The sequence below is a fragment of the Corynebacterium riegelii genome (genome assembly GCF_001263755.1).
Taxonomy (GTDB): domain Bacteria; phylum Actinomycetota; class Actinomycetes; order Mycobacteriales; family Mycobacteriaceae; genus Corynebacterium; species Corynebacterium riegelii.
The window spans coordinates 2418003-2475673 of sequence record NZ_CP012342.1; the positions used below are offsets into that span (position 1 = coordinate 2418003).

A 57671-nucleotide genomic window follows, 5' to 3' on the forward strand; every position below is an offset into this window, starting at 1 on the left:
TTGGTCTGGCTACCCAGATGGATATCCCGGGTGTGACCCCGATTGCTAATGAGGTTTCGAGTCGTATCGAGCAGGCGAACTCTCAGATTCAGCAGCAGCTGGGTATCTTTAACCCGCAGATGGCTGGTCAGGTTGCTGAGATCAATGCTCGCCTGAAGGAAGTCGGTGCAGACCTGTCCACGGTTGCTGCTGGCATCGCTTTGATCGCTGCAGGTATCTTGGCTGGCACGCTGATCTATGACAACTGCTCCCCGAACGGTGGTTTCAACTCTTCCGTGAAGGATCTGGAGTTGAAGGGTTCTTCCGGTAAGACGCACAAGCTGTCTTCGAAGAAGCAGGGTGAGGATAAGAAGCCCTCTGCTCAGAAGTAGGACCGCTTTCGTGTAGCTGCTTGTAGCTAGCTGCTAACCCCGGTGTTGTAGGGAATCACCTCCCTGTGGCACCGGGGTTTCGCGTATTTATGGTTTCGGAGACTCGACTTTGCTGGACCTTGAGGCATTGGATGGGCGGATTTGTCTTCGTAGTTGGGTAGCAGTTACGACCTAACAAGGCGGCGTCGTGCAGGCAGATGGTTGAGGAAAATGGCAGGTTTTTCACAAGGTCCTATTGGCGGTTGATGCAACGTGCCGTCTTGAGGGGGACTCAGGGTCGCTTTATCTTGTGGGGGTGTTGGATAAAAACACTCGCAAATGAAAAGGTGCCGACAGTAGCGATCTGGGAACGAGGGGAAACGCTAAACGGAGCAAGCAACGCCTGGCCGGTGGAAGCACCACAAATGATCTGAAGCAGGATGTTGGGACAATTCAACGAGAGATACACCATAAGGGCGATGATCTTTGTATCTGTCCGCCGTCTGCATTTCCCCAGTAGTAAGCATGACGGCTTGTGGGGCCGATTCACGGTCGCTGACTGTCTCGGTGATGTAGAGACTGAGCGGTGCTGGGGCAGTGGGGAGAGGACTTTTATCGTCGACGCAAGAGGCGAAAAGTGCAACTGGCGTTGCTGGACTGCGTCCTTCGCTACGTGATGCTGCGCTTGCCGGTTGCGCATGGTGTCAGCGGCAATAAAGATCCTGAAATGGACGGCAACAGGCTCGACTGACAGATGGTCGATACAAGTGTATGTACCCCCCAGATAAAGCGAATTGCCGAGAGGTTAGATTCGGCCACGAGCTAGGGGCGTCACGGCGATTTCTGGCGTTCGGTCCAGGAGCTGTCTATGGGGTAGGGCTCATCTTCGGTCCTGATTAACCGGCCATGAATACCCCCAGAATAGGGTGAGTTTGGGTCAATTGTTTCGTCGCTGGGTGCGAACGGTTTTGATGACGTGTCCCCCAGTGGTAAAAGCTGCCATCCACCTGTGATTTTTCTAAGTTATGCGTGTTATGGAAACGGAATTTGTGGACCTTTGGAGGTCAGTTGGGGGTTCTTTGGAGATTGCTGTTAGTTGAATTATTGCAGGTCAAAAATTTAGGTATAGCTAAACGTTTCCTATGTCTAATAGTCGCACCAGATTGAGTATATATTTTGCCCTGGCTAACCTTGCATGACGTGGGTGAGAGGCGGTTTGGCCGCAACTCTCCGATCAGCCCTGCGCCTAAAAGTGGGCGTAGGGACCTTGAAACCATTAATCCCTGGAGGGAAATACATGCAAGGAAAGAACATCACCCGCCGCCGCGGCACTAGCATCGCGGCTGCTGCTTTGTCATTGGCGCTTGTTGCGCCGGCTGTTCAGCCGGTTGTCGCGCCGCAGTTCGGAGCAGTTGCTAATGCTCAGACTTCGGGCACGGTTGCTGCTACTCCGGCTACGGATCCGTCTAAGTTGATCGAAGCGGATGGCATCGCGAACGGTTATGTCACAAAGCGAATCGATATGACGAACGCTTTCGCAACGCTGTCCGGTGTTATCGGCCTGAAGGAAACGAGTGCGTCGTCTTCCCTGAAGGGAACTATGGGCATCAACGATGCCACGGTGTACTTGCAGTTCAAAGACGTTGATGGCACGATTTCGCCGATCTACACCGCGAAGTCCCACCAGCTTGGCAATACCGCCGGCAACTACGCCTTCGATCTTCGCGCGAAGGACGAGGAGGGTAATCTGCTTTCCCACCCGGACAGTCCTGTGCCGGGCGGCGAGTACTCCTTCGTCGATGCTAACGGTAAACCTCACATCTTCCGCGCTAAGCGCGGTCAGGAGTACCGTATTTGGGTTGATTCGCCGCTGAAGAATGAGGAAACTGGCAACGACCTGGGTTACGTTCGTCAGGCTGGTGGCGGCGTTCCGGGTGCGTGGGCACCTGTCACGCAGGGCACGGCAAACGGTGCGTTCTACCTTGAGGGCAACAACATGCAGCGCACCGGTGTGTTCTTGGAGGAGCGCGCGCCGAGCGTTTCGGAAAACTCCTACATGGTGAGCCCGAAGTTTTCCATGGATGAGGAAGGCTGGCACAAGCCTTCCGGCACTGAGGCTCCGCGTTATTCCTACTTCGGCAGGGTTTGGTCCGATGCGGAAGGTGGTCCGGACCGTAACGAGGTCGGCCCGCTTTATTTCTGGAAGGGTGATCAGCCGATTGAGGGTGCGAAGGTCTATGCCTCGGTTCTTTCCGACGAAGGCATTGCGGAGTTCGAGCGCCTGGCAATTGCCGATAAGCCGTACCGTGAGCAGGCGGCCGCTACCAAGGCCATGATCGAAAACATGCGCGCGAACGGCAAGGAGCCGATCCTTAAGACCGTTGGTGCCGAAACCAATGCGGATGGCCGTTACACGATCCGCATGGGCGATGACATCGGACGTCGTATGAAGGATTACACGTACATCTGGGCTGAGAAGGACGGTAAGGTCCTCAACTCCTTCAGCGGCTTCCCCACGCCTGTCTTCCAAAGTGTAAATGCCAACTCGGGTGAGAACCCGAACTCCGACGGCGCAGTTGGCATCGCAAGTTTTACCAACCACCGTTGGTACAACATCAACTTCGCTGAGGTGCAGGCCGACATCACACACTTGGACATCGTTAATTACGATTCCTTCCTCAACCCGGCAGACCTTCCGGAAGGCATCAACAACCTTGAGCCGGCGAAGGTCAAGTTGACGGGCGCGCTCCCGTTCTCTGGTGATAACAAGATCCGTTGGATTGGTCCGGACGGTAAGCAGATTGGTGAAGATTGCCCGGTCAACACCCTGGCAGACGCTAAGAACTGTGACCTGGCTCCCGCAGACTTCGCAGAACCCGGCACGTACGTAGCGCAGCTGGTCAACGCTTACGGCGTCGTGATTGCTCAGGACTCCTTCATTGCTGTTGACAAGGTTCGCCAGAACGGTGAATTTGAGCCACAATACAAGGATGCTGAGGCGAAGGTGGGAGAGACCACGACAGTGGCAGCTCCGCAGGATAAGGATGGTAAGGACCTTCCTGAGGGCACTTCGTTCAAGCAGGTCACTCAGGTAACCGATCCGAATGGCAAGCAGATCGATACACCCAACTGGGTCACTGTTGATCCGGACGGAAAGATTAAGCTCACGCCACCTGAGGATGCAGAGGCCGGCGAGTACAACATTCCGGTTTTGGTGACGTACCCGGATGGCTCCCGTGAGACGATTACGGCGAAGGTCACGGTCAAGAAGGAAGAAGCTGCTCCCACTAAGACCACGGTTGATGATTCGAATGTGAAGCCGGTTGATCCGACTGAGGACAAGCAGGGCACTGGCATCATCGTCAACAACCCAGATAAGGACACCAAGGTCTCCGCTAAGGATGAGGACGGCAAGGATATCCCTGTCGTAATCAATCCGGACACTGGTGAAATTGAGGTCACCCCGGGTAAGGACGTTGATGGTCCGATCAATGTGGTCGTTGAGGATCCGGATCTGACGGATGGCAAGGTCAAGGTTGAGGTTCCGGTTAATGGTCACGAGAAGGATCGTGATGACAACAACTCTGACAAGACTCCGGGTAACCCATCGGTGAACACGACGCCTGAGACGGTTATCGAGGGCAAGCCGATCAAGCCGTTCGATACCGCGAAGGACGTTCCGGAAGGCGGCAAGGTTGAGGTTGAGAACCTGCCTGGTGGTCTGAAGGTTAACCCGGAGACCGGTGAGGTCACTGGTACCCCGGACAAGATCACTGACTGGGGTAAGGAAGAGGAAAAGCGTGACGTTGAGGTCACGGCTGTCATCAAGGACAAGGATGACAATAAGGTTGCCGAGGGTAAGAAGGTAATCACGATTCAGCGTGATACCGATGGTGACGGCACCCCGGATATCACCGACACCGATGATGATGGTGACGGTGTATCCGATGAGGATGAGAAGAACGCCGGTACCGATCCGAAGGATCCGAACTCTGTTCCGCCATCGATTGTTCCTGGTAACAGCACCGATGAGGTGCCGGCTAATGGTGAGCCGAAGCCCTTGGACGACAAGGTTAAGAATCCGACTGAGGGCATGACTGGTGACGTTCTGGATAAGGACGGTAACAAGATTCCAGATGCCAAGGTTGAGGTAGATCCGAACACTGGTGAGATCAAGGTGACGGTTCCGGTGGGTACCGAGCCGCAGGATGGCAAGGTTGTCGTCAGGGACAAGAACCGTAACCCGGTGGGTGAGATCGATATCAAGATCCTCGACCCGGAGTCTGACGCCGCGAAGAACACTCCGGATTACGGCGATCGTAAGAACGTCAAGGCTGGCGAGACCGAGAAGTCTGATCCGTTTGAGGGCAAGACCGATGTTCCTGTGAAGGAAGCAACGGGCAAGCCGTCTGCTGGTTCCGACGAATGGACCTTCAACACCGTCCCGAACACCGGTGTTGTTGAGGCAACGGCTCCTGGCTACGACAAGGTCGCTGAGAAGATCGATTCTGAGCTGCCGAACATTGATAGCAGCTGGGAGAAGTTCAAGGAGATCTTCACTCCGTACGTTCGTCCGTCGGTAGATGTTGACTTCACCTACAACGATGACACGACCAACGATGCAACCGCTGAATTCGATCTGGTTGGCAAGGACGGCAAGTCCCTGCTGGATCCGAACGGCGACTTCGACGGTGACGGTATCTCGAACAAGGACGAGATCGAGAAGGGTTCTAACCCTGCTGATGAGGAGTCGACGCCGGATGAGGCCGCACCGACTGTGGATCCGGTGAAGCCTGGTGATAAGAAGATCACTGGTAAGGACAACCGTCCGAACTCGAAGGTCACTGTGACCTTCCCGGATGGCACCAAGGAGGAGGCGACCACCGATAAGGACGGCAACTGGTCTGTTGACGTTCCGGAAGGTACGGACCTGAACCACGGTGACAAGATCACGGTCACTGACGAGGCGGGTAACCCGACCGAAGTCACGGTTGAGGACAAGACTGCTCCGAAGGTGAACGAGATCAAGCCGGGCGACAAGAAGATTTCCGGTACCGGTGATCGTGAGGGTGAGGACATCATCGTCACCTTCCCGAACGGCAAGACTGCTAAGACCAAGACCGGCAAGGACGGCAAGTGGTCTGTGGATGTTCCGGCCGGTCTGGATCTGAAGACTGGCGATGAGGTCACCGTTGCAGACGGTGTTGGTAATAAGACGACCGAGAAGGTCGGCATCGACACTGGCAAGTGTGTTGCGACCTCCCTTGGCTTTGGTCTGCCGCTGATTGCACTGCTGCCGATTGGTCTGGCTACCCAGATGGATATCCCGGGTGTGACCCCGATTGCTAATGAGGTCTCGGCTCGTCTGGAGCAGGCGAACTCTCAGATTCAGCAGCAGCTGGGTATCTTCAACCCGCAGATGGCTGGTCAGGTTGCTGAGATCAATGCTCGCCTGAAGGAGGTCGGTGGTGACCTGTCCACGGTTGCTGCTGGTATCGCCCTGATTGCTGCAGGTATCTTGGCTGGCACGCTCATCTATGACAACTGCTCCCCGGACGGCGGCTTGAACTCCTCCGTGAAGGACCTTGAGCTGAAGGGTTCTTCCGGTAAGACGCATGAGCTGTCTTCCAACAAGCAGGACAAGAAGCAGTAACAGTTACTCGTAACGGACTGGCAACCCCGGTGTTGTAGGGAATCACCTCCCTGCGGCACCGGGGTTTCTTTGTACCGCGAGTCTGCGCAATTAGTGCTGGTCTGTAGGGGAATCTTTTGGGACCTAGGCGCATCCCTTGGAAGGGTCGGGAAAGCCTGCGCCCATAACGATCCAGGTCGAACGCAATGGGAAGCACACTTATATTTTCTGACTCCGCCACCTACACTTAACGCAACAGTCCCCCTGTAAAGCCCCTCGAAGAAGCGCAACCAGGGGTCCTTTTCTATCTATTGAATTGGGGGTGAGTTTGTGCCTGTTCCTTCACATCCGTATGCACGACGGCAGAGGCACCTCCCTTGGCATCATCGTTAGCGTTGTGCTGGCGATCGGCGGTGCGCTTGCCGCAGCGTTTGGCTGCCGTTTTGGAGGATGTGCATTAGCTACTCTGTTTTTCAAATTAAGCAGTATTTGAGCGAAAGGGATAGCAATGCCCACAGCTGACGCTTCGTGGTGCCTTCGCACCCTGGAAGTGGAGAACTTCCGGGTGTTTGAGCACTTGAGCCTAGAGTTGGATGACCAGCTCACACTGCTTATTGGTAAAAACGGTTCTGGTAAGACCGCGATCTTGGAAGCACTGGCTGTGGCGCTGTGGGAACCAGTGCGGGAACTTGCTGGAGACACCAAAGGCGCAAGAAATATCCGTATTGAAGACGTGCGCCAACGCTACAGCAAAGCGGAACAGACAACAGGCAGACCATCTTCCGACCTGATGTTTCCAGTGTCGTTACGGGTAGACGGTATTTTTGATGGCCAGCAGATGAGCTGGCAACGCTCTAGGGGCAGTCGCTCAGGTAAGACAACCTCTGCAGCAAAACCGGTGAAAACCCACTTTCACGAGTTGGGACAAATTGCTGCCGGGAAGGTGGATTCGAAAGAAACTGTACTGCCCGTAATTGCCTTTTACGGGGTGGAGCGAATGACCGGAGAGGTTCGCCTGACGTCAAACGTGCGCTTCTCCCGTAGGAGCGCATATGACTGGGCACTCGATCCTCGTGCGGGACTGAACTATGTGTCAAGCTATTTCCGGCAATTGGACGGTGAAATCATCAGAGCTGCCAGTATGGGCGATGAGGTCCCAGCAGGGGCGATGCGCCAGTACAAAGCCATGGAAATAGCTGCTGAGAGCATGCTTGAGCCGTTGGAGTGGAAGAAGCTGCGGTGGGACCCAGTTTCCAAGCAGATGGCAATGAAACATCCCAAGCAGGGCTTCCGACCACTTAATGAGCTGCCGTCAGGCGCAAAAACTGCCGTAGGCCTAGCGCTGGATATCGCCAGCAGGATGACCCGTGCAAACCCGCACTTATCCGCGGAGGAAGTGTTGCGGGAAACCCCAGGCATAGTGCTTGTAGATGAGATTGACCTTCATTTGCACCCGAGTTGGAAGCGCCTCATCGTTCCTCAATTACGCGCGCTGTTTCCAGCGGTGCAGTGGGTGCTGAGTTCTCACAGTCCGCAGGTCATCGCAACGGTAGAGGCCGAAAAGATCCGGGCTATCAGCGTGGACGGAGACGTCGTAGTACCCAGTTACGCCGAAGGCTTGCGTCCAGAAGTTGTGCTGGAACGTATTCAGGGAACTGATGCGTCACCTCCGGTGCCAGTGCGGCGCGAACTCGATACATATATCAGCATGGTGTATGCCGGAGATGGTCTCACCGAGGCCGCGCAAGAACTGCGAGCAGATCTCGATGCAAAGCTCGGGGGAGCGGAGTGGGAAGAGTTGCTACAAGAAGCTGATGCGATCCTTGCGTTTGAAAGCGCAGAATAAATGTTTTGCCACGCTGATGTGAAGTCTTATCCCGCAGAGCTGGACCATCTGGCCCACCAAGGGGTGCGATTTGATGACTTGCCAAAAGATACGCTTCAAAGAGTTGCGGAAGTATTTGCTGCAGAAGCAGGGAAATAGGTGTGCGTATTGTGAACGCAGCATAGGCCTTCAGGAGAGTCGTCGAAAGGGCTACGTTGAGCTCTTGAAAGCAGCTACGAAAAAGGCACGTGTTCCGGCGAACCGCCAACGGAAGAGCCATGATGTATGTGTGGGCGTGCCGATTTGGGGTAGTTGGTACCGCGAGTGGTCAGTCATTGTGGCCAACTACGAACAGATCATTTGGTCAAGGTCCTTGTTTGTGCAGTACAGGAGATATATTCTCGTGACTATCCAACATTGTGAATGGAGGTGAGCTTGCCATGACAGGGAGTACATACGCCGAACGACTGCGGACAACGGTTTTTGAGTTAGGCACAAGCCAGGCTGTAAGAATCCCAGCAGCACTGCGGATCGAAACAGACAACGCAACGATTGAGAAAGTGCCTGAAGGGCTTCTTCTCCGACCTTTAGGTGAAGACTTTGGCGCCGTGGTGTCACGGTTGCGGGAATATCAGGAGGCGCACGGAATAAGCGGCGGCCTCATCGAGGAGGTTGGCGATTTGCCGCTTGATCCCATTCCGGTGGTTAGCGGCCTTGATGCCACTGACCATCGTTAGAAGGAACGGGTAATGGGATATTTGCTCGAAACTTACGTACCGCGCACATCGCGCGCTATTACGGATCCCGCGTAACCTTTCTCACCAAAATCCCCCGCACGTTTCCCTGCGAAGCATGTGGCGTTGGCCGGTAGACTTGGCCGCATGACTCAACGACAGTCCTTGCTTGTTACTGTTGCCAACCGCACATTCGAAGGCCTTGACCTTGATGCCCTGGCTGAACGCTTGGGCCTTACCCTCACCCAGGTGCAGGGTGAGTCGGTGGCTGCCGTTATTGCCTCCCACAACCCCGATGAGCTGCGCCTGTATCAGGGTAGCGGTGACTACAACTTTGACGCTGAGGTTGCCGCCGCACTCGGCGTACCGGTCATCCTGGTCACCGCCGATGACCGCGCCGCAACACTCGCCGCGGATCGCGTGGGGGAGCGGGGTGCCGCCATCGCCGCCCAAATCACTGGCGATGCGTTCGCCACCTTCACACCCACCCAGGTGGAGACCAAGCCGGTCATGAGCCCCGCGCTGTTCGAGCACCAGCTGCTCCAGCAGGCAAAGGCCAACCGCAAGCACATCGTCCTGCCGGAAGGTGAGGATGATCGCATTTTGCAGGCTGCCCACCAGTTGCTTAAGCATGGGGTTGCGGAGATCACGATTCTTGGCAACGTCGGCGAGATGCAGTCCCGCGCCACCTCCCTCGGCCTCGACCTATCACAGGCTCACTTGCTGAACCACTTGGAGTCTGAGCTCATTGAAGAGTTCGCGGCGGACTTCGCAGAACTGCGCAAATCCAAGGGGGTTACCTTGGAGCAGGCTCGCGAGACGGTCAAGGACGTCTCCTACTTCGGCACGATGATGGTGCACAAGGGCCTGGCAGACGGCATGGTCTCCGGAGCTGCGCACACCACGGCGCACACGATTAAGCCATCGTTCCAGATCATCAAGACCGCCCCGGGTGCTACGGTCGTCTCCTCGATCTTCTTGATGGTTATGCAGGGTCGCCTCTGGGCGTTCGGGGACTGCGCGGTCAATCCCAACCCCACCGCCGAGCAGATCGGTGAGATCGCGGTCGTCTCCGCCAAAACTGCAGCTCAGTTCGGTATTGACCCGAAGGTTGCCATCCTGTCGTACTCCACCGGCACCTCCGGCGCAGGCCCGGATGTGGAGCGCGCCGCAGCCGCCGTTGAGGTTGCAAGGTCCGCTGAGAGCACCCTGCTTATCGACGGCCCGTTGCAGTTCGACGCCGCCTGCGACCCAGGAGTTGGCGCCAAGAAGGCTCCCGATTCGCCTGTGGCAGGACACGCGAACGTGTTCATCTTCCCCGACTTGGAGGCCGGCAACGCGGGCTACAAGATCGCGCAGCGTACCGGCGGCGCCCTGGCCGTTGGCCCGGTGCTGCAGGGCCTGAACAAGCCGGTCAATGACCTCTCTCGTGGTGCGACGGTTGCAGACATTGTGAACACGGTTGCCATCACGGCAATCCAGGCAGGAGCACAGTAAATGGCATACGTACTGGTTATTAACTCGGGTTCCTCCTCGGTCAAGTTCCAGATTGTTGACCCAACTGCTTCGGCGTCGGACGCCCCGTTTGTCTCCGGCTTGGTGGAGCAGATTGGTGAGCCCCAGGGCCGCGTCACCATCAAGCACGGCGATGACAAGTGGGTTGTCCAGCGTGCAATCCCCACGCACACGGTTGGTTTGCAGGAGTCGTTCCGTCTCCTGGATTCCAAGGGCATCGGCCCCACCCAGCTCGACCTGGTTGCCTGTGGGCACCGCGTGGTCCACGGCGGCATGGTGTTCTCCGAGCCGGAGCTGATCCTGGATCCGGTGGTGGACATGATTCGCTCCCTCATCCCACTCGCGCCGCTGCACAACCCGGCGAACATTGACGGCATTGAGGTCGCCCGCGAACTCCTGCCGAACATCCCGCACGTGGCGGTGTTTGACACCGGCTTCTTCCGCAACCTCCCGCCAGCCGCGGCACTCTACGCCATTAACGCCGAGGTTGCAGAGAACAACCTGATCCGTCGCTACGGCTTCCACGGCACCTCGCACGAGTTCGTGTCTTCCCAGGTCCCGGCACTGATTGGTCGCGACCCGCACCATACCCGCCAGATCGTGCTGCACCTTGGCAACGGTGCCTCGGCCTCCGCGGTGGAAAACGGCCACCCTATTGACACCTCGATGGGCCTGACCCCGCTCGCCGGCCTGGTCATGGGCACCCGCTCGGGCGACATTGACCCGGGCATCATCTTCCATTTGGTGCGCCAGGGCGGCATGACTATCGACGAAATCGATAACCTCCTCAACCGCCAATCCGGCGTAAAGGGCCTCTCGGGTGTCAACGACTTCCGCGAGCTGCGCCAGATGATTGAGAACGAGGACGAAAACGCCTGGCTGGCCTACAACGTGTACATCAACCAGCTGCGCCGCTACATCGGTTCTTACATGGTTGCCCTTGGGCGCGTGGACGCCATTACGTTCACCGCCGGTGTTGGCGAGAACGACAAGTTCGTCCGCCGCGACGCGTTGGACACGATGGAGAACTTCGGCGTTGAAATCGATCCCGAGCTCAACGACCTACCCAACGACGGCCCGCGCATCATCTCCACCGAATCCTCCCGCGTCAAGGTGCTCGTGGTACCGACGAACGAGGAGTTGGCGATCGCCCAAAAGGCCGCCGCCGTCGCCGCCCGCTACGCCTAGCGCCTCCCAGCCCAACCCGGCTCGGCACGCCTAGCCCCCGGCCGGCTCGGCACGCCTAGCCCCCGGCCGGCTCAGCCCGCCTAGCCCCCGGCCGGCTCAGCCCGCCTAGCCCTGCCCGGCTGGCCCAACCGCTGCCCCGGCCCCTCCCGGTCGGGGGTATAGCTTTGCGCGAGGCTCACACTTTTAGTGAATAGATGCTCGGTCAGAGCGTCGAAAAGCAGAAACTCAAGCCCCTGACCGAGCATCTACTCACAAAAAGTACAAGGATCCGCTTGCGGGGTACCCCAACCTCCGCCATAGTTCGAATATGCACCCGCTTTTCCAGGAGATCCGCTGCCAGCTCATTGACACCCGCTGGCGTGCAGACGGCACCGCCGACGTCCGCGCCGCCGCCCAAACCCGCGACCTGATTCGCGTCTCCGGCAGCATCTACATGCAACGCTCATTTGCAGAAACCCTCACCATGGAAGGCCACTACCTCGCCATCGCCATGGCCACGGTCCTGAACACGCGAAAAGCGGTACTCGTGGGCAAGTCAGCGGCCCTAGTCTTAGGCCTGGCGGTGAAGAACCCCACCACGGTGGAGCTGGGTCTGCTCTCCAACAACGTGCTGCGCAAAGACGCCTGGCCGCATCGGACGGTGTACGTGCGCGACCAGATCGAAGCCGAAGACGTCCTGGATATCCACGGGGTCCGCACCGTCAACGCCGTCATGGCCCTGGCAGGCGTGATCAAGCGCGGCAGCTTCGCTGAGGGCCTCATTACTGCCGACACCCTCCGCAACCTCCCCACAACCCAAAATCCCACAGAAGCCTCCACAGCAACCCCCGCCGAAACCGGCGCCGAAACCGAGATCCCGGAACGCTACAGCCGACTCGCCGGCCCGTGGACCAAACGCATCGAGCCCGTTTGGCGACACTCCCGCCCAGGCCAAACCGGCCTCAAAGAAATGAGCGAAGTTCGCGCGCTCTTGATAGAGCAACGAGCAGACGTTGCCGTCAACGTCATTGACCAGGCGTACAACACCGTTCCCTTGGTGGTGAACAGACGGACGTCGCTGCGCATTCTTGAGAACGGCCCGCACCGAATCAGTGTGACCTCTCCCAGCCAGTTCATGGGCTATCGGGACGTCACCGTGGGTCTCGACACCTACAGGAGAGACCCCAGCCGCGTGGTCAACTTCGCCCTCGGCCGCATCCCCTAATCCAACCCGTAAGCATGTCCGAGCTCCGTGGCGCTCTGCGCGCTCTCGATGGTGTGCGTACCCCTGTGGGGCCAGATGCATTTGCGGAGGAGGGGGGATCCTCCCCGCTTCACTCGTCCGATTCGGTGTCTGCTACCAGGCATTCACGGTGCTGCTATGGAGAAGCCTCTTTCGACATTTCAACTTGGTATTGCCTTGTGACAGGCTACCGCAGTCTCCTAATTTGAGGAGTCAACTGGATGCTCATTTTTGTGTTCGGGCTGCTGCACGAATTCTCTCGAGTTGAACGATGTGGTCATCACGCAAACTGTATCCGCCCTGGTTGACAAACATGGGTCTGGCCCCCGGATAGATGAGTTGGGAATGGTTAAAGTCGCTTATTGACCGCTCATATAGGCGAAGCTTTGACTCGTAAGTAAAATGCCCATTCGCAGCATCGGCCGCTACGGATAGTGGGATCCACTGGTATCGCGAGTCTTTCACAAGTTGGTTATCGATCGCCCGCTTTACGAATGCGCAAACCCAATCGGCGAGTTGAATGTTAGTTGAGTTCTCGCTGTCTATGTGCATGGGTAGCTCTACGATCCTGCGCATCTCTTTGAAGTCTTGGCTTCGTCGGTATATGTGTGCGTACATTGCAGGCAAGCGCTGCTTCCTTGATTTCTCGTTAATCTGATCCATCATGACGAGGATGTTGGAGCTGTTGTAGTCTGCGTGCCGTGCAAGTCTGTTCAGGGTTTCCCGCATGGCTGTTTCTTCGCGTTGCCGGAATTCCTCAGGGCCAGTATTGACTTGTTTGGGAGTGCCTAACGGTTTTTCTTCGGCGTAGTAGAAGAGTTGGCCTCCGAGACGTGCGATTTCTCCGAAGAGACTTGCGAGTATCCGTACATTTAGTGGGCGAGCTTCGTTTACGCCAGCGAAAAGTAGGTCTGCTCCCTTCTTTTCCCATCGCCCGGGATTTGCAGCCTCTTTAATTTCTTTGGCAAAGGCCTCTTGCTTTATTTTGGCAAATTTTGCGCCTAATTCTCGAGCTGCTTCTTCTGGGATCACGAATCCGCCGTACCCGAACGCAGGGCTGTCGTTGAAGCGTTTGTGGTCAGGAGACACAAATGCTCCGGACTGTCCTATTTCGTCGATGTAGGCGAGCAGCATGAGTTTGAGTATAGAAACGCGTAAGGTCTCCTTGTTGTCAAGGAGACCTTACGGAGTTGCTGCCCGGGGCATTCTTGCTTGCGCTCAACCCTGGCCTACGACGGTGAATCTACCACTCGGAAAAGCATGCTGCAATGTCAATAGTTCGGAAGTCTTTGAATTGTTTGTAGTTGCAGTGTGTCAAAGAGCGATGCTGTTTAGAGTGAATAAATCTAGCCAACCTGACCTTCAACACGTCTGTCCTCAAAAATAGTGAATAGATGCTCGGTCAGAGGGGTGGGTTTCGGATTTTCGACGCTCTGACCGAGCATCTACTCACAAAAAGTGTGACTCTCGCGGAAAGGGGTATCCCCACCCCAGAGCCAGGCAAGGCCAAAACTTAGAACCAGGTCGAGGGCCGAACTTTGTTCGCCATGTCCACCAGCGCGTAGCGGTGCTTCGCGTACGGCGCCACACGCGCCTGCTCCCGCAGCGTCATGGCAAGCCCGCGGCGAAGCCCCCGCAACGTGAAGTCATACTCAAACAACGGCTTTGCAGACGCCGCGGCAGACACACCGTTATCACGCAAAAACGTCAACGCCGCGCGCAGCACGAAGATCTTCACCTGCAAGAAACGCGGTTCCGTATTCGGGATCTCTTCCAGCCGGCGCGCCGCCGTCCGGATCCTAGACTCCGTCAGTTCACGATTCACCAGGCACAAAATTGCCGTCAGGGATGCCATCCGGTTGTGCCGTGAAGACTGCGGCACCCTATCCAACGCAGCAACCGCAAGCTCTACCTCGCCTTCGTGCATCAGCTGTCGCGCCAACCCAAAGGCGGACGACACCGTCGTCGGGTTCGCCGCCCACACCAACGCATACAAACGCATGGCGTGGAAGCGAAGCATCGCGGGGCTATCCGCCACCATCGTCCAGGTGGGATCCAGCAATCCCTCTTGGGTGAGGTTGTGGAAGAAGGACGTCGGGACGTCTGCAAGCGAACTGCTCAAACCGGCACTCGCGCGCGCCAACGTGTCATCCAGCATCTCATTCGTGTTCGCTCCGGAGCGCTGCAGCAGCAGCTCATCGGTGGCGGCAAGGGCGAGCTTCGGCGCGGCCTCACCAGGCAGGATCTCCAACACAACGGAGAAGTCCCGCTGCGCCGCCACGAAATCCTCCTGCAGCAAATCCACCACGCCGGAGTACCAGTGGTAGCGCCAATTGCGCCCGTAGCGCTCGTCCAACGAGGACAACCAGTTGCGCGCCTGCGCCGTTAGCCCCAGGTCCAACATGGTGCGCACCACACCGAATGGGATTTCCATGGACTCTTCGTACTGCGGGGTCCGCATCGCCTGGCGCAGCATCTCAAGCGTTTCCTGCGGCTCCGCGTAGGAGGAACCTTGCAGCATGGCAGCACCCACATCGTGGCGGTCAATCAGCGGGGAGGGAAGTGCTGCGACTACTTCGGGTGGGGTGATTTCGACGGTGCGCGTGATGCCGTCGATAAGCTGGTCGGTGTGAAACACCAAGTGCTTGGTGCCGAAGGTGGTTCTCTGCGGGGAGAAGAGCGAATGCTGGGCGGGGAACGTCACCTGGTCACGGATCGCCAGCACCTCACGCAACACGCCAAGCAGCTGCAGCTCCATCGCGTGCGCGGAGTGGAAGCGGCGCTCCGGGTCCGGATCACACGCACGCGCAAGCACGCGGTAGAGCGAGGTGTAGCGGCGAAACAGCGGCTCATCGGTTGGCGAAGGAATGCCGTGCTCAAACACGCCATCTTGAGAGGGCAGATCAATCACCAACGCCGCAAGGGTGCGGCCCACGGTGTAAATGTCCGACTCAATCGACGGACCATCACTTGCCACCTCCGGCGCCTGGAAGCCGCGCGTGCCGTAGATATAGCCATACGCACCGATACCGGAGACTGCACCCAGGTCAATCAACTTCACTTGGTCCTCGGTGACAATCACGTTATCCGGCTTCAGGTCGTTGTACACCACCCCGCGGCTGTGCAGATACCCCAGCGCAGGCAGCACCTCCAGCATGTAGGCAATCGCCACATCCGGCTCCAGAGGCTGCGTGCGCCGGCTGCGTAAAGACGGCCCACCCACATACTCCATCACAATAAACCCACCCGGAACGCGCGGATCATCAATGAAGTTGAAGATCTTCACAATCCCCGGGTGCGTAATATCCGCCAAGAATTCACGCTCCGCGGCAGCGGCCGCCGCCTCGTCCGCATTCGTCGTGGAATGCAAACCCTTAAGCACCACCACACGACCCGCAACGAAATGGTCCTGCGCCAAGTAAATCCAGCCCATGCCACCGTGGGCGATCACGCCCATGATCTCGTACTGGTTCGCCACCATGTCACCCGGTTTCAGCGCCGGGGGAGCGGCCTTCGAATCTTGCGGGTTGATCAGCGACTCCGCAGGCACCGTCGGTGTGACCCACGGCAACTCCACCATGCCGTCCGCCACCACACGGCTGGCGCGCCGGGCACCACGACGCTCACGGAACGTATCCAACGCTTTGAGCCGTGAGCGCTGGCTTTCCATCTCCTTGAGCAGACCAGCCATGTCTCCAAGCGGCTCGTCGTGGAAGTCATCCTCATCATCCGTGAACGGGTCGAAGGCGACGGCTTCCGTGCCGGGGTACTCTGCCGGCTCGTCTGGGTTAGCCGGGTCTGCCGGCTCGGCTGGGTCATCCGCGAACGGGTCGAAGTGCACCGCCTGCGTGGGCTCGTCGTGCTGGGAATTCACTGCGCTTCATCCTCCTTCGCGTACATCTGCCGCGGCAGCCACGACTCTGCAAGTGAGGTGCGCAGCCATTGGTTGTACATGCGGGTCCAGGTGCCGTCGCTACGCAAGCGCTCAATCGTGAAATTCACCTGGCGCACCACATCATCATTGCCCAGGCCCACGCCCACGGCGTAGCGCTGCTCCGCAAGCCGCTCTGGGAAAATCTGCATCAAGGGGTCCTGGGCGACCATGCCGGCAAGCAGCGTGTCATCCCCAATCACCGCGTCCGCCTGGTACTGCTGCAACGCCATCAAACAATCGGACCAGGAACGCGTGCGCAGCACCTCAGACTCCGGCACCTTCTCACGCACCAGGTTCAGCAGGTTCGTGCCGTCCACCGCGCACACCGTTTTGCCCGGCAGATCATCCAGGCTTGCCACGTCACTGTCGCGCGGGGCGAGCATCCGTACGTACGACGTCAGATACGGCGTGGAAAAGGACACTATCTCCGCACGATCAGGTGTGACCGACATCGTACGAATCACAATGTCCACATCCCCCGAACGCAACGCTTCTGCACGCGAGGCGGACTCCACAAACCGGAACTCCACATGGTCAGCGCTGCCGAAAATGTCACGCGCAATCTCACGCGCCAGATCCACCTCAAACCCGCGCATCTCGCCTGCTGAGGGATCACGGTAACTCAACAAATACTGCGACTGATCCACACCCACCAACACACGGCCGCGCTCACGAATGCGCTGCATATTCGGCCCGTCGCGCTGCTCCTCCGTCCCGGGCGGCAAGGAGCCCGGCCAGCCCCACTCCTCAGGCGTGGAGGCGTACTCGCCCTCCGGTGCAACACCCGGCGGGTCCAGGATCGCGCCGGGTGGGCGCAGCGGCTCACGCGTGGACAGCGGCGGGTCGCCCGCAGGCGGCGGCGGGGGGCTTGTGCACGCGGTTGCAACGAGCGCAACCGTTGCACAAGCCGTTGCACAAGCCGAAATCACAAGACGGCGCTTCATCGGTAATACTCCCCAAGCCGGGGGCGAATACCCGCCCAAATGCACGCCACCGCAAACAACGTCAACCCCGCCACCGCGGTAGACACCAGGCGCGTGGCATCCAAAGAGGCGTTGATGAACTCGCGCGTGTTCTCCCGCGAGAAGTCAATCAGCTTCTGCAGCTGCGCATCTAAATCCGCGTAGGCGGTGCTGCCGTTGACTAGGTCGATGGCGGTGGTGAATCGGCCGTCGGCAAGCAAACGCTCCAGCTCAGCGTGCTCCTGCGACCATGCGGACAGGTAGCCGCGCGCCGGATCCACCTCCGCACCCAGCGACTCCGCCGCATCCAACGCGCTGCGAATATGCGCGCCCGTCAGCGCGAAGCTTTGGGACGCCCTAGTTACCGAACGCCGCGACAACAACGCCAACGTCTCATCCGTGCGGGTCTCCTGGGCCTCAATACGCGCCCGCGCCAACTGCTGCCACGGGTCCGCCGCGCGCTGGAATCCCACCGCCCCGGACTCCCACGCCTGGTAGTTGGACGCGCTGACCCAGCCAACCGCAATCACAATCGCCGCCGTGGCCGCCACAAACCCCTTGTTCAGGCGGCGGCGGAACACACGCCACAGCGCCCACTGCGCCGCCAGCAAAAACCCAAGCGCCGCAAACAGGCCACTGAGCGGCACCCACTGCGGCGCGGACAGGCGACGCATCTCACGCGCCACCTCCTCCTGGGTGAGCCGCGAGAGCTGATCCGCCTTCAGCAACATCCCGTCGCGCATCACGGAACTGGCCTGCGTCATATACGCCACACCCACCGGGTTACCAATGCGCTGATTCACCTTCGCGCGCTCCATCAACCCCGTGTAAACGGGCAGGTCACGCTGGATATCCGTCACCTGCTTGGTAATGATTTCGCGCGTGGCCTCCGCCGCCGCGCCGCCGCCGACCGTGGTCACCGCGCCCTCATGAATATCGGCAGCCGTGGCGGCCGCGCGGTCAATACTGGCCGCGTACGCCTCCATCTGCTCCTTCGTCAGAAGCCCCGGCTGCACAAACGCGTTGGTGGAAATCGTGTCCGCCTGACTCAGGCTGTTGTACAACAGGTGCGCCGAATGCGCCATCGGCTCCGTGGACGTAATCAGCGTGTCCAGCGCCCGCTGCCTTGCCGCAATGGACTGGCTCATGGAAAAACCGGCCGCAAGCAGCGCCAACGTAAGCACCAGCATCATCGCCACCAGCCGCCCCGGCGTAGACGCCAGCCCCGCCGGAATGCGCACAAGTTGAAAGCGCCGCCGCGTTGCGGTCTCGGCGCTATCAAGCCAGGCGTCGTCGAACATTCCCCAAGAATATACAGTGGGGCTCATGCTTGGCGACGGAAACGGCTGGGTCCACCACCACAACCACAAATACTGGGGCCTTCATGGCGCCGCAGGGCTCTTCTTGCTTGCCGACGCCCACGTGCTCCTCCAACACCGCGCCCCCTGGACCGCCGACGGCGACACCTGGGGCATCCCCGGCGGCGCACGCGACTCCCACGAAACTGCCGCCGAAGCCGCTCTTCGCGAGACGGTAGAGGAGTGCGGCATCGACCCTTCCCTGGTGACGGTGGTGGACAGCGTGGTCACTTTCGAGGTGCCGGGGTGGAGCTACACCACCGTAATCGCGTCGGCGGAGTCTCGGTTGCCGTTTGCCGCGAACGAGGAGAGCGTGGAGCTGCGCTGGGTCCCGCTGGAGGAGTTAGCCGCTTCCGGTGCTTCCGCTCCATCCCGGGGTGTAATGCCCCTGCCATTACACCCCGGTTTCGCTGCCTCTCTGCCAACGGTTCTGGCACGCGTCGGGCATACTAATCCGCATGATTGAAGTACAAGGCCTGACAAAGCGCTACGGCGCAGTCACCGCCGTGGATGATCTGACCTTCAGCGTCCAACCCGGTCACGTCACCGGCTTTTTGGGCCCGAACGGTGCAGGTAAATCCACCACAATGCGCATGATCCTCGGCCTGGACAAGCCAACCGCGGGCACTGCGCTTATCAACGGCGCGCCCTATTCCGCCCTTACCAACCCCACCCGCACGGTGGGTGCATTGCTGGACGCGAAGGGTGTTCACCCGAATCGTTCCGCGCGTGCGTCTTTGTTGTGGCAGGCGCAGGCGGCGGGGTTGCCCGCCTCACGCGTGGACGAAGTGCTCTCGCTGGTTGGCCTTTCGGAGGCTGCCGGCAAGCGCGTCGGTGGGTTCTCGCTAGGCATGAGCCAGCGCCTCGGCATCGCGGCGGCGTTGCTTGGGGATCCCGAAATTCTCATCCTCGACGAACCCGTCAACGGCCTGGACCCCGAAGGCATCCGCTGGGTCCGCGGCCTGCTGAAGTCCTTTGCCGCCGAGGGCCGCACCGTGCTCGTGTCCTCGCACCTGCTTGCAGAGATGGCGCAGACCGCCGACCACCTCATCGTCATCGGCAAGGGCAAGCTGGTCGCCGACACGTCCGTCGCCGAATTCATCCGCGGTAACTCTGCGGTGGTGACGGTGGTGAGGGTTGGCGTGGGCGTCGATAAGCAAAAGCTCCTTGGGGTACTCAATGAGTACACCGAGACTACCGACGCCGACGGGCGCCCAACCATCGAAGTGCCCAACATGACCAGCGACGAGGTCGGCGCGGCGGCGTTCGCGGCCGGCGTGCAACTGGCCGAGCTGAGCGAGCGACGCGCCTCGCTTGAAGACGCCTACATGCAATCCACCGAAGGCCACACCCAATACGCCGCATCTGCATCTGCTCTGGAGGCTTCCCGTGACTAATCTTCTGCCTGCCGAATGGACCAAACTGCGCACCACCGCCGCGTTCTGGTGGACCTCCGGACTGACCGTGTTGATCGCCGCTGGCTATGGCGCGCTGTTCGCCTGGACCGCGCGCCTGGGCACCATCCCGTACATTCCCGTCACCGTCATTGCAACGGTAGCGCTGACCAGCATCATCGTCATGATCGTTCAGCAATCCATGGTGGTGACCACCGAATACCGCTTCGGCATCCCCGCCACCAACTTCCGCATCGCGCCACAGCGCTGGAAAGTTGCCGCAGCGAAAGCGGTGCTCGGCGCTGTGTTGGCGGCCGTGGTGTGCGCCGTGGCGCTGGCGGCGGCGCTGACGCTTGCGGATCTCACCGCACCCGTCTCCGCCAACTGGCCCACCAACCCCGCCACGCAACGCGCCATGTGGGCCGTGCCGCTGGGGATGGCGCTGGTAAGCCTGTTCGTGCAGGGCATCGGCTGGATCGTGCGCAACACCGCCGGCACCGTGGTCATTGGCATGGCGCTGCTGTTGGTGCTGGAATCCATCGTTGGCATGATCCCAAACATTGGCGCTGACCTGGTCAAATTCATGCCGTTTGGCAACATCATCGCGTTCATGACCAACCAGCCCACCCCCTACTGGGACTCCGTCTGGCACGGCTTCGGCGTGTTCGCCGTGTGGGCGGTTGCTGTGTGGGGCGTTGGCGTGGCGCTGACCGCGGCGCGCGACGCCTAGGGGTTGGTTTTGGCCGTTGGGGTGGGCCATTGGCCGTTGGGGTGGGCCATTGGCCGTTGGTTCTGACAAATGTGACGACGCGATTTTGGCGATAACGCCCTGACCTGGGCGTTTAAAATTTCAAAGAGTGCCGAAATGTCAGATTTGTCAGGACCCCACACTGCCGACTGACAAATGTGACGACGCGATTTCGGCGATAACGCCCTGACCTGGGCGTTTGAAATTTCAAAGAGTGCTGAAATGTCAGATTTGTCAGAGACTCAGTCGGCAGCGCAGTACCGGCGGCGGGCCGGCCGAAGCGGCGGGGCCGAAGCCGCAGCGCTAGAGCCGAAGCCGCAGTGCCGGCGGCGGGGCCGAGGCAGCGGCGCCAGGCCTACTGCAGCGCCGAGGTCAGTTTCATCACGTTGTCGATGTAGCGTCGGTACCAGGGGCGCTGCTCCCAAACCTGGGGCAGGAGTTCTTGGGAGACGGCGATGTAGTTCAACGCTAAGTGATGAAGCGCGGGTAGGAGGGAGCCGGAGGCGATGAACAGGGAAGATTCGTAATTCAAAGAGAACGAACGGATGTCCATGTTGGACGAGCCAATGACGCCGACGGCATCTTCGGTACCGGGATCTGCCAGTACGAACTTGGAGTGCAGGATATATGGGGCAGGGAATTCCCAGATGTGGACGCCGGCGTTTAAAAGCTGCTCGTAGTAGGAAGATTGGGCGTGTTGGACCATGAACTGGTCGGCCTTCGCGCCGACGAGGAGGTCCACGCGCACACCTCGGTAGCAGGCGGAGGTGATGGCTTCCAGCATGGAGTCTTCGGGCACGAAGTAGGGGGAACACAGGATCAGGTGTTCGCGCGCGTGGTGGATCATCGTGTTGAACATGCGCAGGTTCGGCTCGGTCAGGTAGCCGGGGCCGGAGGGCACCAGCTGGACGACGTTCGCGCCAGCGCACGAAGCACCCGAAGCGCCCGAAGCGCCGCCACCAGCGCCCGAAGCGCCACCAGCGCCAACAGCACCCGAACCAGAACCAATCTCGCGCGGGGAGCGCAGTTCGAGGACTTCGCCGGATTCGGTGAACCAGTCCACGGCGAACATGGATTCCAAAGACGCAACGATGGGTCCGCGCACTTCGATGAATGCGTCGATCCATTGCCTGCCCGCGCGCTTATGCCTGCGTAGCAAATAGGTGCGGTCGATGAGGTTGAAGGAGCCGAGGAGGGCGACGTTGGCGTCGATAAGCAAAAGCTTCCTGTGGTTGCGAAGATCGGGGCGGCGCCAGCGGCCGCGCAGTGGGGCGAGGGGGAGCATCATGTGCCAGTCCACACCGATTTCGGTCAGGCGCTTCTTCAACTTGCGGAAGCCGGGGTATTTTTGGGAGCCGATGTGGTCGAATAGCAGGCGGACGTGGACGCCGCGGGCGACGGCGCGCTCGATGGCTTCGAAGACTATGCCGGTGGTGTCGTCCCAGGCCACGGCGTAGATTTCGATGTTTACGTCGTGTTGGGCGTTGTCGATGAGTTCGGCCATGCGGTGCATGGTCATGTCGTAGTCCGTCCACAGCGCGGGGATGGATGCTTCCAGCGCCGGGTAGCCGGTGAGTGTGCGGTTGAGGCGCACGATGGAGGAGGCCTCGCCGCTTAAAGACCCGGGCTCATCCGGAATGTCCGTGTGGATGTTGTCCACGGCCTCTTTGGCTTCCACCTGGATGCGGTGGCGGCGCCGGGACGCTATCCGTGAGCCCATGAGCAGGAACAACGGCAGGCCAATCACGGGCACAAACAGGATGAGCAGCAGCCACGCGTTGGCGCTGGACGGTTTGCGCCCGCCCGGCACGATACCGATCATGACCAGCTTGATCGCAAAATCTAGGACGAACAGCGCCGCCTGCCACCACGAAACGTCCATAAGATCAGCGAACCGCGTCTATATCCAGCGTGTGCGTATCAAACTGGGCGATCACCGGCGCGTGGTCGGACGCGCCCTTGCCGGAGCGTTCCTCCACGTCAACCCAGGCGCGCTCGAACCCGTCCGCCAACGGCGCGGTGGCCAGCAGGAAGTCGATCAACATGCCTTGGTTGCGCTGGAAGCGGGCGGATTTGTAGTCCCAGAAGCTGTACGGCTCTTCGTGCTTGACCTGCGACAACCCGGTCTCAAGCAGCATCTGGAACGCGGCGCGCTCCGGCTCGGTCACGTGCGTGCGGCCCTCAAAAAACGACACGTCCCACACGTTGGTATCCCTGGGCGCAATGTTGAAGTCGCCGCACAAAGCCTGGTGAGCGGACGGTTGCACCACGTCGGCGAGGCGCCAGAGGAACTCCAGCTTGTAGTCATAATGCGGGTCCCCGATCTCGCGGCCGTTGGGCACGTACAGGCTCCACACATCCACGCCGCCGCACACCGCGCCAACGGCGCGGGCTTCACGTACAGGCTCCCCGGTTTTGGCAAACGCCGGCTGGCGCTCGAACTCGTGGCGTACGTTTTCCAGGCCGACTCGGGACGCAATCGCCACCCCATTCCACTGGTTGTAACCAACATGGGCGACGTCGTAGCCCAAGGCGTTGAAAACTGAGTAGGGGAATTTGTCGTCCGCGCATTTGGTTTCCTGCATGCACAACACGTCGATGTCACCGCGTGTGAGGAATGCGCCGATGCGCTCAGCGCGGGTTCGCACTGAGTTGACGTTCCACGTGGCAATTCGCATGCAGTAAGACTAGCCCAGCCGTGCGTAGCGGTGGCGGTGGTGTTCCACAAACCCCAGTTTGGTGTACAGTGCGATCCCCGCCACGTTCGACGCCCTAACCTGCAGGTATGCGGCGTCAGCCCGGCTTTTGGCCCACGCGAGCACACTTTGGCCCAGCACAGTGCCTTTTGCTTGTCGACGCCACCGCGCACCCACCTCAACCGCCGAAAACCCCAGCCAACGCCGCTCGTCTTCAGAGGCAGTAATCGTGGCGCGCGTGACCGCGATGGTTTCGCCGTTTTCTTTGAGGCTGGCAAAGCCGATCTCACCGTCAATGTTTTGGGCGAGGTCAAGCACTGCCTCGGCGGGAAGCTCCTGGCCGCGGTAGTGGTAGAGCGCTAGCCAGTCTTCATCCGGCTGTTCGGTGATGCTCACGCGCGGGTCCATGTCGTATGCAATGTCGTCGAGCTCGCGGGTCATGACCACGATCTCTTCACCCAGCTGCCATTTGTCCGGGTGCTGCTCAATTAGCCGCAGCGCGGGTTTGCCAATGCGCTCCGGGATCAGCAGCTGCACCGGCATGTCGCGCTCCTGGTAGAACGTAGCGATCTCCTCTAACGGCACCGCCTGGAATCCCGCGGCGTGGCCGATAGGCGTGGCGGAGTTGGAGCGTTCCGCGATCTCGGCACCCGCGCGCGCCAACCAGCCTTGGATGAGCTCCTGCTCTTGGCCCGGAAACGCCTTGGCGGTTGCGGTTTCCACCGCGCGGATGTCCGAATTGCGCACCGTGCGTGGGGAGAGTTTCTTGATGATGTGCAGGTGCGTGATCTCCACCAGCTCCTCATCCCGGCGAATCACCAAAGGGTCGGTGCTGTGGACGAATCCGATGACGTCACTATCCAGGTCGCCGCGACGCTGGCGCACCACAACTCGGTCCCCAACCGCCACCGGGTCCGAACGAAAAACGCGCGACACTACTCGTTGCCGCGACGCGTCAGGAACACGCCACCCACAACCAGCAGCGCACCCAGCGCGATCAGGCCCAGCATCGGGGTGCCGGTCTCAGCCAGGTCGTCGTTGCGAGTCGTGCTCGTGGTACTCGTCGGCGTGGAGGTGCGGGTTGTCGAGCTCGTGCTGGAGCTGGTGCTCGTGCTAGAGCGCGTCGTGGTCGCCTCCGTCGTCCTGTTCTCCAACACGGTTGCCGTACCGGACGTGGTTGCGGAAGAGGTGGTGGACGTGCCCGTGGTCGTGGTGCTGGTGGTCGACGTATTCGTCGTCGTAGTGTCCGTCGTGGTCTCGCTGGTGGTGGTGGACGTAGTGGCGTCGTCCGCCAGGGTCACCACGCGCTGGCGCAGCGTCGGCTCCGCAGTCGCGCGCGCAGTCTTCGCGGTTGCAGTCTTCGCGGTTGCACGCTCAGTTGCCACCGGCTCCGCCGCTTCTTCCGCCGCGGCCTCAGCAGCGTCAGCGCCCGCAGCCTCATCGGCCTCATCGGCCTCAGCCTCAGCGCCCTCGCCGAGGAGCGCCGCCGTGGCCTCCGCGGTAGTTACTTCCGCCTCTTCATCCGCCACGTTTGCTTCGGTGAGGATGGTGGGGAGGGGGTGCGTTGAAGCGTCGTCAAGCGGGAGCTCCTTGTACAGCTTTCGCAGCAACACGCGCTCTTCCAGCAGCTCAGCCTCGGCATCGGCCAGCTCCTCGGGAAGCTCGCCGGCTTCATCGCGCTCGGCGTCAAGTTCATCCATGCGCTCCGTGACATCCTGAAGCCACGCCTCAAGTGCCTCGCGCAGTGCAGCCTCGGTCTTCGGGGTCTGCTTCTTCGCGTACGCCTCGCTGGCCTTGATGGCGGCCTCGATCAGCTCCGTGCGAGTCAGCTCGGGCGCCTCCGAGCCCTCAGTAACCACGACGGGGGCAGGCGCGGACGTCAAGGTAGCGCTCGCGGCGGGTGCCGAAAGCGCAAGAGCAGCGGCGGCAGCAATCAAGGCGGAAGCGGTGCGCATAGCGGGGTCCTTTGATTGAAAACGGACAGTCAACGCCTAAGCATAACCCCTGAAGGCCACAACTAAGAAGCGCTAGTGGCCAAACGGGTCCTCATCGGTGCCCGGCAGCCAGGTGTTGCCGGCCTCGGTCCAGCCGTTATCACGAATCGCGCGCTTCGCTTCCTTCTTGTAACGGCCAGTCAGCACGTCCGTGTACACGTAGCCGTCCAGGTGGCCAACCTCGTGCTGCAGGCAGCGGGCGAAAAAGCCGGTGCCCTCCACCTCTACCTCATTGCCGTTCTCATCCAGGCCGGTGACCTTGGCCCAGTCGGCGCGGCCGGTTGGCCAGCCCTCGCCAGGCACGGAGAGGCAGCCTTCGTCGTCCTCGCCGGTATCGCTCGGCATGGTCTTCGGGATCTCGCTGGTCTCCAGCACCGGGTTGATCACCGTGCCGCGACGCATCACATCCCCATCCGGGCAGTGGTACACAAACAAACGCAGCGGCACACCGATCTGGTTGGCGGCCAGGCCGACGCCATTCGCGGCGTCCATAGTCTCGTGCATGTCAGCAATGAGCTCCTGCAGCTCCTCCACCGGCTGCGTCACTTCCTTCGTGGGGGTGTGCAGGACGGGGTCGCCGTAGATCACGATTGGTCGAATAGTCATGCGGTATATATTAGGCATGCTCGCCGACGATGACCTTGCCCTGCTGGACTTCGAAGCGCGCGCCCCACGCTCACTCGGCGCAAAAGAGGAAGCCATCCGCCGCGAACTTGGCATCAGCCCGGTGCGATACTTCCAGCGTCTCAACGGTTTGCTGGACTCACCCGATGCGCTCGCCGCCCGGCCCCAGTTGGTGCGCAGATTGCAGAGGCTTCGCGACGGCGCGCCTTAAACCCTCAACCTCCACTCGAGGGTAGTGTGGCGCGCGTGACTACGAACAACCCGGGAAACCGCCCTAGCGACGACAACCGCGACGAATTTGTTGACGACTTTGTTGATGACTTTGGTGCCGATTTTGGTGACAATGTTGCCGACACGGAGTACGTTGCCGACACGGAGTACACCGACTACCCCGGCGACGATCCGGACCAGGTAGCGGGCACTGCTGCTTCGGCTGGTGTCGAGGAGTATGCCGGTGCACACCGCCGCGAGGATTACGACGACGATTACATCGACGCCTACGACGACGATTACATCGACGCCTACGACGACGATTACATCGAGGATGACGACAACCTCGCCGCCGGCGCCGCCGGTGCAGCAGCTGGCGCGGGCGCCGTTGGTGCTGGTCGTGCGGCTGGTGCTCGTCGCGCAGCTGGTAGCCGCCGTCGCGCTGCCGCTGGTGCCGGTGCGGGTGCCGGTGCGGGTGCTGGTGGCGCGGGTATCCCGAAGCGCGGCCTAGCCATGATCTTGATCGCTGTTGCCGCGTTGTTGCTGCTCTGGGGTATTTACGCGCTTACGCAGAAGAGCGGCGATACCGGCACAGGCGCCGCTTCCACCGAGACCTCGGCAACCGCTCCGCAGGACGGCACCAACTCGGCACTGCCGCCGACCCCGGAGACCGTCCCGACGAACGCGAACCCTGCCGATCCGCACGCTGAGGGCCAGCCAAACGACCCGGCAAACCCTGCCGACCCGAACGCTCCAGCAGACCCGAATGCACCGGCTGACCCGGCGAACTCGGAGGACCCGAACGCTCCGGCACCGGCACCGGCTCCCAACGATGGCGGCCCCGCCATCACAGCCCAGAACGCCCAGGTCTTCGTGTACAACAACTCCAACGTCAACGGTTGGGCAGCCGATACGATGGCCAAACTGGACGGCAACTTCCAGGTGGCGAACACGGCCGAACTCAACGATCCGACGAAGAACGCAAACATGCCGGAAGGCCAATACGGCACCTTCGAAGGTGTACAGGTCTTCTACCCGGAGAGCACCGAGGGCGCACGCCAGGTTGCTGAGGAGATTGCCCGCCGGCTTGGCGGCGTCGCCGTAGCAAAGACCGATAATGTACAGTTGCCGCCGAACACGAATGCTCGCGACGCAATCGTTGTGGTGCTCGCAGAGAATCAATAAACGCTAACGCTTCTGCGTATTTGCCTCGGCCCCTTGCGGGGTCGGGGCGTTTTCTCTTTAGGCTGCTTCTTGCCGAAGGGGTGGCGAGCGGGCCGGGGGCACCGCTCTGAATTAGTTTGGGTTGGTGCTCTTGGCCACCTGGGATTACTGAATTATTTCCCCGATTTTGGGAAACAAATTCAGGATTTGGGGCGCCATCAAGGGCCGGCCTGGCCGCCACCTGGCTGCCACCTGGCTGCCACGCTGACAAAATTGACGACGCAAAATCGGCCACCTGGGTGTTTGCAGATCGAGAGCAGGGCCCGCTGCACGATTTGTCAGACACGCCCACCGCGGGGATGCAACAATTCCGGGAGTACGTGCCGCCACCTGGGCGTTTAGGGGCCGGAATGCAGTAATCCGGAGATTGCTGCAGCGGCAGCGGCCGGAGAATGTCGGCGCCGGCCGGGATGAGTCCACCTACATCACCGAAGCCCGTAAACCGAAACCGTTTTAGTGACTAGATGCTCGGTCAGGGCATCAAGATTCTAAAACTCGACGCTCTGACCGAGCACCTATTCACAAAAAGTCTGACGATGGCCGGAAGCACTATCAACACCAAGCCACAGCCACCAAGCCACAGCCACCAAGCCACAGCCACCAAGCGCCGAATGTAATGGCGGGATTTCGGCACCTACCGCATAGACTTGCTGCACATGGATCCTTACCGCGATTTTGCCCGCTCGGAGGCCAACACTCTCGGCGTGGAGTGGGAGATCTGCGTCATTGACCCGCAGACCCGCGACCTGGTGCCAAGGGCTGCCGATGTGATTGACGCGGTGCACGCGGCGCACCCGGAGACGCACCTGGAGCGTGAGTTTCTGCAGAACACCGTTGAGCTGGTCACCCCGGTGTGTGCGAATACGGGTGAGGCAATACAAGCACTGCGCAAAGACTTGAAAGTGGTGCGGGACGAAGCCGAACGTCAAGGCCTGAAGCTGTGGGCCGGCGGCGGCCATCCGTTTACAGACTTCCGTGAGCAGCAGCTCAGCGCGAAGGAAACCTACGCGGAGATCATTAATCGCACCCAGTATTGGGGCAAGCAGATGCTGCTGTGGGGCGTGCACTGCCACGTGGGCATTAGCCATGAGGACAAGGTGTGGCCGATCATCAACGCGGTGATGACGAAGTACCCGCACCTGCTGTCCATCAGCGCATCCAGTCCGGCGTGGGAGGGGTTGGATACGGGCTACGCCTCGAACCGCACCATGTTGTACCAGCAGCTGCCCACCGCTGGCATGCCGTACCAGTTCCACACGTGGGCGGACTGGGTTGGGTTCATGCAGGATCAGAAGATTTCCGGCGTGATTAGTCACACGGGCTCGATGCATTTCGACGTCCGACCTGCCGCAAAGTGGGGCACCATCGAGGTCCGTATTTCGGACGCCACGAGTAACTTGCGCGAACTCGCTGGCGTTGTGGCGCTGACGCACTGCCTGGTGGTGCACTACGACCGGATGCTGGAGGCTGGCGAGGCCTTGCCAACGTTGCAGCCGTGGCATGTGGCCGAGAACAAATGGCGCGGTGCCAGGTATGGGTTGGACGCGGAGATCATTACCAGCCGCGCCACCGATGAAGCGTGGGTGAAAGATGACTTGGCGGCGCTGGTGGAGGAGCTCACGCCGATTGCCAAGGAGCTTGGGTGCGTCGAGGAGCTTGAGCTGGTCCACGAGATCATTGACCGCGGGGCGGGCTACGAGCGTCAGCGCAAGCTTTACCAGGCCACGGGCGATTGGCGTCAGGTTGTAGACGCCACGTGCGAAGAGCTCATCCTCTGGAGCTAACCCTCCCGAGCCACCCCAGCCCGCGCTAACCCTGAGGCTTGTCCGCCTTCTTCGGCGTGTGCGTCTCCACGCGTCCTGGGTGGTAGGCCGCCGGCGCGTTGTTCACCGTCAGGTCCTTCTCGGTGCCGTAGAGGCCCTCGAGCCTGGAGATGCGGCCGAGGCGCTGGCCGGTAACCGGGTTGGTCATGAGGGCGAAGAGGACAAGCAGGATCATCATGCCGACGTCGCCACGCTCGTGGATCCCGAAGTCCTCCGAACCGACCAGGCGGATGATTGTGCCCACCATCATGAGCAGCAGGCCGGTGGTCTGCGGTTTCGTAATGGCGTGCACGCGCGCAAGTGTGGAGCGGAAGCGCACCACACCGACTGCGGCGGAGAACACCATGAACGCGCCGGGCAGGATGAACACCAAAGAGACGATGTCTGCAATCAAAGACCAGTTGATCATTAGTGCGCACCGTCCCTCTTGCGGAAACGCGCCACGGACAGGGATGCGATGAACCCGAGTAGCGCGATCACGATCATGACGTTGACCACGGTGGTGTCTAGCGTCCAGCAGATGTAAAGCGCCAGCACGCATTGCAGGGACGCGGTGATGCCGTCGTTGGCCAGCATGCGGTCCATGGAGTTCGGTCCGACGACGATGCGCCAGAACACGATGAAGAATCCCGTGGCTAGCAGCACGGCCGCAATCGCTAGGAAGATGTTGTACAGCGTGGGGTCCATGTCAGCGCTCCGCCTTTCGTGCTGCGCGTGCTGCGCGTGCCTCGCGTACCCCAGCGCTGGAGCGTTTGAGGCTGCGTGGTGGGTTTTCGAAGATGTCGATCATCTGCCGTTCCAGGGTGGCTACGTTTTGGATTTCGCGTTCGAGGGCCTGCGGCGTGCTGGCGTCCAGAAGATGCACGGTCCAGAGGCGTTTGGCCACGTTGATGTCGGTGACGGTGCCGCCGGGCTGGAGGTTGTACGCGCACGTGGCTAAGTACAGCACCAGTTCAGAGGACACGCGCATGGGGACCTGCACGATTGCGCCCTTCGGGGTGGGTTCAGGGCGCAGTGCGAGCCAGGCCACGCGTATAGACGCCACAATCAAGTCCCACCACCACCTCACCACGAAGGCGATGAGGCGATCCCAGCGGATCGTGGTGTTTTGGCGCGGCACCGGCGGCAGCGGCAGCATCAACACCACCGCCAGGCCCAACAACAGACCGGCCACAAGGTTGCCCCAGGTCAGATCGCCCATGAGTAGGATCCACATGAACGTCAGCCAGATGACAAACGGCCAGCGCAGCCGGTTGTGTAAACGTTGCAGCGGGGAAGCCATTAGCGCTCACCTCCGGTGGTGGGGCGGTTGGTTTGGGAGTCCGACGGAGCGTCGTCAAGCGTGGGCTCCAGGAACTTCTCGGGGCGCCGCGTTGGGTTGTCCGGGTCCGGGTGGAGGACGGCGTCGCGGTAAATGGACTGGTCCTGTGCGGACTGGGCGGCGCGGTCTGTCACGTCAGAGATCGGGCCGGCCAGCACCGTGATGGACAAAGAAGCTGCCACCAACAACGCGGTTGACGCCATCATGCCCACGGGCACACGACCCGGGTCTTCGCGCTCTGCCATGGTGGTGGTGCTGTAGCGATCCGCCAGGTTGGACGGGCGCGCAAGCGCTACTTCGCCTTCGGGGGCATCTGAGCGGTCGCGCAGAAACGCCTTGGACCACACCAGGATCATGGCGTACAAGGTGAGCAGGGAGGTGACCACAGCGCCAGCGATGAGCACCCACGCAAGCCAGGTGCCTTGTTGGGCGCCTGCCTGGATGAGCATGACTTTGCCCAGGTAGCCGGACAGCGGCGGGATGCCGCCCAGGTTCAGCGCCGGGATGAAGTACAAGATAGCCACCAAGGGCGAGGTGTAGATCAAAGAGCCGAGGCGGCGCAGCTGCGCGGAACCCGCCTGGCGCTCAATCAGGCCAACCACCAGGAACAAAGACGTCTGCACCAGAATGTGGTGGATGGCGTAGAAGATCGCGCCGGACAGGCCCTGCACAGACGTCAAGGCAATGCCGAAGATCATGTAGCCGATGTGGCTGACCAGGGTAAATGACAGCAAACGTTTGATGTCGTTTTGCGCCAACGCACCCATGATGCCCACGATCATGGTCAAAAGCGCCACCCACATCAGCAGGGTGTCCAGCGAGCCGTCTGTAAACACCACCGAGCGCATACGGATAATCGCGTACACGCCGACCTTGGTCAAAAGGCCCGCGAACACCGCGGTTACCAGGGACGCCGCAGTGGGGTAGGAGTCCGGCAGCCACGCGTCCAGCGGGAACACCGCCGCCTTAATGCCAAACGCCACCAGCAGTGTGGCAAAAATCGCGGCGCGGGTGCCGGTGGGGATTTCCTCCATCCGGATGCCCACCTGCGCCATGTTCACCGTGCCCACCGACGCATAAATCAGCGCCAGCGCGAACAGAAACACCATCGAAGAGGCCACGGACACCATCACGTAACCAATGCCGGCACGCACGCGCCCTGGCGACGCGCCCAGCGTCAACAGCACGTACGAGGCAACCAGGAACACCTCGAAGCCCACGTACAGGTTGAACAGGTCGCCCGCCAGAAATGACAGGTTCACGCCCATGGACAACAGCATGTACACCGGCAGGAAGACGGCGACTGGGTCGTCCTCGTCGCCGTCGCGAAGACCCTGCGAAATGCCGTACCACATCACCGCAAACAGCACGATGGAGGAGACGAACAGCATCACGGTGCTTAAGCGATCCGCAACCAGCGTGATGCCAATCGGTGCGTCCCAGCCGCCCATTTGTACGGTGTGGATGCCGTGGACGTCCACAGTAATGATCATGGTCGCGGCAATCGCTGCCAGCGCAAACAGGGTGCCAAGCGCGATGGTGCGCTGCAGCTGCATCGGCCGCACCACGAAAATCAGCGCCGCAGCCACCGCTGGCAGCAGGATCGGCATGGCCGTGAGATAGGGCATCATGCTTAACGACGCCTCCGCGAACGCCATCAAACTATCTCTCACCGTCCACCTCCTTCACGGGGCTTTCAAAGTTGCGTGGCCCAAAGGTGTCGCCGCTGGCGGAGAGGCGCCCGGTCTCCGGGTCCTCGGACAAGTCATGGTCCGGGGCTGCCGAAGGCGTGGTTGGGCGGGTGGCAATTGCGTGGTCTTCCTCATCACGCTCAATCACGTCATCCGTGCGGTAGCGGTACTGGCGATACATCAGCGAGAGCATGAACCCGGCCAGCGCCATGGAGATCACAATCGCGGTCAGGATCATCGCCTGCGCCAGCGGGTCCGCCATACCGTCGGCGGTTTCGGAGGTACGCCCCAAAATTGGCGGGGAGCCGGCTTCGCCGCCGGCTTGCAGGATGAGCAGATTTGCGCCGTTGCCAAGCAGCAGCACGCCCAGGATCATGCGGGTCAGCGCGCGATCCAGCATCATGTACACGCCGCAGGCGATGAGCACACCGGAGCCGATGAGTAGGAACAGGTTGGCTTCCATCTACTTGCTCTCCTTTCCGGTGCTGGTGAGTCTTGACAGCCTTCTGCGACGCCGTTTGTTTTTCTGCTGCAGCTCGCGTGCGCGATCGCGTGCGCGGTCCTTACGGGCCTCATCCTCACGGTCAAGGTGCGCACCCATGGACGGCAGCACGTGCATGATCAGGCCGATCACGATGAGGTACACGCCGGCGTCGAACACCAGCGCCGACGGCACGGCGACCAGGCCGATCAGCGGCAACTCGATCTCCGCAAAGGAGCTCATCAGCGGCGGGTAGCCGAAGAACATTGGCACTGCGAACGCGATTGCAGAGACGAGGATGCCGGTGCCGAGGATGCGTGCTGCGTCGATAGGCAAAGCATCTTCGATCTCCTTGTAACCGCCGGCGAGGTAGCGCAGCGTAAACGCGAGTGCTGCAACGAGGCCGCCGGCGAAACCGCCGCCGGGGGCGTTGTGGCCCGAGAAGAAGAAGTACAGGGAGAGCAGCATCATGGAGGGGAACAGCAGCCGCGTGACCACATCCACCATGATCTGGCGGTTGAGCTCAGTCTCACTTGGCACGCCGGAGGACAGCCACCGCGGGTGGGTGGTGGACAGCGTTGGGCGGTGCGACGGGCGGCCGAACTTGCCGGTGCCAAAGATCAGGCTGGCAATGCCGGTTGCGGCGATCACCAGCACGATGATCTCACCGAAGGTATCGGCGGCACGCAGGTCCACCAGCAGCACATTGACCACGTTACGGCCGTGGCCGATCTCGTAGGCCAGATCCGGCATGTGTACGGAGATAGGCTCCGCCACGCGCGCCGAGATCGCCGTCATGGCAACCACAACAACGGAAACACCCGTGCCGATGGATAGCCAGGCGCGCAGGCGGTTGTCGTCGTGGCGCTGCTCCACATCCGTGGGCATCTTGCGAAGCACCAGCATGAACAGCACCATGACAATGGTTTCCACCAGGGTCTGCGTCAGCGCCAGATCCGGTGCGCCGTGCAGCGCGAAGATCAGCGCCAGGCAGTAACCGGTGAGGCTGACCATGATCACGGCGGACAGGCGGTTGCGCTGGACGGTGGCAAACACTGCGGCGCCCACCATGAGCACCACCACGATGGCCTGCCACACGTTGTCCCACACAATCATCTGGATGCTGTTGCTTGCGCCAAGGATCAGTGCGGCCAGAGGCACGGCCATCACCACGGCGAAGATTACCGCCAGGTTGATGGTCAAGGAACCGCGCTGCGTGGAGGCCGTCAGGCGCAGCGACCAGCGGCGAAGCGTGGCCAGGATGTTGTCCCAGAGCGCGTCGGCGTTGCCAAGCGCGGGGCGCTCCGATTGCGCCTTTTTCAGTAGGTCGCGCTGCCAGAACAAGACGGAACCAGCTGCGATGATCACCGCGGTCAGGATCAGTGGCACGTTAATGCCGTGCCACAGCGCAAGCTGCTCAGAGTCGACGTCGGGGAAGCGAACGTCCAGGTACTCGTTGATAAGCCGGGAAAGCCTGCGCGGCACCATGCCGAAGAAGATGGTGAACATGGTGAGCACCAGCGGCGAAAGCCACATGGTGGGGCCGATTGCGTGCATCTGCAGTACAGCCTCGGACGGGGTGCGGTCGTGCTCACGCTTGGTGGCAAACGCGCCCCACAGGAAGTAGAGGGTGTAGGCCATGGTCAGCACCGAGCCAACCACCAGCACCACCAGCATGATCCTGCCAGGCATGCCAACTAGCAGCTGCTCATGCAGTACGGTCTCCAGCGCGGCTTCCTTGGCCACAAAGCCGAACAGCGGCGGAATGCCCGCCATGGACGCGCCGGAAACAATAGCGATTGCGGCCAGCAGCGGGTGGCTGCGGCCCAACCCGGAAAGCTTATTCAGATCCCTCGTGCCAGTTGCGTGGTCAATTGCGCCGACCACCATAAACAGCGCCGCCTTAAACAGGGAGTGCGCAAAGGTCAGCGCCAGGCCAGCCATGGTTGCCTCGCGGGAACCAATACCGATCACGGCGGTGATAAAGCCCAGCTGGGAGACCGTGCCGTACGCCAGCACCAGCTTCAGGTCGCGCTGCTTCAGCGCCATCCAGCCGCCCAGCAGCATGGTGAAGCAGCCGGTGGTAATCACCACAAGGTGCCACGTGGTCACCGCCGACATGTCCGGTGCCAACCGTGCCACCAGGTAAATGCCGGCTTTCACCATCGCCGCGGAGTGCAGGTAGGCAGACACCGGGGTAGGCGCAGCCATCGCGCCGGGCAGCCAGAAGTGCCATGGTGCCTGGGCGGACTTGGTCAGCGCGCCCAGCATGATCAGGACAATTGCGGCGGAAATGCCGGTGGTGTTTTCAATGTCCGCAATCTGCGAGATGCCGGACAGCTGCCAAATGCCGGTCTGGTGCCCGAGCAGGTTGATGCCCACCAGCATTGCCAGCCCACCAAAGGTGGTCACCATCAGCGCTTGCAGGGCCGCCCTGCGTGACGACGCCTTCTCGCCGTAATACGACACCAACAAATACGACAGAATCGACGTTAACTCCCAGAACACGTACATGAGCAGGAAGTTGTCCGCGATAACCAGGCCGTACATGACGGTGGCGAACATGGTCAGCTGCGACGCAAACGCCGCCAACCGAATCGGGTTGGAGTCGAAGTAGCCCCAACAATAAAACAGCACCAGCGCGCCAACACCCAGGATGATCAGGCTGAACAGGCCCGCTAGGGCGTCGAGCCGAAACTCCAGGTTCATGTGGACAGACGGCATCCATGCGTAGCTGGCGACGAGCTCTCCCCCGGAGGCGAACACGCCGCCGTGGAAAAGGGACACTATCCACACAAATCCCGCGGCGGGGACGAGTGCGATCAGTGCGAATGCCCACCTGCCCAGCGCCCGCAGCAGAAGTGGTGCGGCCGCTGTGGCGGCGAATAGGGCGATGAGCAGTATGAGCACGCGGCGTAAACCTACTTACTAGTGTTAGTTGCCTTCTGGGCTGCTTTCTGGGCGGCCGTAACGGGTGAGGAACGTGGCCTCTGCAATGGCAATGTGTTCAATTTCTGTGGGGTCTACCGATTCGTCCACGCCGTGGATGCCGCACAGCGGCTCCTCCACGCCGTACACAATGACCTCGGCGTTGGGGAAGGTTTCCTGCAGTGTGATGGTCAGCGGGATCGAGCCACCAGCACCAACAACGGCGAGGTTTTCGCTGCCGTAGGCGTCCTTCAGACACTGGCCGAGCAGTGCGAGCGCCTCGCCTTCCGGGTCGGCAGCGAACGGCTTGCTCACGCCCGAGACCGTCACCTCAACCTTTGCGCCCCACGGGGTGTGGTTGATGATGTGCTGCTTCAGCTTTTCCGACACTTCAGCCGCGTCCATGCCGGCCGGGACACGCAGGTTCAGCTGTGCCTCTGCGCGCGGGTTGACCGCGTTGACTGCCTCCGCAACCGGGGTAGAGGTAAAACCGATCATGGTTAGCGCCGGGCGCGACCACACCATGTCCGCCGGCTGGTCTTCCGCGCTGCCGAGCAGCTGCACGCCGTCGAGCACACCAGCGTCCGAGCGGAAGTCCTCGCGCGAGTACTCGTCGCCCTCCCACTTGGCGGTCGCGTCCACACCGTCGATAGTCGTGCGGCCATGCTCATCAAACAGGGAGTCCACAATGCGCACCAGTGCGTGAGCCGCGTCCGGGGCGGCACCACCGAAGGAGCCGGAGTGGATCGCGCCGCCTAACGTCTCCACACTCACGTGCACCTGGGCGCCGCCGCGTAGCGACGTCGTCACCGTCGGCACCCCAACGGCCACATTGCCGGAATCGGCGATGAGGATCACGTCAGCGTCGAAAAGCGAAGGCTCCTGCTCAATCAACTTGACCAGGCCGTCCAAGCCGCCGAGCTCCTCCGAGCCCTCGACGACAACCTTGAGGCCGAGGTCCGTGCCGCCGGCGGCCTCCAGCATGCGCAGAGCCTCAAGGTGCATGGCCAGGTTGCCCTTGCAATCGGCCGCGCCGCGGCCATACCAACGGCCGTTGCGCTCAGTCAGCGTGAAGGGATCGCTGGTCCACGCTTCCGGGTTGTTGGCCGGAACCACGTCATAGTGGGAATACAGCAGCACCGTCGGTGCGTCGCCCACCGGTGCCTTATAACCAATGACCGTGTCCGCGTCATCCACCGTCGGGTGGCGGGTGACCTCCAAGCCCAGCTGCTCAAGAGCCTGGACAGTCCAGGCACACGCCGCCTCATGCTGGTCAGCCAGCTCGGGGGTGGAGTGCGGGGAGTTGAAGGAGACTAAAGCGGAAAGGTCGGCGAAAATTCGCTCGCGGTTCGGGGCTGGAATAGGCGTTTTTGACATGGTTACGAAAGTACCTGTTTGAAATCTGTTTTACCTATCGGTTGCCTATATTGTTGTCGTCAACGGTTTTGGGTGGTGGGGGTTTGGGTGCCGCCCGGCCGCCGCCCGGCCGCCTGCCTGACAAAGTTGACGACGCAAAATCGGCCACCTGGGTGTTTGCCGAACCGGCGAGGGGCCGCTGCACGATTTGTCAGAGGGCAACCGTGGATCCTGACAAATCTGACGACGCGGTTTACGTTTCCCCAGGTCGCGGTCAGATCACTAAGGGCCCGCTGCACGATTTGTCAGCGCTTGCCCCATTTCCGACCTCTTTTCTAAGGGTTCGGGTTTAATAGGGGCTTAAGGAAAACAAGAGCGCGAGCGGTGGGGTTCGCGTGTAACGCGCGTTTGGAGTTGAAGTGGCAGACCTATTGTTTCGCCTCGAATCGATCGGCCCGGTGTCGTCGGCCGAGATTCGTCTCGCCGGAATGACGGTCATCACCGGCGGGAACAACACGGGCAAGACTTACCTCGCTCACTCCATCTTCGGGGTTCTAAACAGGGCGTGCCATCGGCGCCGTGTGGCGCAGTTTCCGGGCCAAGATCGCATTGATGTTGAAAACGCTGAGCAGATCAGTCAGCAGCTTGACTCTGAAGGTGTGGCTCGACTGGAACTGGCGTCGTTAGAACCGGCTCTGCAGGAATTGATGTCTCGTATTTCTACGGGCGTTTCGGGCAGAATTGGTTCACTCTTCGCGGCTGACTCGGCGCTGTTTTCCCAGGCAGAGATTCACGCTCAGGTGTTCAATCTGGACTACAGCGTGCTGCAGGGATATACGCGCGCCGCTCGAGTTGGTAGGTCTGATGCGTTTCTTGATGTCCGTTTTGATGCTGATACACAGTCCTTAATCTTTGAGGCACTTGACGGGTACGCTGACGTCGCGCCGGAGCGGGTCCAGTTTTGGGTGCGTGTCGCCGTTACCGAGGCGATGTTGCGGGCTGCTGTTCCGGGCGTGTTCATTTCCAGTGCGGAACGGACAGGCGCGGTGATCTTCCAGCGGGAGCTGGATTCCACCGCGGCCAACCTTCTGGACGCTTTTGTACAATCTGAGAACCCAGTGGAGCGGGAAGCGATGGTTCGTAGCCGAGACTTCGCACACCCGGTTGCGGTCGATGCAAATATTGATTTCATTCGTCGGATAGCCGGGATGCGGCGGGAACCCAGCCCGATTGTGAAGGCGAACCCAGCGATCCAAACATTGATCGAAGGTATGGCAGGCGGTAGATACAAGGCGACAGGGCAGCAGCTGACCTTTGATACCGGCCAGGTGTCGTTGCCGTTGATTGCAAGCTCAAGCGCCATCCGGTCGTTGGTGGATCTCAATTTCTACATTCTGTACCGGGCTAAACCGGGGGATTTCCTCATCATCGATGAGCCGGAGCTGAACCTGCACCCCGCCAACCAGCGAAAGCTTGCGCGCCTACTCGCGCTTGTGCATAACCAGGGCGTCAAGGTGTTGATTACTACCCATTCGGATTACATTGTCCGGGAACTTAGCGCGCTTGTGTCGTTGTCCTCTGTGGCGGTGCCGGCGCCGGAAGATGTGGAGGAAGTCCTGCGTGAACAGGGGATTACCCGCTCCATGGCGCTGGATCCGCAGAAGGTGAAGGTGTACAGCACCTCCGCTACCGGCGTCCACGATGTTCCCGTTAGCGATGAGGGTATCGAGGCAACCTCGTTTGATGACGTGATTGATGATCAGAATCGTCTCGTAGACATGGTTGGATGGGCTGAGTAGTTATGCGGGGAATTGGGGGGGTTGGTGCTTCAGATACTTGAGCCCAAGATTGTGGCTGTGCCAGATTCCAACGGGCACCTCACCCTGGAAGAGGAGGGCTATGAGGTGACGCTGGGCAACGTGCCCGGCGGCGTTATTGCCTTCAAAGCAGACGCGTTGGATAACCAGGGCCTTGTCAGGCAGGAGGCTTCAGGCGCAGTCCGCTATGGGGCTCGCGCCGACTACGTTCTGCTGGACTTTTACTATCGACGCATCACCGTCGTCGAACTGAAATCGCGAAAATTCATCCATAAGGATGTGGTCCAGCAGCTCAAGGGGGCAAGGGCTGTGACCAGCTATTTGGCGGGGCTGGCGGAGTCTTTCCATGGTGAGGACTTTGGGTTTGGGGATTTTGACTGGCGTTACGTTGTCTTTGTGCAGCAAGGTGGGCGCAAGGAGACGTCGAGAAGCAACCAAAGCCCCGAGACTGCTTTATATAGGCATAGGAAAAGTGGGGAGATCGTTCCGTATCCGCGGTTGTCGCCGTGATCCGGCTACCTTGCACTCGGGGTGGCAGAGTGCTAAAAATGGGATCTAGCACTCGCGCATGGCAAGTGCTAACAAAGTGCTAACAAAAAGTTTGAGCAGATGGGCTGGAAAGACAGCCATGCCGTCGCGGGCGCCTGCTTGAAACGACGAATGATGAACTGAGGCATCAAACCCACATGGCAAAGATGATTGCATTCGACGAGGAAGCACGCCGCAGCCTCGAAAACGGCCTGAACACCCTGGCTGACGCCGTCAAGGTCACCCTTGGCCCGAAGGGTCGCAACGTGGTCCTGGAGAAGTCCTGGGGCGCGCCGACCATTACTAATGACGGTGTGACCATCGCACGCGAGATCGACCTCGAGGATCCGTACGAGAAGATCGGCGCTGAGCTGGTCAAGGAAGTAGCCAAGAAGACCGATGACGTGGCTGGTGACGGCACCACCACCGCAACCGTGCTGGCACAGGCGCTGGTTCGCGAGGGGCTGCGCAACGTTGCTGCTGGCTCCAACCCGATGGGCATCAAGCGCGGCATCCAGGCTGCGTCCGAGAAGGTTTGCGCATCCCTGCTCGCTTCCGCAAAGGAAGTAGAGACCCAGGAGGAGATCGCCTCCACCGCTGGTATTTCTGCTTCTGACCCGGAGATTGGTAAGAAGATTGCCGAGGCAATGTACGCCGTTGGCAACGGCTCCGTGAACAAGGAGTCCGTCATTACCGTTGAGGAGTCCAACACGTTCGGCGTTGACCTCGAAGTTACTGAGGGTATGCGCTTTGACAAGGGCTACATCTCCGCATACTTCGCCACCGACATGGAGCGTGGCGAGGCCGTGCTGGAGGACCCGTACATCCTGCTGGTGTCCAGCAAGATCTCCAACGTGAAGGAGCTCGTGCCGGTGCTGGAGCAGGTCATGCAGTCCGGCAAGCCGTTGCTGATCATTGCGGAGGACGTTGAGGGCGAGGCCCTGTCCACCCTGGTTGTGAACAAGATCCGCGGCACCTTCAAGTCCGTTGCGGTGAAGGCTCCGGGCTTCGGTGACCGTCGTAAGGCAATGCTGCAGGATCTGGCGATCCTGACCGGCGGCCAGGTTATCTCCGAGGAGGTCGGCCTATCTCTGGAGACCGCTGGCGTTGAGCTGCTCGGCCAGGCACGCAAGGTTGTTGTGACCAAGGACGAGACCACCATCGTTCAGGGCGCTGGCGACCAGGACCAGATCGAGGGCCGCGTGAAGCAGATCCGCGCCGAGATCGAGAACTCCGACTCTGATTATGACCGTGAGAAGCTGCAGGAGCGCCTGGCCAAGCTGGCCGGTGGTGTTGCGGTGATCAAGGTTGGCGCTGCTACCGAGGTTGAGCTCAAGGAGCAGAAGCTGCGCATTGAGGACGCTGTGCGCAACGCCAAGGCCGCCGTTGAGGAAGGCATTGTTGCCGGCGGTGGCGTGGCCCTGCTGCAGGCTTCCAAGGAGCTTGAGGGCGACCTGGGCTTGGAGGGCGACGAGGCGACCGGCGTGAAGATCGTCCGAGAGGCGCTGTCCGCGCCGCTGAAGCAGATCGCTCTCAACGCTGGCCTGGAGCCGGGCGTTGTTGCAGACAAGGTTGCAAACCTGCCGGAGGGCGAGGGCCTGAACGCTGCGACTGGCGAGTACGTCAACATGCTGGCCAACGGCATCGCCGACCCGGCGAAGGTGACCCGCTCTGCGCTGCAGAACGCTGCGTCCATCGCCGCACTGTTCCTGACCACCGAGGCGGTTGTGGCTGACAAGCCGGAGCCGGCCGGTGCTGCTGCAGGCATGGACCCGGAGTCCATGGGCATGATGTAAACGCCCGCCTGTTTGACGCTTGAAGCCCGCCTTGTGCGGGCTTTTTGCTTTGCGAGGGGCTCGGTTGCTTGCCGACGCCCCCAACGCCCCCCTCCAGCGACGCCCAACAGGTGTGTGGCGCCGGCCGCCTGCGGCGCCTAGGGTGCGGGCGGCGCGCCCTGCGTGGCGTGTGTGGCGCCGGCCGCCTGCGGCACGCCCAGCACGCGTGTGGCGCGCCTGTTGCGCTGTTTGTAGCTGGTTAGACCCGGCTACCAACGCGAAAACAGGTTGGTAGCTGCAAGTAGGTAGCTACAAACTCTGTGGAGGGGGAAGATCGGCGTGCCCTTTGTGTGCGCCCGGGGTGGGCGATGCGAGCGTTTCGCAGTCACGTAACGGTCACGTAACGGTCGTGTAACGGCGATGCGGTGGTGGCCCGGCTACCCCCTAATTGGTGTAAACCATTCAGGTGCTGAAAATTATTCGGGTTTCTATACATCGATAGACATCTGAAAATAGTTACGCGCTTACTAAAATTCTTAAGTTAGAGTTCACTTAAAGGCCCCTGTTTGTGCAGGCAGGTGACATTTTTTCGGTGCGGTTAATAGAGGGTAAAACTGGCCTGTCTGGCAGTGAGCTGTATGCCGTTCAGATTTTTTCAACGAAACCTCTTGACGGTCGCGAACCTTGTGGCAAGATACTTCGTGTGACGCCCACTGGGTGTCAGTACATGTCAAGATTTGCCAGACAAACACTGGCACCTACCTACTCGAAAAAGGGGAATAACATGCCTTTCGATCTCAAGGCCATCACCAAGGCTCTCGGCGACTTCTCTAAGTTCGCTTCTAACTTCACCGGCCTCTTCAAGGAGACCCCGAAGTTCTTCGAGCTCTTTGGGAACTTCAACGCGAAGACCGCTGAGAACACCAAGAACGCTTTCCAGGTTAAGAAGTAAAACGAAGAAGCAACCCTTCAGAATCTAAGAAAAGGTAACGAACATGCAGAACTACAAGGCCGCAATCGAGAACTGGGCATCCCTCTCTGGCGAGGGTAAGACCACGACCATCACCGGCACCCTGCTGGACATGCTGGCTTCCCTGGGCAAGCTCGCTGGCAACGTCAAGGGCCTGCTCGAGCTGCTCTAAGCTCTAAGCAAAACCGAGCTTTAACGGGCTTTACCGCACTCGCGGTGAGGCCCGTTTTTCGTGTTCAAGCGGTATGTGTCAAAGGGGAATAGAATAGTAGGTATGGCTGACCACAAAGACGACGAACTGCCGATGATCGACCTTGCTGCGACCGAAGGATGGGTCGTAGACGACTCGGATGAAGATGATCCGGTGCTGCTGAAGCCGGACGGAACCCCGATTGACACGTGGCGCGAACAGTACCCGTATGACGAGCGTATGAGCCGTGATGAGTACGAGGACCTGAAGCGTGCCCTCCAGATTGAGCTGCTGAAGTGGCAGAACTGGACCAAGGACACGGGTCAGCGCCACATCATCATTTTCGAGGGCCGTGACGCCGCCGGTAAGGGTGGCACGATCAAGCGTTTTAACGAGCACCTGAATCCGCGTGGGGCGAGGACGGTGGCGTTGGAGAAGCCGTCGCCACGCGAAAGCACCTCTTGGTACTTCCAGCGCTACATTGAGCACTTCCCTGCGGCAGGTGAGATCGTGTTCTTTGACCGTTCTTGGTACAACCGTTCCGGCGTGGAGCGCGTCATGGGCTTCTGTACTGAGTCGCAGCACGCGGAGTTCCTGCGTGAGGTGCCGATGCTGGAGAACATGATCCTCGGTTCCGGCATTTCCCTGACCAAGTTCTGGTTCTCCGTGACGCAGCGTGAGCAGCGCACCCGCTTTGCTATCCGCCAGGTGGACCCGGTGCGTCAGTGGAAGCTGTCGCCGATGGACTTGGCGTCGCTGGATCGTTGGGACGATTACACGCGCGCCAAGGAGGAGACCTTCCGCTACACGGATACGGATGAGTCGCCGTGGATCACCATCAAGTCCAACGACAAGAAGCGCGCCCGCATCAACGCGATGCGCTACATCCTGTCCAAGTTTGAGTACACCAACAAGGACCATGAGCTCGTTGGCCAGCCGGACCCGCTGATTGTGAAGCGCGGCCGCGACCAGATTGGTGACTAGGGGCCTTTTGCTTCACGACGTCCACGTGTAGCCCCCAACCGCCCTCCCCTCCAGCCTCTGTGCTGGGGGAGGGCGGTTTTGTTTTGCTGTTTTGGGGGTTGTTTTTGGGGGTTTTTGGGGGTGTGTTTGGGGTTGTTTTGCCGTTGTTTTCGGGGCTGTTTTTGGGTGATTTTTGGTAGCAAAAAGTTTTGGAAAAGGGTTGACCGGAGGGTGGGTGTGGTTTATGATTGGTAGTATTCTGATGAAGATGAAAGGGGGTTCTCATGACGCACCTACTGCAGACTTATGCTGATTCAGTTGAAGCTGGTCTACATGGTCTTGTAGCGTATCTTGAGGACCCTGACCTTGTCCACTTTGATGAGGTTCACGCGGCCCTGGAGCGCGTTGAGAAAGCGTTTGAAGGCAAGGCGTTCCTGGACGCCCTTTTCGCCTATATATGCGAGCGTGACGGAGCTGGCCGCATGGTTGGTTCCCCGTATGCCTCGGAGTACCTGAAGCAGGTATTGGGGTTGTCGGGCGCGGAGGCGTTTTCGCGCCTGCGCCGCGGCAAGGATCTATTTGCGCCGCCGGAGCCCCCGCCTGGGGATGATGCTGGGGAGGAGCCCGAGGGTTTCGACTTCTCGGCAGGCACAGGGGATGACGATTCGGAGGGTGCTTCCGAGGGGGATCCCGGGGGTGATGCCGAGGGGGATGCTGGCAAGAAGGCCCGGGCGCGCTCCAGTGCCCGCCAGGTCAGCGATGAGAAGGCGAAGATCATTGACCGCGCGCTGAAGAACCTCATCGAGGCCGCCCAATGCGAGCGCGCCGGCATTCTGGAGAAGGCCATGGCTGAGGCGGCGATCCGCCCGCCGGAGGACCTGCGCAAGTACGTGGACAATTTGGTGAGCCGGGCGAACCGCAAGCACAAGACAGCAGACCCGAATGCGGCGTGGGACCAGCGCGGTGTGCGGTTCAGTGAGAACCGTTCGACCGGAGTCCACACGATTGCCATCGACACCACTGCCGGCTTCGCCGCACTATTCAAGGCGCAGTTGCAGGCCGGGTTGCCGGCGAACAGGAACCTTCCTAATGAGAAGGAGCTCAACGCCGCAGGTGTGACCGACCCGCGGATGCCGTGGCACCGGCTGCACGATGAATTTGTGAACATCCTCCAGAACTGGGAAAAGTTCAAGAACAAGGACCGTAAGGGAGCGGCGTCGCTGATCCTGTCCATGACCATGGATGATCTTGCGGACGCTGACCACACCACCACGTTCCAAACCAACTCCGGCATCGACTTGAACTGCCTTGAGCTGGTGCGTCTCGGCGTGGGCGGCGCGGATGATTTCATCCTGCAGTTGGACAGGGTGACGGGCGTGCCGGTGTCGTTAGGAAGGACCAGGCTTGCCGACGTCCACCAGCGCATCGCCATGCTCGCCATCCAAGGGGTGTGCGCCTGGGAAGGCTGCACCCGCCCCGTCGGTGAGCTTGAAATCCACCACATTGTGGCGCACTGCCAGGGTGGCGATACCGACTTAAGCAACCTCATCGGCCTGTGCCGCACCCACCACCGGCAAAATAATGACCATAGAGACGGCAGAGACGGCCGCCGCCACGTGGAACGATGCCCCGAAACCGGGGACGTCGGGGTGCAATACTGCGACGGATCACCCCTGCGGGTGAACCAAACCACGGGCCATACCGAATCGGCGGGATACAAGCTGCGGCACCGAAAACCAAGGGTGCCAGCAGGAGGACCTCCAGTTGGGGTGCCGCCCGACCCGATATTGTTCCCGGACCTGGGCCCGGATTTGGTCTCGGACCTGGGCCCGGACCTAAGCCCAGACTTAGGCCAGGACGGCCCGCCGTTCTAAAACCGCGGGCAGCTCAAGCAACCCAGCAACCCAGTAGCCCAGCAACCCAGCCTGGCTCGCCATGCTCAAGCAACTCAAGCCTGGCCAAAAAGCTAGCGCACGGGTTCCACTGGGTTGCCTTGCCATTGGGTGTTTGCGGGGATGGTGTCGCCGCGCATAACCAAGGAGCCCGGCCCGATGGTGGCGCCCGCCTCAATGGTGGCGCCCGGCAGGATGACGGAGTTCAACCCCAAGGTGGCGCCGGCCCCCACCGTAACGGCATCCAGCGACATGACGCGGTCCTGGAACAGGTGGGTCTGCACCACGGTGCCGGGCCCCACCGTCGCGCCGGCGCCGACCGTGCACAGGTCGGTTTCGGGGAACCAGTAGGACTCGATCCAGGCGCCGCGGCCCACCTTCACCCCAAGCATCCGCAGCGCAACGTTCATGGCGCCGGACCCGCCGGCCCAGTTGAAGAACCACGGTGCGGCAATCATCTCCACGAACTGGTCCTGCAGCTCGTTGAGCCAGACGAACCAGGAGTATAAGGGGTGCTCGCCGGCCTTATGGCGCCGCACCAGTATCCACTTGAACAGGACCGTGACCAGCAGCGCCACCGCGCCGACCGCCATCCACAACACGCCGCCGAGCAGCAGGGCCACCACTACCAGCACGGCACCGCCCAGCACCCCACTACCGCCCAGCACCCCACTACCGCCCAGCGACCCACCACCGCCGAGGCCCCACGACCCAAGCAGGTCCAACATGCTCGCCACCCCCAGCGCGAACAGGGCGTACAGCATGCCGTGCACCGCCGGCGCCAGAAGCCGCAGGGTTTCCACGAACCCGCGGCGCGCCTTCATGCCGAAGGTGGGCTCGAAGGTTGCGGCATCGCCGCCCTCGGCAGCCACTGCTACTCGACGCATCCTCTCCGGCGGCGACCCCCACCAGTTAGACTCCGCCTTCGACTTCCGCGGCGCCGAGGACAACACCGCCACCAGTGACTTCTTCGCCAGCTTCCTGCCGGGCGCGACGATGCCCGAGTTGCCCAAGAAGGACCGCCGGCCCACTGATGCTGGGGCGCAGTGGACCCAGCCGCCGGAAAGTTCGTAGGCGCCGAGCAGGGTGTCGTCGGCGAGGAAGGAGGAGTCGCGGACGTCGCTAAGCTTGGGCACCATAACGGCTGTGGAGATCTCCGCGCCCTTGCCAATGGTGGCGCCCAGGGAACGGAACCACAGTGGGGTGAGCAGGCTGGCGTAGAGGGGGAAGTAGCGGTAGCGGGCGTCGTCAAGCAGGCGGACCACGGTCCACAGGCCCCAACCCGAGACGGAGCGCACCGGGTGGGTACCGGGCCGGACCGCGAGCTGCGCCAACCGCACGGACAGCCAGGTCAACGCCAGCCCGACGAAGAAGTACACGAGGCCGCCGACCAGCGGCGCAAGCAGGAAATCCACACCCGCGAACAACAGGAACACACCAACCCAGACGCCGGCCGCGGCCGCCACGAACGGCAGCCCTGCGATCACCATTGCCGTCAGCGCGTAGAGCACCACCCAGTAGCCGCGCCGCGGCGGGCGAGCATCGGGGAACACCGCCGCCGTCTTGCCAGACTTGCCCACTTTGCGGGCTGGTGAGCCCGCCCAGCGCGCACCCTTTTTCACCGGCTTTGCTCCCGTGACGGTAGAACCGGCCTCCACGTGGGCGCCGGCCCGGACCTCGGTGCCGCCCATGAGGGTGGAGCGGGCCCCGATGCGGGCATCCGAACCCACAAACACCGAACCAACATGGAAGGACGCGCCGTCCAGCCACGCGCCGGACAGATCAACGCCCGGCTCCACCGAAGCACCCGACTCCACAGTCAAAAGGCCAGATACCGGCGGGATGGTCTGGAAGTCCACATCGCGGCCAATCTTGTTGCCCATCATCCGCGCCATCGGCTTGACAAACGGGGTGCCCGAAATGTTCAAAGCGCCCGAGGCGGCCAGCCACTTCTCCGCAGCCCACATCCGCAGATGCACCGAGCCGCCGCGCGGGTAGACGCCCGGCGCCACCCGCCCTCGGATCAGGCGCGCGCCCCACGCGCCCAAGGGAACGCGACCCACTGGGGTGCAAAACAGCAGCCACGCCACCAGCATCACCGGGAAGGCAGCAACAGGGGAGAGCAGACTAAACGCCAACAGGAACCACACCAAGGGCGTTGCAGCCCGAAGCGTCACCACCGGAAGCAAGAGCGCGAACTGGCGCAGTCGCACGCCTGCGTCGACCGGAGACACGGTTCGCTCGCGCTGGGGGAGGGAAGGGGTGGACGAGTGGTCGTCGATAAGCAAAGCCAAAGCCCCAAGCCTCGGGTGGTCATACAGGTCACGCACCGCGAACGTGGGCACCCGCTCCCGCAGCCTGGTGACCAGCGCCGCGGCCGCCAGCGAGGTGCCGCCGAGCGCGAAGAAATCCGCATCCGCGCCGGGCACGTCCACCCCAAGGACCTCAACCCACAGGCCGGCGATCCACTGCTCCGTCGGGCTCAGACCTTCAACAGCCACAGTGGCGGGCAGCGGCCACGGCAGCGCGTTTTTGTCCACCTTGCCGGAGGTGCGAATCGGCAGCTCATCCATCACATGCATCCGCGGCACGAGCGCCGCCGGCATCACCTCGGCAAGCGCGGCGCGCATCGACGCCACATCCAGCGTCACCCCTTCTTCCGGCGAGACGTAGCCCACCAGCACCTTGTCGCCGGAGCCGAGGGTCTGCACCGCCACTGCGGAGTTGTACACGCCCTCCAAGGCCGCGACGTTTGCCTCGACCTCGCCCAGCTCAATGCGGCGCCCGCCGATCTTGACTTGGTCGTCGGCACGCCCGATGAACGCCAGGCCCTCGTCGGTCACCCGCACGTGGTCGCCGGTCCGATACGCCCGAGGCCAATGCACATCCCCGGAGTCCCACGAAGCGTACTTCTCCGCGTCCTTCGCCGGGTCCAGGTAGCGCGCGAGCCCCACGCCACCGATGATCAATTCGCCATCGGCCGCAACCGCTAGATCCCACCCATCCAGCGCCCAACCGATGGTCACCGGCTTGCCCGGCTCCAGGCGCGCGGCGGAGGCAACCACGGTCGCCTCGGTCGGGCCGTAGGTGTTCCACATCTCGCGGCCGTTCGAAAGGCGATCGGCCAGCTCCTGCGAGCACGCCTCACCGCCCACAATGAGAAGCCGCACGTGGTCCAGCGCCTCCGCGGGCCACAGCCCGGCCAGGGTTGGCACGGTGGAAACGACCGTGATGTCGCGGCGGATCAGCCACGGCCCCAAGTCTTGCCCCGAGCGCACCAGCGAGCGCGGCGCCGGCACCAAACACGCACCATTTCGCCAGGCCAGCCACATTTCCTCGCACGAGGCGTCGAACGCCACCGACAGCCCGGCCAGCACCCGGTCCTCCGGGCCCAGCGGCTCGTCCTGGCAAAACAGCCGCGCCTCCGCGTCCACAAACGCCGCCGCCGACCGGTGCGTCACTGCCACACCCTTCGGAGTCCCGGTGGACCCGGAGGTGAAAATGATCCAGGCATCACTGTCCAACAGGGGCTCTTGCTTATCGACGCCTTCCCCAACGCCCCCACTAGACCCAACGCCCCCACCCCCAACGCCCCCAGTGATCCCCGCGTCCCCAAACACCACGTCCACCTTGGCCTCGCCGAAGACGAGTGCGGCGCGCTCCTCGGGGTCGTCCGCATCCACCGGCACGTACGCCGCACCGGCGAAGAGGGTGGCCAGGATGGCAACGTAGAGGTCCTTGGACCCGGAGGTCATGCGGATGCCGACGCGGCTGCCGCGGCCGATGCCCAGCGCGTGCAGCTCGGCTGCCTTGGCCTCTACTTCTTGGAGGAGTTCGGAGTAGGTGAGCACCTCGCCGTCATCAATCGCGGCGGCCTCCGGGTAGGCGGCGGCGGTGGCGCGGACGATATCTACAAGGGTGCGGGGTTCGGGCGCCAAGTGGGCGCGCAGCAAATGCTCAGAGGACATCTCGGGTTACTTACAAAAGCAGGGTCAGAAAAGTGGGGGAGTACGGAAGTACACCCTAACTTTCTTCGTCCAAAATCGCGCGCGATAGCTTCTTAATGCTCTTCAGCTGCTTGGTGGAGGACACCTCAAGCGCCTGATCTTCCGCCGCCGCCACATCCTTGGCCAAGGTGTGGTGCATCTTCGTGCCTTTTTTGGTGGCGGTGACAATCTGGCGGCGCCGGTCCTTCGGGTCCCGGTCGCGTTTGACCCACTCTTGTTTCTCCAGGCAGTCGATAAGCCGCACCATGTCGGAAGCGTCAATGACCAGCAGCTCGGAGAGTTCGCGCTGCGAAAGCGGCCTCTCCAGCACGCAGCTGAGCACCCAGTACTCGCGCATGCTGGTGCCGTGCCCGTTGAGTGCCTTCTCCACCAGGTCCTTGGTGTGGCGGCGCACCCGCTCGATTTGAAACGACGGCGACTTGGTCAGCGTGCTGGGCAATTCTGGGGACTGGGCCATAATTGCAAGTCTAAACCGTTGGCAGTCCCGCTTCGACCCAAGCGCTAGTGCCGCCAGCCACGTTGATCACGTTGTCCCACCCGAGTGCGTTCTCCAAATACTCGGCGGCCTGCAGTGAGCGGCCCCCGGCGTGGCAGATGACGTAAATGTCACGGTCCGGGTCGATCTCCTCGGTGCGTGCGACAAGCTCGCTGAGCGGGATGCTTACGGCGCCGGCGGCGTGGGCGGTGGCGTATTCTTCGGGCTCGCGGACGTCGATAAGCTGAATGCCCTGCGGAACCTCAGTAACCTGCACAGTTTTCATAAGCCACAACCCTATAGTGTTTTTATGGCTAACCGGAAGGCGCGTCCGCCGCAGTGGGTGTTTCATGTGCGGCGCGCGGTGGCGCTGGCGATTCTCCTGCTCATCGTGATTATTCCCGTGCGCGCGTGCGGCGGGCCTAAGGAGGAGCCCGAGGTGGTAGCTCCGGAGCTGCCGCCCGCGCACGTCGCGGCGTCCGACCCCACCGCCCTGTCCATCCCCTCGGTCGGGCTCAATGCCAGCTTTGAGAAGGGGCCTTGCAGGCTTATCGACGGCACCGTCGACCCCGCCAGCCTGTCCAAAGCCTGCGTATTTACCGATCCTTCCAAGCCCTACGAACTGCCTGGCAGCGACGCGGGCGACATCGTTGTGATCGCAGGCCATGCCGCCGCCGGGGTGCCGGCCGTGTTTGACAAGCTGTACAACCCATCCGCCGAGGCGCACACCGTGGCGGTGGGGGACGCCATGTATTTGCGCACCGAAGCATCCGGCAAGTGGTGGCTGAAGTACCAGGCCACCGACCTTCACGAGCCCTCCAAGGACGCCCTCGCCGGCGACGCCGCAATCTGGGGCGAGGCCGCGGTGCCGGGGCGGTTGGTGACCATCACCTGCATCCAACCCGCCAACCCCTTCAAAGAAGCAGTGTCGAATGCGGTGGTGGGGTGGCAGTTCGTGGGCGTGGTGGGGCAGGAGGATGTGGTGGGGTGAGTTTTTGGCGTGTTGAGATTTTTCGCGTGTTGGGTGTGACAAATGTGAATGTGTGTGACTAGAGTGGTGTAAACCTTCAAGTCTCGCTTGAGACTTCAGCCTTCCCTGAACCCCTTTGGAGCACACCATGCAGCGTCACGCCACCTCACTGACCGCCCTCGCCGTTGCAGGCGCAATGGCCATCGCTATCACCCCGACCGCATCCGCGCAGTCCTCCGATGGGGCTGCCAACGGATCTGTTAGTGCTGAGGTGTCGGGATCGAGTGTTAACGCGCTCGTCGATACGCTGACCAGCCCCGTGCTCGACCCGATTGCCAACGGCCTGTCCTCCACCGCAACCGAAACCAACACCTCCCTGCCCGCATGGGCCGTAGGCGCCGAAGCCGGCCAGTTCAGCGGCAAGACCTGGTACTACATGGCCGACGGCCTGACCGTGACCACCGACGCCGAAGCCGCCAAGGGCAACCCCACCGGCAACGCCAAGGTAGAGATGTCCCTGCTGGACTTCGCCGCCGCAACCGGCCGCACCGTACCGGAAAGCCAGGTTGGCGCCGCACGCCTCAAGCACCAGGCAGTAATCATGGACGCCGAGTCCGCCGAAGCCCTGCCGGACTTCGCGCCGGGCACCTTCGCTGCCGAATTCGACGGCAAGAAGTGGTTCTACGCCGCCGACGGGATCAACGTTGTCAGCGACGAAACCCAGGTCAACACCCCAACCCAGGGCGAGTTCCGCACCATCTGGTCGCTGGCCCAGGACACCGGCAAGCGCCTGCCCGAAAACCTCGTGCAGCGCTCCCTGACCATGACCACCACCACGCTGTCTGAGGTTGGCGAGGGTGCTGAGGGTTCCGCGCAGGCTTCCACCGGCAGCTCCACCTCCCCGGCCTTCAACTTCTCCCTTGAGTCCTTGCCGGCCTGGGTTGCAGGCGAACTTGCCGGCGAGCTGGACGGCCAGAAGTGGTTCTACTCCAAGGACTTCAAGTACGTTGTGAACAACCCCGAACTGGTCAACGCCGAGTTTGAGGCTGGCAACGCATCCTGGATGTCGGTCATCGAGTTTGCGAACAAGCTGCAGCGCTCCCTGCCGCAGGACCTCCGCGGCAAGTTCGCCGTGGAAGCCGGTTCCTCCGCCCCAGGCGCAGGCCTCGCGGCTAGCGGTTCCTCCGCTTCCGACCTGGGCACCGCCGCCGCCATCGTGCTGCCGGCGATGCTGATCATCGGCGGCGTGGCTTGGTACCTGAACCAGGACGGCAAGACCTTCGTCACCGACCTCGGCCGCATCGGCGTGACCCCGACCTCCCAGGAGATCGACGCCTCCGCCCACATGCTGTCCTCCAACCGTGGCGAGGTTGAAGCCCAGGCACGCGCCGCCGCCGAGGCAGAGGCTCAGGGCAAGGCCGTGACCACCGTTGAGGCCCAGTCCGAGACCCGCGGCATCAACGCCGCTACCGGCTCCAACGCGTTTGGCAAGGGCATGATCGCCCTGCTGCTGGCTTCTGTTTTGGGTGCGGCCGTATTCGCGTTCGGCCGCCGCCAGCTGGTCTAGCCGGCCCAGCGCCTCGCTTCTCGACGGCGCCCAAACACGTTTGCAGCTACCTACCTGCAGCTACCAGCGGAAATTTCGCTTGGTAGCCGGGTCTAGGTAGCTGCAAACGCGTTTAAGGGGAGCAAATCAACCCATCGGTCGATGGTGGGCTACCGCAGCCAGGCCTACCGTGAAGCCGTGAACACAGAAACCACCAAAACCCCAGAACAAACCCTCCAACAGGATCCCCAACAAACCCCAGCACAATCCGTACAAAACCGCTGGAAAGCCCTCGGCGTCTTGGCCGCCGGGCTGGCGTTGATTGTGATGGATGGAACGATCGTTGGCGTCGCGTTGCCAACCATGATCGCCGCACTCGACCTGAGCTTGACCAACGCGCAGTGGGTCAACGCGATCTACAACGTGATTTTCGCAGCGCTGCTGCTTGGTTCGGGGCGCCTGGGGGATCGAATTGGCAGGAGGACGACGTTCGCGGCGGGCGTGACCCTGTTCGTTGCCGGGTCGCTGCTGGCCGCTGCCGCCACCGGCGCAGGCAGCCTGATCGCCGCCCGCGCGGTGCAGGGCGTCGGCGGCGCGCTGGTGTTGCCGGCCACGTTGTCGTCGGTGAACTCCCTGTTCACGGGCAAGGATCGCGCGGCCGCGTTCGGCGTGTGGGGCGCGGTGATGAGTGGTACGGCGGCGTTGGGTCCGCTGCTCGGTGGCGTGCTTACGCAGTATGCGTCGTGGCGCTGGATCTTCTGGGTGAACCTGCCGCTTGGCTTGCTGGTCCTGGCGGGGATTTTCGCGTGGGTGCCGCAGACGCACGGCAAGCGCAACGTGCGCGGCGTGGATGTGGATGGTGTGCTGACGTCTGCAATCGGCTTCGGCCTAGTCGTCTTCGGCCTGATTGAGGCAACCACGCTCGGCTGGTGGACCAAGAAGGAAACCCTCGCAATTGGCGGCTGGGAGTGGCCGGCACACTGGTCGATGTCGCCGGTGCCGTTCGCCATCGGTATCGGTCTGGTCTTTATCGGCCTGTTTGTGCGCTGGGAGCTGCACCGCGCGCGCAACGGCCGCGACGCGCTGCTGGACCTCAGCCTGTTCAAGGTCGGCACGTTTTCCTGGGGCAACCTCACCGCAGCCACGGTGGCCATCGGCGAGTTCTCACTGATGTTCGTGCTGCCCTTGTTCCTCATCAATGCACTCGGCTTATCGACGCTCACCGCCGGCACCATCCTCGCCACCATGGCACTGGGGGCGTTTGGGTCGGGTGCGGCGGCGCGTCATCTAGCAGCACGGCTCGGCGCGCCCGGGGTTGTGGTCCTGGGCCTTGCGCTGGAGGTCATCGGTGTTGCGGTGCTGGCGTGGGTGGTTGCCCAGCAGGCGTCGATCTGGTTCACCATCGGCGCCTTGGTGGTCTACGGGGTGGGCCTGGGGCTGGCATCGGCGCAGCTCACGTCCACCGTGCTTGCAGACATCCCCGAGGAGCTCTCCGGCGCCGGCTCCGCAACCCAATCGACGGTACGCCAACTCGGCTCCGCCTTGGGGGCCGCGATCGCCGGTTCCGCACTGGCTGCCGCGATGGCGCAGAAGCTACCCGCCACGCTGAACAACGTCAGCGGCCTGCCCGGCGAGGTGGCCGATCAGCTCTCCCACGCCACCCAGTCCTCCGCAGGTGCGGTGATCGGGCAGCTGCGCAGCGCCGCCCCCGACAGCCCTCTTGCCGCGCAGCTCGGCCCGGCCCGCGACGCCGTGGTCACGCAACTGTCCGCAGGGTTCGCGCAGGCGGCCGCCTGGTCGATCGGGTTTTCCGCGGCGTTCCTAGTGCTGGGCCTACTCGGCGCGTTTATGGTGCGCCACCACGCCAAGCAATCCACTCACCACTCCCGGTAAGGAGAGGAGGGGGTGTGGGGGACGCCGCGGGCGTCGGCAAGCAACTTGGCCCCCATGACCCGCTTGATGCACGCGGTTTCATCTTTCAGGATGTCGGCGGGGAAGAGGCGGATCACCTCGTAGCCTTGCTCTTTGAGCCAGTTCTCGCGCGCGAGTTGCCGCATGAGCACCTCATGCGGGACGTCGGCGTATTTGAGGTGGCCGTCGATCTCAATGATCAGGTTGTCCCACAGCAGGTCAACGCGGTAATCCCCAATCCACATCTGCTCCTGGGCCACGATGCCGTGCTCCGCCAGCATCACACGGAACAGGGACTCAAACGGGGAATCCGACACCACGGAGCTCAGCGTGAACGCTTCCCGCGCACGCGCGATGCCGTGTTTGCCGGCAAGCCGCCTGATCACCGCATGCAGCGCGTCGCGTACCTCCCGCCGATTGCCGCGCGGAATTCCGTGCATCAGCCCGTCCATCGCCACCACCCCGTGCCGCACGCCGTGCAGCCGCGCCACATCCACCGCGGTGCGCACCGGCATGGTCAACCGCGCCCCGCGAAATGTCGCCAGGTCCATGTCGGGCACCGTAAAGCGCCTGTACGTCACGCCTTTGGGACATTGGCTTGTCGACGGCGATGCCCCACCCCCCAACGCCAACTCCACCTCTTCCGCATCCGTGGGCAGCACCCACATATTGGCCACGCGCGCCGCCGAGCGTCCCACGAGCACCGCCCTCGGCGCCGCCAATCCTGCCGCGTAGCAGCGGAGAAACGCCTGCTCATGGCGGCGCATGGCGTGCCACTGCGCCTCAGTGACAAAACACGTTGCGGAAAGCTTGACGCAATTGTGATGTTGCGCGGCGCCCTTTTTCAGTAGGTGCGCGGCAAGTGCTTCGCGGTCCATGAAGTCCCCCTTTTGTGAATCCCCCGTGTCGCCTCCCCCTGAGGCGACGGTGTAGTTGGTGTAGCTGGTGTGGCTGCAGCGTAACAGGATTGTGGCGTTTGCCGCTAGGGTCGGCTGGGCCCAACGCGGCCAAAAACCAAGAATGCAGCTACCTACCTGCAGCTACCAGCGGAAAAATCGCTTGGTAGCCGGGTGTAGGTAGCTGCAAACGCGTTTTCGGGGGGCGCCGCTGTACGGCGTGACCCCACGCGCCGCGACCCCGGGCGTCTCACGCCGCGCGCCGCGACCCGCGCGGGCGCAGCGCCGGCGTTACTTCTTGTACGCGTCCAGGGAAGCCTGCAGGATCGCCTCGGCCTCAGCCTTGTCGCCCCAGCCGGAGCCGGTGACTTCCTTGTTCGGCTCCAGGTCCTTGTAGTGGACGAAGAAGTGCTCGATCTCGTCCTTGAGGAACTGGGAGACGTCGGAGATGTCCTGGTAGTGGTCGTAGCGGACGTCGTCAATCACGCACAGGAGCTTGTCGTCGCCGCCGGCCTCGTCGGTCATCTTGAACACGCCGAGCGGGCGGGCCTTGACGGTCACGCCGGGGAAGACCGGCTCCGGGGTGATGACCAGGGCGTCGAGCGGGTCGCCGTCATCTGCCAGGGTGTGGTCGATGTAGCCGTAGTCGGCTGGGTATGCCATCGGGGTGAACAGGTAGCGGTCGAGGTAGACGCGGCCGGTTTCGTGGTCTACTTCGTACTTGTTGCGGGAACCCTTGGGGATTTCGATGATGACCTCGATAGCCATTGGGAAGCTCCTTTTGCTCGGTTCGGAATGGGATTCGTTGGTAATCGTACTTCGCGGCTCAGCCCCGTGGGTGGTGTGGGTGCTTGATCGCCTAGCTAACACGCCTAGCTAACTACCCAACAAACTATTGCTTAAACCGTACTAAAAATAGTACGCTTCAAGCATGAGTCGGCTAATTTCACGAAAACCAACGTACCGTGACCGCCTCCGCCAGGCTGCACGTGAGAATGATGGTTTTGTTACGCCGACCATCGCTGCGGATTATGGCGTGCCAAAGGTTGAGCTGCGCAAGCTTGCCCAGCGTGGCGCTTTTGAAAAGGTGCACCGTGGCGTCTATTGGGATCCGTTGTACCCCGCGGATGAGCACACGGAGATTCGTGGGATCTTGAGATCGCTCGGCGATGAAGCCTACTTAGCTGAAGACTCCGTCTTAGCCCTTTTTGACCTTGCAAACGTTAACCCGAGGGTGATAACCATTGCGTCGCCCCAGCGTCATCAAAGGGAGCTGCCGGACAACATCCGCGTTATCAAGCCCAAGCGCGCCGAGGATATTCATCTATACAAAGGAATCCCATGCCAGCCGCTGGTGACCGCATTCGAGGATGCCGCTCCAGGCATCATGCGAGAGCGTCTCGTGGCGGCGATCAGGAAAGCGCGCGAGGAAGGGTTGTTGTTGCGCCGTGAATACCGCCAACTGATGGAGAAATTCAGCGATGAAGACTTATGATTCCCCACCCGCCAATCTGCAGTCTTTGCAGGCGCGTGTGGCCCAGCAGGAGTTGGGCCAAGACGATGCGAACCGTCGACATTTCTTGATGGCCATGGTTGTGGTGTCTCAGATGATGCCCGAAGGCATGGTTATTAAGGGTGGTAGTGCCATGGTGCTTCGATACGGCACTGGTGTGAGACGAACTACGGATGTGGACTCAGCGCGGGCGCTGGCGGAAGATGACGTCCTTGATCTTTTTGAAGAGAACCTCCGTGACGGTTGGGCTGGGTTTACTGGTGTTTTGAAACAGCTGAAAAAGCCATCTCCCCGTGATGTTCCCTCGGATTATGTGACCTCAAAGTTCCAAGTAAAGCTTGGCTTTCGCGGTAAGAGCTGGAAGAGCGTCGATTTTGAACTTGCTCAAAACGAAATTGGTTCCGCAGCGTCGTCGCACTTAGCCATGCCTGATGAACTCGTGAATTTGTTTACTGCGATTGGGCTTCCGGCGCCTGAGCCGGCGCCGGTTATGGGTGCCGAGTACCAAGTTGCGCAGAAGATTCATGCTCTTACTTCACCTGGAAGCGAAAGAGCCCATGATCTTGTGGATCTGCAATTGCTGGAGAAACATGAGGCAATAGATCTGGGGCAAACGAAGCTTTTGTGTGAGAGACTGTTCCGCTACAGGCAGCGACAGGCGTGGCCGCCGATGCTTACTCCTGGGCAGGGGTGGAAGGAACTGTACGACACAGCTCGGGCGAGCCTTCGGGATCCAGCTGATGTTGCCGATTATGACGGGGCGCTGTGCTGGTTTGGACGATTCCTGGAGGACATAGTTCTGTGTACTACCCTCAACAGCGATGAGTAAGAGCAGCGCACAGCGGATTGGTACTTGGGTGGTTTCGGCGTTGGCGTTGACGGCGGTCGGCGGTGTCGCGGGCTTTGGTGTTGCGGCGCACGAGCAGCTCTCGGCGCTTGAGCACGCCCCGGCCTACGAACTGCCCGCGGCACACCAGCCCCTCACCCCGGCTACCGGGGCACCGATTG

The 57671-nt window shown here is 61.4% G+C and carries 47 protein-coding genes (1 of these 47 only partly in view); 26 read left to right on the forward strand and 21 right to left on the reverse strand.

The genetic code is table 11. The features are described from left to right. The 7 genes from AK829_RS11400 to AK829_RS11435 all read left to right on the forward strand — a co-directional run. The coding region (locus tag AK829_RS11400; RefSeq protein ID WP_198147772.1) for a hypothetical protein at window positions 1-371 on the forward strand (371 nt) is incomplete at its 5' end. A 1276-nt stretch (window positions 372-1647) separates the two neighbouring features. Then, window positions 1648-6003, forward strand: a complete 4356-nt coding sequence (locus AK829_RS11405; RefSeq protein WP_052206032.1) for a Rib/alpha-like domain-containing protein — start codon at window positions 1648-1650, stop codon at window positions 6001-6003. Between the two features lie 487 nt (window positions 6004-6490). Further along, complete coding sequence (locus AK829_RS11410) at window positions 6491-7828, forward strand: AAA family ATPase (protein WP_052206036.1); 1338 nt, start codon at window positions 6491-6493, stop codon at window positions 7826-7828. A 398-nt stretch (window positions 7829-8226) separates the two neighbouring features. Next, window positions 8227-8544 carry an antitoxin gene (locus AK829_RS11420; protein ID WP_157045364.1) on the forward strand — a complete coding sequence of 106 codons (318 nt, stop codon included), beginning with the start codon at window positions 8227-8229 and terminating at the stop codon, window positions 8542-8544. Between the two features lie 144 nt (window positions 8545-8688). Further along, on the forward strand, window positions 8689-10038 hold the full coding sequence (pta, locus tag AK829_RS11425) for a phosphate acetyltransferase (protein ID WP_052206042.1): 1350 nt from the start codon (window positions 8689-8691) through the stop codon (window positions 10036-10038). Next, window positions 10039-11244 (forward strand): acetate kinase, encoded by a 1206-nt coding sequence (locus tag AK829_RS11430; protein ID WP_052206048.1) that lies wholly within the window; start codon window positions 10039-10041, stop codon window positions 11242-11244. A 307-nt stretch (window positions 11245-11551) separates the two neighbouring features. Next, window positions 11552-12448: a hypothetical protein gene (locus AK829_RS11435; protein WP_052206050.1), complete on the forward strand. Its 897-nt coding sequence runs from the start codon at window positions 11552-11554 to the stop codon at window positions 12446-12448. Between the two features lie 243 nt (window positions 12449-12691). Here AK829_RS11435 and AK829_RS11440 read toward each other — a convergent pair whose 3' ends face one another. The 4 genes from AK829_RS11440 to AK829_RS11455 all read right to left on the reverse strand — a co-directional run bounded on the left by AK829_RS11440 (window position 12692) and on the right by AK829_RS11455 (window position 18690). Next, the gene (locus tag AK829_RS11440; protein WP_052206051.1) at window positions 12692-13600 is read right to left on the reverse strand and encodes a DUF3800 domain-containing protein; all 909 of its coding nucleotides are present in this window, start codon (window positions 13598-13600) and stop codon (window positions 12692-12694) included. Between the two features lie 379 nt (window positions 13601-13979). After that, window positions 13980-16340, reverse strand: coding sequence for a serine/threonine protein kinase (locus AK829_RS11445; protein ID WP_052206054.1), 2361 nt, complete (start codon window positions 16338-16340; stop codon window positions 13980-13982). Beyond that, window positions 16337-17344: a glutamate ABC transporter substrate-binding protein gene (locus AK829_RS11450; RefSeq protein WP_052206056.1), complete on the reverse strand. Its 1008-nt coding sequence runs from the start codon at window positions 17342-17344 to the stop codon at window positions 16337-16339. The genes AK829_RS11445 and AK829_RS11450 overlap by 4 nt, the downstream gene beginning before the upstream one ends. Next, complete coding sequence (locus AK829_RS11455) at window positions 17341-18690, reverse strand: hypothetical protein (protein ID WP_145989943.1); 1350 nt, start codon at window positions 18688-18690, stop codon at window positions 17341-17343. Before AK829_RS11455 ends, AK829_RS11450 begins: the two co-directional genes overlap by 4 nt. Here AK829_RS11455 and AK829_RS11460 point away from each other — a divergent pair. The 3 genes from AK829_RS11460 to AK829_RS11470 are packed head-to-tail and all read left to right on the forward strand — an operon-like array spanning window position 18689 to window position 20844. Beyond that, window positions 18689-19186 (forward strand): NUDIX domain-containing protein, encoded by a 498-nt coding sequence (locus AK829_RS11460; RefSeq protein WP_052206536.1) that lies wholly within the window; start codon window positions 18689-18691, stop codon window positions 19184-19186. The two genes, AK829_RS11455 and AK829_RS11460, sit on opposite strands and share 2 nt — an antisense overlap. After that, complete coding sequence (locus tag AK829_RS11465; RefSeq protein WP_052206060.1) at window positions 19179-20117, forward strand: ABC transporter ATP-binding protein; 939 nt, start codon at window positions 19179-19181, stop codon at window positions 20115-20117. The genes AK829_RS11460 and AK829_RS11465 overlap by 8 nt, the downstream gene beginning before the upstream one ends. Beyond that, the gene (locus tag AK829_RS11470) at window positions 20110-20844 is read left to right on the forward strand and encodes an ABC transporter permease (protein WP_052206062.1); all 735 of its coding nucleotides are present in this window, start codon (window positions 20110-20112) and stop codon (window positions 20842-20844) included. The genes AK829_RS11465 and AK829_RS11470 overlap by 8 nt, the downstream gene beginning before the upstream one ends. Before the next feature lie 373 nt (window positions 20845-21217). Here AK829_RS11470 and AK829_RS11475 read toward each other — a convergent pair whose 3' ends face one another. The 5 genes from AK829_RS11475 to AK829_RS11495 all read right to left on the reverse strand — a co-directional run bounded on the left by AK829_RS11475 (window position 21218) and on the right by AK829_RS11495 (window position 26158). Further along, on the reverse strand, window positions 21218-22744 hold the full coding sequence (locus AK829_RS11475; protein ID WP_052206065.1) for a phospholipase D-like domain-containing protein: 1527 nt from the start codon (window positions 22742-22744) through the stop codon (window positions 21218-21220). Window positions 22745-22748: 4 nt separating this feature from the next. Beyond that, a complete protein-coding gene (locus tag AK829_RS11480; RefSeq protein WP_052206067.1) occupies window positions 22749-23540 on the reverse strand; it encodes an exodeoxyribonuclease III in 792 nt (263 codons plus the stop codon). A 9-nt stretch (window positions 23541-23549) separates the two neighbouring features. Beyond that, entirely contained in the window at window positions 23550-24494 is a 945-nt protein-coding gene (locus AK829_RS11485) for an N-acetylglutamate synthase, CG3035 family (protein WP_052206069.1), read from the reverse strand. Then, window positions 24494-25513, reverse strand: a complete 1020-nt coding sequence (locus tag AK829_RS11490; RefSeq protein ID WP_052206070.1) for an LPXTG cell wall anchor domain-containing protein — start codon at window positions 25511-25513, stop codon at window positions 24494-24496. The genes AK829_RS11485 and AK829_RS11490 overlap by 1 nt, the downstream gene beginning before the upstream one ends. Window positions 25514-25585: 72 nt before the next feature. Next, entirely contained in the window at window positions 25586-26158 is a 573-nt protein-coding gene (locus tag AK829_RS11495) for a peptide deformylase (protein WP_052206072.1), read from the reverse strand. On the opposite strand from AK829_RS11495, the gene AK829_RS11500 reads away from it, so the two are divergent. The 3 genes from AK829_RS11500 (at window position 26157) to AK829_RS11510 (ending at window position 29394) form a co-directional block, all read left to right on the forward strand. Then, the gene (locus AK829_RS11500; RefSeq protein ID WP_052206074.1) at window positions 26157-26387 is read left to right on the forward strand and encodes a DUF3263 domain-containing protein; all 231 of its coding nucleotides are present in this window, start codon (window positions 26157-26159) and stop codon (window positions 26385-26387) included. The genes AK829_RS11495 and AK829_RS11500 overlap by 2 nt on opposite strands. 35 nt (window positions 26388-26422) lie before the next feature. Continuing rightward, entirely contained in the window at window positions 26423-27571 is a 1149-nt protein-coding gene (locus AK829_RS12600) for a LytR C-terminal domain-containing protein (protein WP_157045365.1), read from the forward strand. 695 nt (window positions 27572-28266) lie between these two features. After that, window positions 28267-29394 (forward strand): glutamate--cysteine ligase, encoded by a 1128-nt coding sequence (locus AK829_RS11510; protein WP_052206078.1) that lies wholly within the window; start codon window positions 28267-28269, stop codon window positions 29392-29394. Window positions 29395-29419: 25 nt separating this feature from the next. On the opposite strand, the gene AK829_RS11515 is transcribed toward AK829_RS11510, so the two are convergent. Genes AK829_RS11515 through AK829_RS11545 form a run of 7 tightly spaced genes read right to left on the reverse strand, consistent with a single transcriptional unit; the run spans window position 29420 to window position 37231 of the window. Beyond that, window positions 29420-29839 carry a monovalent cation/H(+) antiporter subunit G gene (locus AK829_RS11515; RefSeq protein WP_371441031.1) on the reverse strand — a complete coding sequence of 140 codons (420 nt, stop codon included), beginning with the start codon at window positions 29837-29839 and terminating at the stop codon, window positions 29420-29422. A 2-nt stretch (window positions 29840-29841) separates the two neighbouring features. After that, window positions 29842-30120 carry a monovalent cation/H+ antiporter complex subunit F gene (locus tag AK829_RS11520; RefSeq protein ID WP_052206081.1) on the reverse strand — a complete coding sequence of 93 codons (279 nt, stop codon included), beginning with the start codon at window positions 30118-30120 and terminating at the stop codon, window positions 29842-29844. Between the two features lies 1 nt (window position 30121). After that, on the reverse strand, window positions 30122-30715 hold the full coding sequence (locus tag AK829_RS11525; RefSeq protein ID WP_083439861.1) for a Na+/H+ antiporter subunit E: 594 nt from the start codon (window positions 30713-30715) through the stop codon (window positions 30122-30124). After that, window positions 30715-32385: a Na+/H+ antiporter subunit D gene (locus AK829_RS11530; protein ID WP_052206537.1), complete on the reverse strand. Its 1671-nt coding sequence runs from the start codon at window positions 32383-32385 to the stop codon at window positions 30715-30717. Before AK829_RS11530 ends, AK829_RS11525 begins: the two co-directional genes overlap by 1 nt. A 31-nt stretch (window positions 32386-32416) precedes the next feature. After that, window positions 32417-32908: a Na(+)/H(+) antiporter subunit C gene (locus AK829_RS11535; protein WP_052206084.1), complete on the reverse strand. Its 492-nt coding sequence runs from the start codon at window positions 32906-32908 to the stop codon at window positions 32417-32419. Continuing rightward, window positions 32909-35836 (reverse strand): Na+/H+ antiporter subunit A, encoded by a 2928-nt coding sequence (locus AK829_RS11540; RefSeq protein ID WP_052206085.1) that lies wholly within the window; start codon window positions 35834-35836, stop codon window positions 32909-32911. A 24-nt stretch (window positions 35837-35860) separates the two neighbouring features. Beyond that, window positions 35861-37231, reverse strand: a complete 1371-nt coding sequence (locus AK829_RS11545) for a dipeptidase (RefSeq protein ID WP_052206087.1) — start codon at window positions 37229-37231, stop codon at window positions 35861-35863. Between the two features lie 398 nt (window positions 37232-37629). Between AK829_RS11545 and AK829_RS11550 the strand changes: the two genes are divergently transcribed. The 7 genes from AK829_RS11550 (at window position 37630) to AK829_RS11570 (ending at window position 45327) form a co-directional block, all read left to right on the forward strand. Then, window positions 37630-39009: an AAA family ATPase gene (locus AK829_RS11550; RefSeq protein ID WP_052206088.1), complete on the forward strand. Its 1380-nt coding sequence runs from the start codon at window positions 37630-37632 to the stop codon at window positions 39007-39009. Window positions 39010-39066: 57 nt separating this feature from the next. Further along, window positions 39067-39537, forward strand: a complete 471-nt coding sequence (locus AK829_RS11555) for a hypothetical protein (protein ID WP_157045366.1) — start codon at window positions 39067-39069, stop codon at window positions 39535-39537. Between the two features lie 176 nt (window positions 39538-39713). After that, a complete protein-coding gene (groL, locus tag AK829_RS11560; RefSeq protein WP_052206092.1) occupies window positions 39714-41351 on the forward strand; it encodes a chaperonin GroEL in 1638 nt (545 codons plus the stop codon). 763 nt (window positions 41352-42114) lie between these two features. After that, the gene (locus AK829_RS12605) at window positions 42115-42282 is read left to right on the forward strand and encodes a hypothetical protein (RefSeq protein WP_157045367.1); all 168 of its coding nucleotides are present in this window, start codon (window positions 42115-42117) and stop codon (window positions 42280-42282) included. A 43-nt stretch (window positions 42283-42325) separates the two neighbouring features. Continuing rightward, window positions 42326-42472 (forward strand): hypothetical protein, encoded by a 147-nt coding sequence (locus AK829_RS12610; protein WP_157045368.1) that lies wholly within the window; start codon window positions 42326-42328, stop codon window positions 42470-42472. Between the two features lie 102 nt (window positions 42473-42574). Continuing rightward, a complete protein-coding gene (gene ppk2 / locus AK829_RS11565) occupies window positions 42575-43474 on the forward strand; it encodes a polyphosphate kinase 2 (protein ID WP_052206094.1) in 900 nt (299 codons plus the stop codon). A gap of 263 nt (window positions 43475-43737) precedes the next feature. Next, window positions 43738-45327 carry an HNH endonuclease signature motif containing protein gene (locus tag AK829_RS11570; RefSeq protein ID WP_052206096.1) on the forward strand — a complete coding sequence of 530 codons (1590 nt, stop codon included), beginning with the start codon at window positions 43738-43740 and terminating at the stop codon, window positions 45325-45327. A gap of 92 nt (window positions 45328-45419) precedes the next feature. On the opposite strand, the gene AK829_RS11575 is transcribed toward AK829_RS11570, so the two are convergent. Genes AK829_RS11575 through AK829_RS11585 form a run of 3 tightly spaced genes read right to left on the reverse strand, consistent with a single transcriptional unit; the run spans window position 45420 to window position 50113 of the window. After that, window positions 45420-49313, reverse strand: coding sequence for a non-ribosomal peptide synthetase (locus AK829_RS11575; protein ID WP_052206098.1), 3894 nt, complete (start codon window positions 49311-49313; stop codon window positions 45420-45422). 55 nt (window positions 49314-49368) lie between these two features. Continuing rightward, the gene (locus tag AK829_RS11580) at window positions 49369-49809 is read right to left on the reverse strand and encodes a MarR family winged helix-turn-helix transcriptional regulator (RefSeq protein WP_052206100.1); all 441 of its coding nucleotides are present in this window, start codon (window positions 49807-49809) and stop codon (window positions 49369-49371) included. 10 nt (window positions 49810-49819) lie between these two features. After that, the gene (locus AK829_RS11585) at window positions 49820-50113 is read right to left on the reverse strand and encodes a rhodanese-like domain-containing protein (RefSeq protein WP_052206102.1); all 294 of its coding nucleotides are present in this window, start codon (window positions 50111-50113) and stop codon (window positions 49820-49822) included. 24 nt (window positions 50114-50137) lie between these two features. Here AK829_RS11585 and AK829_RS11590 point away from each other — a divergent pair, with 24 nt between their 5' ends. From AK829_RS11590 to AK829_RS11600, 3 genes are all read left to right on the forward strand, one after another. Then, window positions 50138-50818, forward strand: coding sequence for a sortase family protein (locus tag AK829_RS11590; protein ID WP_157045369.1), 681 nt, complete (start codon window positions 50138-50140; stop codon window positions 50816-50818). A gap of 127 nt (window positions 50819-50945) precedes the next feature. Then, a complete protein-coding gene (locus tag AK829_RS11595; protein WP_052206104.1) occupies window positions 50946-52364 on the forward strand; it encodes a hypothetical protein in 1419 nt (472 codons plus the stop codon). Window positions 52365-52541: 177 nt separating this feature from the next. Beyond that, window positions 52542-54236 carry an MFS transporter gene (locus AK829_RS11600; protein ID WP_052206539.1) on the forward strand — a complete coding sequence of 565 codons (1695 nt, stop codon included), beginning with the start codon at window positions 52542-52544 and terminating at the stop codon, window positions 54234-54236. Here AK829_RS11600 and AK829_RS11605 read toward each other — a convergent pair. Then, on the reverse strand, window positions 54221-55132 hold the full coding sequence (locus AK829_RS11605) for an endonuclease domain-containing protein (protein WP_052206106.1): 912 nt from the start codon (window positions 55130-55132) through the stop codon (window positions 54221-54223). The genes AK829_RS11600 and AK829_RS11605 overlap by 16 nt on opposite strands. Window positions 55133-55441: 309 nt before the next feature. Further along, entirely contained in the window at window positions 55442-55918 is a 477-nt protein-coding gene (locus AK829_RS11610) for an inorganic diphosphatase (protein WP_052206108.1), read from the reverse strand. Window positions 55919-56081: 163 nt separating this feature from the next. Between AK829_RS11610 and AK829_RS11615 the strand changes: the two genes are divergently transcribed. The 3 genes in view from AK829_RS11615 to dacB are tightly spaced (each overlapping or abutting the next) and all read left to right on the forward strand, a layout consistent with a single transcriptional unit that may run on beyond the window. Beyond that, entirely contained in the window at window positions 56082-56645 is a 564-nt protein-coding gene (locus tag AK829_RS11615) for a type IV toxin-antitoxin system AbiEi family antitoxin domain-containing protein (RefSeq protein WP_052206110.1), read from the forward strand. After that, window positions 56632-57492, forward strand: coding sequence for a nucleotidyl transferase AbiEii/AbiGii toxin family protein (locus AK829_RS11620; RefSeq protein ID WP_052206111.1), 861 nt, complete (start codon window positions 56632-56634; stop codon window positions 57490-57492). Before AK829_RS11615 ends, AK829_RS11620 begins: the two co-directional genes overlap by 14 nt. After that, a protein-coding gene (dacB, locus tag AK829_RS11625; RefSeq protein WP_052206113.1) for a D-alanyl-D-alanine carboxypeptidase/D-alanyl-D-alanine endopeptidase crosses the window boundary here: on the forward strand, window positions 57485-57671 show its 5' end (the start). 1070 nt of this gene lie beyond the right edge of the window; the window shows 187 of its 1257 coding nt (coding positions 1-187); it begins with the start codon at window positions 57485-57487; its stop codon lies beyond the right edge, outside the window. Before AK829_RS11620 ends, dacB begins: the two co-directional genes overlap by 8 nt.

Excerpts from the sequence above, each read along its gene's own strand:
- AK829_RS11475 (WP_052206065.1), bottom strand. The coding sequence starts at position 22,744 with ATGGACGTTTCGTGGTGGCAGGCGGCGCTGTTCGTCCTAGATTTTGCG.
- AK829_RS11605 (WP_052206106.1), bottom strand. The coding sequence starts at position 55,132 with ATGGACCGCGAAGCACTTGCCGCGCACCTACTGAAAAAGGGCGCCGCG.
- AK829_RS11460 (WP_052206536.1), top strand. The coding sequence starts at position 18,689 with ATGCTTGGCGACGGAAACGGCTGGGTCCACCACCACAACCACAAATAC.
- AK829_RS11575 (WP_052206098.1), bottom strand. The coding sequence starts at position 49,313 with ATGTCCTCTGAGCATTTGCTGCGCGCCCACTTGGCGCCCGAACCCCGC.
- AK829_RS11585 (WP_052206102.1), bottom strand. The coding sequence starts at position 50,113 with ATGAAAACTGTGCAGGTTACTGAGGTTCCGCAGGGCATTCAGCTTATC.
- AK829_RS11410 (WP_052206036.1), top strand. The coding sequence starts at position 6,491 with ATGCCCACAGCTGACGCTTCGTGGTGCCTTCGCACCCTGGAAGTGGAG.
- AK829_RS11405 (WP_052206032.1), top strand. The coding sequence starts at position 1,648 with ATGCAAGGAAAGAACATCACCCGCCGCCGCGGCACTAGCATCGCGGCT.
- AK829_RS11580 (WP_052206100.1), bottom strand. The coding sequence starts at position 49,809 with ATGGCCCAGTCCCCAGAATTGCCCAGCACGCTGACCAAGTCGCCGTCG.
- AK829_RS11545 (WP_052206087.1), bottom strand. The coding sequence starts at position 37,231 with ATGTCAAAAACGCCTATTCCAGCCCCGAACCGCGAGCGAATTTTCGCC.
- ppk2 (WP_052206094.1), top strand. The coding sequence starts at position 42,575 with ATGGCTGACCACAAAGACGACGAACTGCCGATGATCGACCTTGCTGCG.
- AK829_RS11490 (WP_052206070.1), bottom strand. The coding sequence starts at position 25,513 with ATGCGCACCGCTTCCGCCTTGATTGCTGCCGCCGCTGCTCTTGCGCTT.
- AK829_RS11455 (WP_145989943.1), bottom strand. The coding sequence starts at position 18,690 with ATGAGCCCCACTGTATATTCTTGGGGAATGTTCGACGACGCCTGGCTT.
- AK829_RS11510 (WP_052206078.1), top strand. The coding sequence starts at position 28,267 with ATGGATCCTTACCGCGATTTTGCCCGCTCGGAGGCCAACACTCTCGGC.
- AK829_RS11440 (WP_052206051.1), bottom strand. The coding sequence starts at position 13,600 with ATGCTGCTCGCCTACATCGACGAAATAGGACAGTCCGGAGCATTTGTG.
- AK829_RS11465 (WP_052206060.1), top strand. The coding sequence starts at position 19,179 with ATGATTGAAGTACAAGGCCTGACAAAGCGCTACGGCGCAGTCACCGCC.
- pta (WP_052206042.1), top strand. The coding sequence starts at position 8,689 with ATGACTCAACGACAGTCCTTGCTTGTTACTGTTGCCAACCGCACATTC.
- AK829_RS11500 (WP_052206074.1), top strand. The coding sequence starts at position 26,157 with ATGCGGTATATATTAGGCATGCTCGCCGACGATGACCTTGCCCTGCTG.
- AK829_RS11530 (WP_052206537.1), bottom strand. The coding sequence starts at position 32,385 with ATGATGCCCTATCTCACGGCCATGCCGATCCTGCTGCCAGCGGTGGCT.
- groL (WP_052206092.1), top strand. The coding sequence starts at position 39,714 with ATGGCAAAGATGATTGCATTCGACGAGGAAGCACGCCGCAGCCTCGAA.
- AK829_RS11535 (WP_052206084.1), bottom strand. The coding sequence starts at position 32,908 with ATGGAAGCCAACCTGTTCCTACTCATCGGCTCCGGTGTGCTCATCGCC.
- AK829_RS11570 (WP_052206096.1), top strand. The coding sequence starts at position 43,738 with ATGACGCACCTACTGCAGACTTATGCTGATTCAGTTGAAGCTGGTCTA.
- AK829_RS11520 (WP_052206081.1), bottom strand. The coding sequence starts at position 30,120 with ATGGACCCCACGCTGTACAACATCTTCCTAGCGATTGCGGCCGTGCTG.
- AK829_RS12610 (WP_157045368.1), top strand. The coding sequence starts at position 42,326 with ATGCAGAACTACAAGGCCGCAATCGAGAACTGGGCATCCCTCTCTGGC.
- AK829_RS11430 (WP_052206048.1), top strand. The coding sequence starts at position 10,039 with ATGGCATACGTACTGGTTATTAACTCGGGTTCCTCCTCGGTCAAGTTC.
- AK829_RS12605 (WP_157045367.1), top strand. The coding sequence starts at position 42,115 with ATGCCTTTCGATCTCAAGGCCATCACCAAGGCTCTCGGCGACTTCTCT.
- AK829_RS11620 (WP_052206111.1), top strand. The coding sequence starts at position 56,632 with ATGAAGACTTATGATTCCCCACCCGCCAATCTGCAGTCTTTGCAGGCG.
- AK829_RS11495 (WP_052206072.1), bottom strand. The coding sequence starts at position 26,158 with ATGACTATTCGACCAATCGTGATCTACGGCGACCCCGTCCTGCACACC.
- AK829_RS11590 (WP_157045369.1), top strand. The coding sequence starts at position 50,138 with ATGGCTAACCGGAAGGCGCGTCCGCCGCAGTGGGTGTTTCATGTGCGG.
- AK829_RS11435 (WP_052206050.1), top strand. The coding sequence starts at position 11,552 with ATGCACCCGCTTTTCCAGGAGATCCGCTGCCAGCTCATTGACACCCGC.
- AK829_RS11615 (WP_052206110.1), top strand. The coding sequence starts at position 56,082 with ATGAGTCGGCTAATTTCACGAAAACCAACGTACCGTGACCGCCTCCGC.
- AK829_RS11480 (WP_052206067.1), bottom strand. The coding sequence starts at position 23,540 with ATGCGAATTGCCACGTGGAACGTCAACTCAGTGCGAACCCGCGCTGAG.
- AK829_RS11595 (WP_052206104.1), top strand. The coding sequence starts at position 50,946 with ATGCAGCGTCACGCCACCTCACTGACCGCCCTCGCCGTTGCAGGCGCA.
- AK829_RS11450 (WP_052206056.1), bottom strand. The coding sequence starts at position 17,344 with ATGAAGCGCCGTCTTGTGATTTCGGCTTGTGCAACGGCTTGTGCAACG.
- AK829_RS11525 (WP_083439861.1), bottom strand. The coding sequence starts at position 30,715 with ATGGCTTCCCCGCTGCAACGTTTACACAACCGGCTGCGCTGGCCGTTT.
- AK829_RS11610 (WP_052206108.1), bottom strand. The coding sequence starts at position 55,918 with ATGGCTATCGAGGTCATCATCGAAATCCCCAAGGGTTCCCGCAACAAG.